Annotated in this window: 55 protein-coding genes and 1 tRNA gene (1 of these 56 cut by a window edge); 24 read left to right on the forward strand and 32 right to left on the reverse strand. The window is 33.7% G+C overall.

What is annotated here, in order from left to right; all coding sequences use genetic code 11:
- Positions 1-1478 carry the 3' end of a VPS10 domain-containing protein gene (locus tag AC1EU5_RS07615; RefSeq protein ID WP_480191774.1) on the forward strand. It extends 1648 nt beyond the left edge of the window, so only the last 1478 of its 3126 coding nucleotides appear in the window; its start codon lies off the left edge, out of view; its stop codon occupies positions 1476-1478.
- 69 nt (positions 1479-1547) lie between these two features.
- On the opposite strand, the gene AC1EU5_RS07620 is transcribed toward AC1EU5_RS07615, so the two are convergent.
- The 8 genes from AC1EU5_RS07620 to AC1EU5_RS07655 all read right to left on the reverse strand — a co-directional run bounded on the left by AC1EU5_RS07620 (position 1548) and on the right by AC1EU5_RS07655 (position 7433).
- Positions 1548-1796 (reverse strand): hypothetical protein, encoded by a 249-nt coding sequence (locus AC1EU5_RS07620; protein WP_480191775.1) that lies wholly within the window; start codon positions 1794-1796, stop codon positions 1548-1550.
- A complete protein-coding gene (locus AC1EU5_RS07625) occupies positions 1797-2123 on the reverse strand; it encodes a nucleotide pyrophosphohydrolase (protein ID WP_480191776.1) in 327 nt (108 codons plus the stop codon).
- 2 nt (positions 2124-2125) lie between these two features.
- On the reverse strand, positions 2126-2635 hold the full coding sequence (gene lspA, locus AC1EU5_RS07630) for a signal peptidase II (protein WP_480191777.1): 510 nt from the start codon (positions 2633-2635) through the stop codon (positions 2126-2128).
- Between the two features lie 37 nt (positions 2636-2672).
- On the reverse strand, positions 2673-3347 hold the full coding sequence (gene aat / locus AC1EU5_RS07635) for a leucyl/phenylalanyl-tRNA--protein transferase (RefSeq protein WP_480191778.1): 675 nt from the start codon (positions 3345-3347) through the stop codon (positions 2673-2675).
- A gap of 3 nt (positions 3348-3350) precedes the next feature.
- Complete coding sequence (locus tag AC1EU5_RS07640; RefSeq protein ID WP_480191779.1) at positions 3351-4727, reverse strand: short-chain fatty acid transporter; 1377 nt, start codon at positions 4725-4727, stop codon at positions 3351-3353.
- Positions 4728-4802: 75 nt separating this feature from the next.
- Positions 4803-6119 (reverse strand): FG-GAP repeat protein, encoded by a 1317-nt coding sequence (locus AC1EU5_RS07645; RefSeq protein ID WP_480191780.1) that lies wholly within the window; start codon positions 6117-6119, stop codon positions 4803-4805.
- A 71-nt stretch (positions 6120-6190) separates the two neighbouring features.
- Positions 6191-6565: a DUF3127 domain-containing protein gene (locus tag AC1EU5_RS07650; RefSeq protein ID WP_480191781.1), complete on the reverse strand. Its 375-nt coding sequence runs from the start codon at positions 6563-6565 to the stop codon at positions 6191-6193.
- A 7-nt stretch (positions 6566-6572) separates the two neighbouring features.
- On the reverse strand, positions 6573-7433 hold the full coding sequence (locus AC1EU5_RS07655; RefSeq protein ID WP_480191782.1) for a flavin reductase family protein: 861 nt from the start codon (positions 7431-7433) through the stop codon (positions 6573-6575).
- 91 nt (positions 7434-7524) lie between these two features.
- Between AC1EU5_RS07655 and AC1EU5_RS07660 the strand changes: the two genes are divergently transcribed.
- Positions 7525-8712 carry a sensor histidine kinase gene (locus AC1EU5_RS07660; RefSeq protein ID WP_480191783.1) on the forward strand — a complete coding sequence of 396 codons (1188 nt, stop codon included), beginning with the start codon at positions 7525-7527 and terminating at the stop codon, positions 8710-8712.
- On the opposite strand, the gene AC1EU5_RS07665 is transcribed toward AC1EU5_RS07660, so the two are convergent.
- Complete coding sequence (locus tag AC1EU5_RS07665; RefSeq protein ID WP_480191784.1) at positions 8704-9096, reverse strand: HIT family protein; 393 nt, start codon at positions 9094-9096, stop codon at positions 8704-8706. The genes AC1EU5_RS07660 and AC1EU5_RS07665 overlap by 9 nt on opposite strands.
- 1 nt (position 9097) lies before the next feature.
- Positions 9098-9574 (reverse strand): transcription elongation factor GreA, encoded by a 477-nt coding sequence (greA, locus tag AC1EU5_RS07670; RefSeq protein ID WP_480191785.1) that lies wholly within the window; start codon positions 9572-9574, stop codon positions 9098-9100.
- A gap of 129 nt (positions 9575-9703) precedes the next feature.
- Here greA and AC1EU5_RS07675 point away from each other — a divergent pair, with 129 nt between their 5' ends.
- The 7 genes from AC1EU5_RS07675 (at position 9704) to AC1EU5_RS07705 (ending at position 15441) form a co-directional block, all read left to right on the forward strand.
- Complete coding sequence (locus tag AC1EU5_RS07675; protein WP_480191786.1) at positions 9704-10117, forward strand: Rieske (2Fe-2S) protein; 414 nt, start codon at positions 9704-9706, stop codon at positions 10115-10117.
- A 47-nt stretch (positions 10118-10164) separates the two neighbouring features.
- Positions 10165-11325, forward strand: coding sequence for a 5-(carboxyamino)imidazole ribonucleotide synthase (locus AC1EU5_RS07680; RefSeq protein ID WP_480191787.1), 1161 nt, complete (start codon positions 10165-10167; stop codon positions 11323-11325).
- A 65-nt stretch (positions 11326-11390) separates the two neighbouring features.
- A complete protein-coding gene (locus AC1EU5_RS07685; protein WP_480191788.1) occupies positions 11391-12188 on the forward strand; it encodes a DUF2797 domain-containing protein in 798 nt (265 codons plus the stop codon).
- Positions 12189-12522: 334 nt separating this feature from the next.
- The gene (locus tag AC1EU5_RS07690) at positions 12523-13176 is read left to right on the forward strand and encodes a hypothetical protein (RefSeq protein WP_480191789.1); all 654 of its coding nucleotides are present in this window, start codon (positions 12523-12525) and stop codon (positions 13174-13176) included.
- Positions 13177-13192: 16 nt separating this feature from the next.
- Positions 13193-13861 carry a hypothetical protein gene (locus tag AC1EU5_RS07695; RefSeq protein ID WP_480191790.1) on the forward strand — a complete coding sequence of 223 codons (669 nt, stop codon included), beginning with the start codon at positions 13193-13195 and terminating at the stop codon, positions 13859-13861.
- A 261-nt stretch (positions 13862-14122) separates the two neighbouring features.
- Positions 14123-14800 (forward strand): sensor histidine kinase, encoded by a 678-nt coding sequence (locus AC1EU5_RS07700; protein ID WP_480191791.1) that lies wholly within the window; start codon positions 14123-14125, stop codon positions 14798-14800.
- Positions 14797-15441, forward strand: a complete 645-nt coding sequence (locus AC1EU5_RS07705) for a response regulator transcription factor (RefSeq protein ID WP_480191792.1) — start codon at positions 14797-14799, stop codon at positions 15439-15441. The genes AC1EU5_RS07700 and AC1EU5_RS07705 overlap by 4 nt, the downstream gene beginning before the upstream one ends.
- Here AC1EU5_RS07705 and AC1EU5_RS07710 read toward each other — a convergent pair.
- Positions 15426-16130, reverse strand: a complete 705-nt coding sequence (locus AC1EU5_RS07710) for a queuosine precursor transporter (RefSeq protein WP_480191793.1) — start codon at positions 16128-16130, stop codon at positions 15426-15428. The genes AC1EU5_RS07705 and AC1EU5_RS07710 overlap by 16 nt on opposite strands.
- Positions 16131-16211: 81 nt before the next feature.
- Here AC1EU5_RS07710 and fabD point away from each other — a divergent pair, with 81 nt between their 5' ends.
- On the forward strand, positions 16212-17105 hold the full coding sequence (fabD, locus tag AC1EU5_RS07715; RefSeq protein WP_480191794.1) for an ACP S-malonyltransferase: 894 nt from the start codon (positions 16212-16214) through the stop codon (positions 17103-17105).
- A 52-nt stretch (positions 17106-17157) separates the two neighbouring features.
- Positions 17158-17511: a hypothetical protein gene (locus AC1EU5_RS07720; protein WP_480191795.1), complete on the forward strand. Its 354-nt coding sequence runs from the start codon at positions 17158-17160 to the stop codon at positions 17509-17511.
- Here AC1EU5_RS07720 and AC1EU5_RS07725 read toward each other — a convergent pair.
- The gene (locus AC1EU5_RS07725; protein ID WP_480191796.1) at positions 17504-18163 is read right to left on the reverse strand and encodes a hypothetical protein; all 660 of its coding nucleotides are present in this window, start codon (positions 18161-18163) and stop codon (positions 17504-17506) included. The genes AC1EU5_RS07720 and AC1EU5_RS07725 overlap by 8 nt on opposite strands.
- Before the next feature lie 93 nt (positions 18164-18256).
- Here AC1EU5_RS07725 and AC1EU5_RS07730 point away from each other — a divergent pair, with 93 nt between their 5' ends.
- Both AC1EU5_RS07730 and AC1EU5_RS07735 read left to right on the forward strand, forming a co-directional pair.
- Complete coding sequence (locus AC1EU5_RS07730; protein ID WP_480191797.1) at positions 18257-19576, forward strand: aspartate kinase; 1320 nt, start codon at positions 18257-18259, stop codon at positions 19574-19576.
- Positions 19577-19662: 86 nt separating this feature from the next.
- A complete protein-coding gene (locus AC1EU5_RS07735) occupies positions 19663-20430 on the forward strand; it encodes a hypothetical protein (RefSeq protein ID WP_480191798.1) in 768 nt (255 codons plus the stop codon).
- 71 nt (positions 20431-20501) lie between these two features.
- On the opposite strand, the gene AC1EU5_RS07740 is transcribed toward AC1EU5_RS07735, so the two are convergent.
- From AC1EU5_RS07740 to AC1EU5_RS07750, 3 genes are read right to left on the reverse strand one after another with little or no spacing between them, the layout of a single operon-like run.
- A complete protein-coding gene (locus AC1EU5_RS07740) occupies positions 20502-22298 on the reverse strand; it encodes a GNAT family N-acyltransferase (protein WP_480191799.1) in 1797 nt (598 codons plus the stop codon).
- A gap of 34 nt (positions 22299-22332) precedes the next feature.
- Positions 22333-23586, reverse strand: coding sequence for an aspartate kinase (locus AC1EU5_RS07745; RefSeq protein WP_480191800.1), 1254 nt, complete (start codon positions 23584-23586; stop codon positions 22333-22335).
- A complete protein-coding gene (locus AC1EU5_RS07750) occupies positions 23573-24061 on the reverse strand; it encodes an N-acetyltransferase family protein (RefSeq protein ID WP_480191801.1) in 489 nt (162 codons plus the stop codon). The genes AC1EU5_RS07745 and AC1EU5_RS07750 overlap by 14 nt, the downstream gene beginning before the upstream one ends.
- A gap of 115 nt (positions 24062-24176) precedes the next feature.
- On the opposite strand from AC1EU5_RS07750, the gene fbp reads away from it, so the two are divergent.
- Complete coding sequence (fbp, locus tag AC1EU5_RS07755) at positions 24177-25196, forward strand: class 1 fructose-bisphosphatase (RefSeq protein WP_480191802.1); 1020 nt, start codon at positions 24177-24179, stop codon at positions 25194-25196.
- Here the strand turns inward: fbp and AC1EU5_RS07760 are convergent.
- The gene (locus tag AC1EU5_RS07760) at positions 25193-26788 is read right to left on the reverse strand and encodes an FMN-binding glutamate synthase family protein (protein WP_480191803.1); all 1596 of its coding nucleotides are present in this window, start codon (positions 26786-26788) and stop codon (positions 25193-25195) included. The two genes, fbp and AC1EU5_RS07760, sit on opposite strands and share 4 nt — an antisense overlap.
- 89 nt (positions 26789-26877) lie before the next feature.
- Between AC1EU5_RS07760 and folB the strand changes: the two genes are divergently transcribed.
- The 5 genes from folB to AC1EU5_RS07785 all read left to right on the forward strand — a co-directional run bounded on the left by folB (position 26878) and on the right by AC1EU5_RS07785 (position 31982).
- Positions 26878-27234, forward strand: coding sequence for a dihydroneopterin aldolase (gene folB, locus AC1EU5_RS07765; protein WP_480191804.1), 357 nt, complete (start codon positions 26878-26880; stop codon positions 27232-27234).
- A gap of 60 nt (positions 27235-27294) precedes the next feature.
- A tRNA-Cys gene (locus tag AC1EU5_RS07770) sits at positions 27295-27365 on the forward strand.
- Between the two features lie 93 nt (positions 27366-27458).
- Positions 27459-28319 (forward strand): MBL fold metallo-hydrolase, encoded by an 861-nt coding sequence (locus AC1EU5_RS07775; protein WP_480191805.1) that lies wholly within the window; start codon positions 27459-27461, stop codon positions 28317-28319.
- Positions 28320-28325: 6 nt separating this feature from the next.
- Positions 28326-30026 carry a S8 family peptidase gene (locus tag AC1EU5_RS07780; protein WP_480191806.1) on the forward strand — a complete coding sequence of 567 codons (1701 nt, stop codon included), beginning with the start codon at positions 28326-28328 and terminating at the stop codon, positions 30024-30026.
- A 102-nt stretch (positions 30027-30128) separates the two neighbouring features.
- Positions 30129-31982, forward strand: a complete 1854-nt coding sequence (locus tag AC1EU5_RS07785) for a M1 family metallopeptidase (RefSeq protein ID WP_480191807.1) — start codon at positions 30129-30131, stop codon at positions 31980-31982.
- 62 nt (positions 31983-32044) lie between these two features.
- Here the strand turns inward: AC1EU5_RS07785 and AC1EU5_RS07790 are convergent, their stop codons facing one another.
- The 5 genes from AC1EU5_RS07790 to rimP all read right to left on the reverse strand — a co-directional run bounded on the left by AC1EU5_RS07790 (position 32045) and on the right by rimP (position 38123).
- A complete protein-coding gene (locus AC1EU5_RS07790) occupies positions 32045-32722 on the reverse strand; it encodes a peroxiredoxin-like family protein (protein ID WP_480191808.1) in 678 nt (225 codons plus the stop codon).
- A 105-nt stretch (positions 32723-32827) separates the two neighbouring features.
- Complete coding sequence (locus AC1EU5_RS07795) at positions 32828-33586, reverse strand: DUF481 domain-containing protein (RefSeq protein WP_480191809.1); 759 nt, start codon at positions 33584-33586, stop codon at positions 32828-32830.
- 144 nt (positions 33587-33730) lie between these two features.
- Positions 33731-36340, reverse strand: a complete 2610-nt coding sequence (infB, locus tag AC1EU5_RS07800) for a translation initiation factor IF-2 (RefSeq protein WP_480191810.1) — start codon at positions 36338-36340, stop codon at positions 33731-33733.
- A gap of 61 nt (positions 36341-36401) precedes the next feature.
- Positions 36402-37649, reverse strand: coding sequence for a transcription termination factor NusA (gene nusA, locus AC1EU5_RS07805; RefSeq protein WP_480191811.1), 1248 nt, complete (start codon positions 37647-37649; stop codon positions 36402-36404).
- A 12-nt stretch (positions 37650-37661) separates the two neighbouring features.
- A complete protein-coding gene (rimP, locus tag AC1EU5_RS07810; RefSeq protein ID WP_480191812.1) occupies positions 37662-38123 on the reverse strand; it encodes a ribosome assembly cofactor RimP in 462 nt (153 codons plus the stop codon).
- Positions 38124-38275: 152 nt separating this feature from the next.
- Here rimP and AC1EU5_RS07815 point away from each other — a divergent pair, with 152 nt between their 5' ends.
- A complete protein-coding gene (locus AC1EU5_RS07815; RefSeq protein WP_480191813.1) occupies positions 38276-39109 on the forward strand; it encodes a universal stress protein in 834 nt (277 codons plus the stop codon).
- 5 nt (positions 39110-39114) lie between these two features.
- Entirely contained in the window at positions 39115-40137 is a 1023-nt protein-coding gene (locus tag AC1EU5_RS07820; protein ID WP_480191814.1) for a LacI family DNA-binding transcriptional regulator, read from the forward strand.
- 9 nt (positions 40138-40146) lie between these two features.
- Here AC1EU5_RS07820 and AC1EU5_RS07825 read toward each other — a convergent pair whose 3' ends face one another.
- The 3 genes from AC1EU5_RS07825 to AC1EU5_RS07835 form a co-directional block, all read right to left on the reverse strand.
- Positions 40147-40446, reverse strand: a complete 300-nt coding sequence (locus AC1EU5_RS07825; protein WP_480191815.1) for a rhodanese-like domain-containing protein — start codon at positions 40444-40446, stop codon at positions 40147-40149.
- Between the two features lie 2 nt (positions 40447-40448).
- Entirely contained in the window at positions 40449-41735 is a 1287-nt protein-coding gene (locus tag AC1EU5_RS07830; RefSeq protein ID WP_480191816.1) for an amidohydrolase, read from the reverse strand.
- 91 nt (positions 41736-41826) lie between these two features.
- Positions 41827-44010: a glutamine synthetase III family protein gene (locus AC1EU5_RS07835; protein WP_480191817.1), complete on the reverse strand. Its 2184-nt coding sequence runs from the start codon at positions 44008-44010 to the stop codon at positions 41827-41829.
- Between the two features lie 187 nt (positions 44011-44197).
- Here AC1EU5_RS07835 and AC1EU5_RS07840 point away from each other — a divergent pair, with 187 nt between their 5' ends.
- Positions 44198-45220, forward strand: a complete 1023-nt coding sequence (locus AC1EU5_RS07840; RefSeq protein ID WP_480191818.1) for a glutamine synthetase beta-grasp domain-containing protein — start codon at positions 44198-44200, stop codon at positions 45218-45220.
- Between the two features lie 472 nt (positions 45221-45692).
- Complete coding sequence (locus AC1EU5_RS07845) at positions 45693-46955, forward strand: tyrosine-type recombinase/integrase (RefSeq protein WP_480191819.1); 1263 nt, start codon at positions 45693-45695, stop codon at positions 46953-46955.
- Positions 46956-46966: 11 nt separating this feature from the next.
- Here the strand turns inward: AC1EU5_RS07845 and AC1EU5_RS07850 are convergent, their stop codons facing one another.
- From AC1EU5_RS07850 to AC1EU5_RS07880, 7 genes are all read right to left on the reverse strand, one after another.
- Positions 46967-47896, reverse strand: coding sequence for a relaxase/mobilization nuclease domain-containing protein (locus tag AC1EU5_RS07850; RefSeq protein WP_480191820.1), 930 nt, complete (start codon positions 47894-47896; stop codon positions 46967-46969).
- Positions 47897-47948: 52 nt separating this feature from the next.
- Positions 47949-48296 (reverse strand): plasmid mobilization protein, encoded by a 348-nt coding sequence (locus AC1EU5_RS07855; RefSeq protein WP_480191821.1) that lies wholly within the window; start codon positions 48294-48296, stop codon positions 47949-47951.
- A gap of 131 nt (positions 48297-48427) precedes the next feature.
- On the reverse strand, positions 48428-48778 hold the full coding sequence (locus AC1EU5_RS07860) for a helix-turn-helix domain-containing protein (protein WP_480191822.1): 351 nt from the start codon (positions 48776-48778) through the stop codon (positions 48428-48430).
- Between the two features lie 93 nt (positions 48779-48871).
- On the reverse strand, positions 48872-49348 hold the full coding sequence (locus AC1EU5_RS07865; RefSeq protein ID WP_480191823.1) for a hypothetical protein: 477 nt from the start codon (positions 49346-49348) through the stop codon (positions 48872-48874).
- Positions 49336-50118 (reverse strand): hypothetical protein, encoded by a 783-nt coding sequence (locus tag AC1EU5_RS07870; protein ID WP_480191824.1) that lies wholly within the window; start codon positions 50116-50118, stop codon positions 49336-49338. Before AC1EU5_RS07870 ends, AC1EU5_RS07865 begins: the two co-directional genes overlap by 13 nt.
- A 325-nt stretch (positions 50119-50443) precedes the next feature.
- A complete protein-coding gene (gene parS, locus AC1EU5_RS07875; RefSeq protein WP_480191825.1) occupies positions 50444-50818 on the reverse strand; it encodes a type II RES/Xre toxin-antitoxin system antitoxin in 375 nt (124 codons plus the stop codon).
- Positions 50819-50857: 39 nt separating this feature from the next.
- Positions 50858-51337: a hypothetical protein gene (locus AC1EU5_RS07880; protein WP_480191826.1), complete on the reverse strand. Its 480-nt coding sequence runs from the start codon at positions 51335-51337 to the stop codon at positions 50858-50860.
- 68 nt (positions 51338-51405) lie between these two features.
- Here AC1EU5_RS07880 and AC1EU5_RS07885 point away from each other — a divergent pair, with 68 nt between their 5' ends.
- Complete coding sequence (locus AC1EU5_RS07885; RefSeq protein WP_480191827.1) at positions 51406-51630, forward strand: helix-turn-helix domain-containing protein; 225 nt, start codon at positions 51406-51408, stop codon at positions 51628-51630.
- 125 nt (positions 51631-51755) lie between these two features.
- Here the strand turns inward: AC1EU5_RS07885 and AC1EU5_RS07890 are convergent, their stop codons facing one another.
- Entirely contained in the window at positions 51756-52328 is a 573-nt protein-coding gene (locus AC1EU5_RS07890; protein ID WP_480191828.1) for a hypothetical protein, read from the reverse strand.
- Positions 52329-52464 lie beyond the last annotated feature (136 nt).

The raw sequence follows: 52464 nt of genomic DNA on the forward strand, positions 1-52464 counted from the left end.
CTTCTGGCGGCCCTATCACTAAAGATAATACAGGTGTAGAGTATTATGGTACCATTTTCGCCGCAGCTGAATCTCCCTATGAAAAGGATTTAATCTGGACAGGCTCTGACGATGGATTGGTTCACATTTCAAAAAACGCAGGTAAAGATTGGATAAATGTTACTCCTAAAAACATGCCTGAGTGGATGATGATTAATTGTATAGAAATCGACCCATTTAATAAAGGAGGGGCATATATAGTTGGCACCAAGTATAAAACAGGAGATTACAAGCCATATATCTATAAAACCATTGATTACGGACAAACCTGGAAGAAAATTACCAATGGCATTGCTAGCGAAGATTTTACCAGAGCGTTACGAGCTGACCCCAAACGAGAGGGACTACTTTATGCTGGAACCGAACACGGTATGTATATAAGTTTTGATGACGGAAATAGCTGGTCAAAATTTCAACTAAATCTACCAGTAGTTCCTATTACGGATTTAGCAATTAAAAATGATAATTTGATTGCTGCTACACAAGGGCGTTCATTTTGGTTAATTGATGATCTCACTCCTTTACATCAAATGAGTGATGAATTAACCAATCAGGACTTCTTTTTGTTCAAACCTATGGATAGCTATAGAATGAGCGGAGGAAAGGAGGGCACCTCAAAAACTAATGGTCAGAACCATTATGGAGGGGTTGGAGTAAATTTTTATTTAAAAGATACGGCTAAAGCAGATACCATTTCACTAGCTTTTCTTGATAAAAACAGAAACCTTATTAAAAAATACATAACCCATCCTGACAAGGATAAAAAAGAGGAAACATTAAAAGTTAAAAAAGGTAGCAATCAGTTTTACTGGAATATGTTGTACCCAGATGCAGAAAAAGTAAAAGGTATGATCTTATGGTGGGCCTCCTTAAGTGGTCCAAAAGCTTTACCAGGAAATTATTATGTTGAACTCTCAAAAAATGGCAATTCTATAATTCAAGAGTTTACCATTTTAAAAGATCCCAGAACTGAAGCTTCTGATGCAGATATGCAAGCACAATTTGAATTTATAACAGAAGTTCGTGATAAACTTTCTGAAATTCATAAGGCTTTAAAAAATGTAAAAAAGGTTAAAACTAAGATTGACGAATTAAAAAAATCACTAGATAAAGAAAAGGACAAAGAACTATTGGAATTTGCTTCTAAAATAGCAAAAGATGTCACAAAAATTGAAAACAATCTGTATCAAACAAAAAGTAAAAGTAGACAAGACCCTTTAAATTTTCCTATAAAATTAAATAACAAATTAGGGCACTTAAATTCGTTAACATCTATCGGTAATTATAAACCTACTAATCAGGCCATCGCTTTTAAAAATGAAATAACAAAAGAGATAGATATCGAGCTAACAGCTCTATATAACATTTTTAACAATGATGTGAAAGAGCTAAATAAAAGGGTGAAAGAAAGTGCTGTTGATTTGATTCAGTTAGATTAAAAAAACTATTGCTAGAAAAGTAAGTTTGTGCTATAATTTTGGAAAAGGAATGAGGAAGCGAGAAACTCTTCATTTCATATTCCTATTGGTAACCCACATTGAATAAAGAAGGCTAATAATTACCTTTGAAAACAAGAATTTCTTCCATTTTCCATCTGTAAAATTTTTTGTTTTTATAGCTTCAAGGTCAAACTTTAAAATATCAGAAAAACTATTAAACAGCAACGAAATAATGATCAGTAATACCAGAAACATAATACCTAATCTCAAAACAAGCATCCAATACGTTGGTGTTTTTATTTTCTCAAAAAAGGTCATTTATTTTAGTTTATCATTATTGTGATGACGCTCATGATCACGCTTTGCTTTCAAATCCAGTTTTTTATCAAAAGCTTCCTGTAAATTAACACCTGTTTGATTTGCTAGGCACAATACTACAAACAACACATCTGCCAATTCTTCGCCTAAATCTTTGTTTTTATCTGATTCTTTTTCACTCTGTTCACCATAACGACGTGCAATAATTCGCGCCACTTCACCCACTTCTTCGGTCAACTGAGCCATATTGGTCAATTCATTAAAATATCGAACCCCATGATTCTTGATCCATTCATCTACAGCTAACTGCGCGTCTTTAATATTCATTTTTAAGCTATGTTTTTATCCAGATCAGAAGTCATATCTTTATTTTTACCAAATAAGGTATGGAACAGAACAATTAAAGCACCAATTACAATAGAAACATCTGCCATATTAAAGATTTCTGTAGAGAAAAAACCTAAATCTACGTATAGGAAATCAGTGACCGAACCATATGCTATTCTGTCAAATACATTACCTATACCGCCTCCAATAACAAAACAAAAACCTATCATTACAATTAAAGGATAATCCTTTCTTAGTATAGTCATAGCAAGTAAAACCAATAAAACAACAGCAGGTATTATTTGAAGTATTATTTTCTTTAATACCGGACTCAAATCTGAGCCCAAACTATACGCCGCACCTCTATTTTCAACCTTTGTAAGTATTAAATTATCTTTAATAACATGAATCCTCTCATTGGTTTCTATTTTATTTCGGACCATTTTCTTTGACAATTGATCACAGCTTACATTCAAAAAGACCAATAACAAGATTAAAGCGACTCTACTCATTTTGTTAAGATATACTCCCATTTACCCCATGAAAACTTCAAAGATACTTTAAAAATTCAGACCTAGGAATTTCTTCTGCTCCTAAACTTACTAAGTGTTCATTATACACCTGGCAATCTATTAACTTGTAATCGTTTTTCTGCAATTGTTTTACCAGAGCTATAAATGCTAGTTTTGAAGCATTTGTTTCCTTGCTAAACATACTTTCTCCACAAAAAATGTCACCCAAGTCTACACCATAAAGACCACCAACCAGTTCTTTGTCATTTCTAGTCTTTCGACTCTGGCTCAAGACAGGTTCATCAATAAATTTCCATACTTCAACTGACTTAGTCCACCCTTTTTTATGTAATGCTATATAGGCTTCTTTCATTTCTTGAGTAATCCACGTACCCGACTGTCCTTTTCTATTGATCGTCTTACATTGTTCAATAACTGCTTCAAAGTTTTGATTGAAAGTGACCTCAAATATTCCCTTTCGAATAACCTGTCGCATGCTTTTAGAAATTTTTAAATTTTCAGGGAATAAAACCATCCTTGGATCCGGACAATACCAAATAATGGGGTCGCCTTCTGCAAACCATGGAAAAATACCATTTTTATAGGCTAACAGCAATCGCTCTATAGATAAATCACCTCCAAAAGCCAAAATGCCTTCAGGTGAAGCCTCTTCAGGTTTTGGAAACCATAATTCTTCAGATAATAGGTGCATACGCTATAAAAATAATAACCCTAAAATATATATAGCAGAACCTAAAAACATTAATAACAGCGTATATGGTAAAATCTCTTTTGCTTTTAACTTCGTGATACCTAGTAAAGGTAACGCCCAAAAGGGTTGTAACATATTGGTTATTTGATCACCATAAGCCAAAGCCATAATAGCTTTGGGTAAAGGTACACCTAGTTTTAAAGCTGACTCAATAATGATAGGGCCTTGTACTGCCCACTGTCCACCACCACTTGGTACAAAAATATTAACCAAGCCCGCACTAAAAAAGGTAAAGATGGGCATCGTAGTTTCATTAGCAATAGATGTAAAAAAATCAGAAATTTGGGTGACCATACCTGTACTTTTCATAACACCCATAATACCAAAATATAACGGAAACTGAATTAAAATACCCGAAGTTCCTTTGATAGCCTCTTCTACTGCATTTAAAAAACTTTTGAAATTGCCATGTAATAAAATAGCAAGACCAATCATAAAAAAATTGAGCATATTAGGTGTAATAATAAAATCTAACAATTTTGCCCAATATTGAAAGGTAAAACTGATCAAAATGACCACTCCGAAAAGTATAGCAAGCCACTTTGAATAATCCAATTTTTCTGCTCCTTCAATATCTTCGTTGCGATCTGATTCAAATTGATACTCTGGTAAATCAACTGTTGTAGATTCGGCTCTTTTAGCCAGCATTCTTAAAAAAACAGGAACGACAACCAGCAATATTCCAAACAGTAACAGGTTCCACCAACTAAATATGGTACTATACGTTGAAACCAGTTCAGGTAATTGATTTAAAACAGAAACATCAGAAATACCTTGCATCAATTCAGTTAAATGACCAGACTCAGCCACCTTTAATGGTGCCGATCCACTCATACCTCCATGCCAGATCATAAGGCCTACATACCCAGATGCACCCACTAGCGGATAATTAATATGAATATGTTTTTTTTGTGCATGTTCTCCTACTTTTCGGGCTAAAATTGCTCCAAAAATGAGCCCTAATCCCCAATTAAAGAATGAAACCAACATAGTAGAAAAACTTACCAATACAACCGCATTTTGCGTATTGGTAACTAAATTGGTAATCTTTGAAATCAACCAACTCATGGGTTTACTCAAAACTAGAACATGACCCAAAACTAATATTAGCATCATTTGATATGCAAATACTAATAAGCTATTATTCCAGATACCATTTTCCCAATACGAAAGAATATTTAAAAAATGATTACCTCCAGTATCATTATTGGTAAAAACCAATGCCATCAACATAGTAAAGAATGTCAACAAAATAGCAATGGTAAATGGAGAGGGTAGATAACGCTTAAAAAGAGTTTCTATAGATTTAGTAATATTCATTTGCAATGATTAACCGCTACAAATTACTTCTTTTCAAACAATAAAAAAAAGTACTATAACTAAACATCAAAGCTCTTAATTTACAAAATACAGAGCCCCGGCATGACAACCAGTTTCGTTGCATCTTCTGTGCGCTCCTACAAAAATAAGATCACTTGTTGCAACAATGCTACTACCAAACAAATCTTCATTGAGTGGATCAGGTGCAGTAATTTGATGCGATTCCACCCAACCAGACTCTCGATTAAAAAAATACGCTGCACCATTAAACTTGGTAGCTACTTCCGTTAATGGAGCGCCTACTACCACATAATCTTTATGTAATATAATACCTCCTGCACCAAAGTCATCTTCAGGGGTTGCATTTTCTGCTAATAGCTTTGCTTGTTCCAAAAAATTAGTTCCAGATAGTGAAAATATATAAGCAGCTCCATATACATTGCTTAAACCAGGAAGTAGAGAATTAAAACTTCCTGGGGCAGTAATTGCCAAATCATTACCATCAAGATCGAGTTTAGCTCCAAAAAAATCATCTGATTGACCATCAGAAGCTCGTATTTTTTGAATTTGCGACCATGCATTACCTTGTTTTTCAAACACGTAAACACTTCCTGGGTCTTTATAATTAGTATTATCAGTTCCTTTAGCACCAACCGCTAAATAGCTTCCGCTAACAGTCAAAGCAGACCCAAAAGCATCCCATCTATGACCTTCATCTTGATTGGGTACCAACTTCTCAGAAAAACCCCAATTGTCTGCTTCGTTATATACGAAAACAGAACCTTGCGATATACCTGCTCCGTTATTAATTGGGCCTTCATCAAAATAATTATCAGTATCGAAGTAAGATGCTACAAAAACAGTAGCGTCTTGACTTATTGCAACTTGCCTACCAAACTGTTGGTTTTCTTGTGGGTTTGGTGCTGCCAATTCTTTTAACAAAGTCCATTTATTATTACCTATGTGTCTGTAAATATATACAGCACCTGCATCTTTAAAAAGCCTATCATTTCCGGGAGCCCCTATAACCAAAGTCTGATTATCTAAGGCAATGCTCCAACCGAATTGGTCTTCAATTGTAGAATTTTCAGGATATAATATTTCTGCCCTACTCTCAAAATTTAACCCATTGCGTCTGAAAATGTACACTGCTCCTGTTCTTTGACCTTTTTCATTATCATTTGGCGCGCTAACTGCCGTAAATTCATCGGTAGCCGCCATTGAGAAACCAAAATTATCACCTGCATTGATTCCTCCAGGAGTTATTCTAGTAACCGTAGTAAATTTCGAATCAGGTATAGAATCTTGACCTTCAGATATATTGTCTGAGCTATCGCAATTGAAGTTTGAAATAACAAAAAAGCAAGCAAAAAGGAGTGTCCATTTTTTCATAATAAAAAATTAGGGCAACGCTAAAGCGTTGCCCTAATTAGACTCTTTTTTGATAAAAAGGTTTAATTCATTTAAAATGGAAGATCATCAGGTTCCATATCGCTAACATTATCAGCAGGCTCAAAAGCGTCTACAGCCTCAATTGGCGGCATTTCAGTAGAAGTACTTGCTTGCAGTTTTTCTATGCGCCATCCTTGAATAGAATTGAAATATTTAGCTTCACCTTCAGGATTAATCCATTCTCTACCTCTTAGATTCACACTAATTTTTACCTCTTCACCAACCTTATAATTATCCAGCACATCCGTTTTATCCTGAACAAACTCAATCAATAACATCTGAGGGTATTGCTCATCAGTAGTCAATACTAGTTCACGTTTTCTAAAACCACTAGCGCCATAGGTTTTCGTTTCGTCTATTTTTTTTATTCTTCCTGTAACTTCCATTCTTTATTTATTTTATTAAAAGTACTTTCCAGGCACTTTTCACATCATTATTTTCTAAAAAATCCTTAGCAAAAATATGCTTTTCCTGCCGCTTTAAGCCTATAAACTTAGGGTTATCCTCCGCAAAGTTATCAACATCCTGTTGATTAGGCAATGCTTCAACATTTCCAAGCATTCCTAAATTATTTCCAGTAAGAATGGTACTATTTTTAATCTCATCAGGAATTTGATCAATGCCAATTCCTAATGTAGATAAGGGTTTAGGAATTTCAAAAAAACCTTCTTTTGTCCTTGAATAATAGCTGCCTCCCGCTCTGGCTACCAAATCTAATTTTTTTTGATCTATTGCTTTATTTTCATCCAAAACCTCCTTATGAATGTGTAATTTAACAACCTCACAAATAATCAAATTCCCTGCACCTCCTTCACTGCCTAAATGGACAATATCATTTACTTTACATTCAAATTGAACAGGCGACTCCGCAACACGAAAAGGTCTCACCTCTTCTGATTTCAACATTGACAAACCAGCCTTTTCAAATTCATTCACTCCTCTCGAATATTCTGTACTAGATAAAGACATTTGCTGTACTATAGCATGATTTACCACATTAATAACCACTTCTTTAACTTCTCTTACATTTTCCAAGGTGTGCTTCGTCTTATTATTTCTAACCCGCCTAGCCGGTGAAAATATCATTATAGGTGGATTCGCACTAAATACATTAAAAAAACTAAAGGGTGATAGGTTTGGATTTCCGTTTTTATCTATAGTACTTGCAAAAGCAATAGGTCTTGGTGCAACTGCACTCAATAAATAACTATGCAATTTTGCTGTAGCAATATCAGCTGGATTAATAGAAAGCATTGTGAAATTTTAAGTAAAAATACAAATATCAATCCAGTATAAAGCCAGCTATTTCTTAGTTTTTTAAAGAGATAATTTTATATTTGTCACAATGAATCTCCCCCAAAATAAGACCCTACTTCGCTGGATACTCATCATGACTGCTTTTTTGGTTGTTGCATTGATTTTATGGAATACCAATGTCTTCTTTCAGCAGTTTAAACAAGAAGAGCGAATTAAAATGGAAGTTATTGCTGAGGCCATTAAAAATATGAACTCTCCTGATTTAGATAGAGACATTACTCTTGAAGGAAAAATTATTGCCAGCAATACCAATATTCCAATGATATTGACTGATGAAGATGGTAAAATTGACAGTTGGGGAAATTTAAATGTAGAGCGTAAAAATTCATTTGAAGACCTTGCTACAGATGAACGTATGTACCTCTCAAGGCAATTGGCAGTCATGAAAAGTGAAAATCAACCACTTTACATCAGAGATTTTGAAACCAATGAAGTTGCCGGATTGATGTACTACAGAGATTCTGATCTACTGAACAGGCTTCAATACTACCCTTTAGCTCTAGTATTGATTCTTGTGTTGTTTGGCATTGTTATTTATTTAGTTTTTAAATCAAATAAAGCAGCAGAACAAAATAAACTATGGGCTGGTATGGCCAAAGAAACAGCACATCAAATTGGCACCCCTTTATCATCTTTGTTGGGTTGGGTAGAAATCTTGAGAATGGAAAATGCTGATGAAGCAACAGTCTCTGAAATAGAAAAAGATGTTGAACGCTTGAATACTATAGCTGATCGTTTTTCTAAAATAGGATCTATTCCTAAACTTGAACGCCATGATATAGTGCTAGAAACCAAAATTGCTTTTGACTACTATAAATCAAGAAGTTCTAAATTAGTTGACTACAGTTTTGAAGTAGTCAATAAAGAAAAGATTTATGCCATGGTTAACACGCAGCTTTTTAGTTGGGTGATTGAGAATTTAGTGAAGAATGCTATAGATGCTATGCAGGGAAAAGGCAGTATTTCCATTCAAATAGCTTCTAAAGATGATAAATATATAGTTATAGATGTGACCGATTCAGGAAAAGGTATTGCCAAAAATCTATTTAAAAAGATTTTCGACCCAGGTTATACAACGAAAAAGCGTGGTTGGGGTCTGGGCCTCTCACTTACCAAACGTATCATTGAAGATTACCACGGTGGAAGGATATATGTAAAAAAATCTGAATTAGGAAAAGGTACCACCTTTACCGTTATGCTCAATGAGTTAGTCTAAATTTGAAGTTATTGTTTTTGCGATAGCCTCAAATTCTTCTGTATTCAATTGTACTTTGTGTTTAAAATCAATGTCAGCCATTGAATTTAACGGAATCAAGTGCACATGCACATGCGGTACTTCAAGACCAATGACAGACATACCTACGCGCAAACAGGGAATAGATTTTTCAATAGCCATGGCTATTTTTCTTGAAAAATCCATTAGGCCTGCATATGTCTCCTGATCGAGGTCAAAAATCTTATTTACCTCTTTTTTTGGCACCACTAATGTATGTCCCTTGGCATTTGGGTTGATATCTAAAAACGCAAAAAAATCATTGTTCTCCGCTACCTTATAACAAGGGATTTCTCCATTAATTATTTTTGTAAAAATAGATGCCATATTAGTCTCGGGTAATTTCTAAAATTTCAAATTTCATAACTCCATTAGGGGCTTGAATTTCGGCAATATCACCAACTGACTTACCTAGAAGCCCTTTTCCAATTGGTGAATTCACTGATATTTTACCTGTTTTAAAATCAGATTCTGAATCAGCAACCAATGTATATTTAAATTCCATTTTATTGGTTGTATTCTTAATCTTAACTGTTGATAAAGCTAACACTTTAGAGGTGTCTAATTGGCTCTCATCTATCACTCGGGCGCTTGCTACTACATTCTTTAATTGGGCTATTTTAAACTCCAATAAAGATTGCTCCTCTTTGGCAGCATGATACTCGGCATTTTCACTCAAATCACCTTTATCTCTAGCCTCTGCTATGGCATTTGAAACCCTAGGCCGTTCAACATGCTCTAAGTGTTCTAATTCTTCTTTTAATTTTTGATATCCTTCTGCTGTATAGTATGCTACTTTACTCATAACTCATTATTTAGTTGAAATAAAAAATCCCAACCCTTACGATGAATCTTAAGTTGAGATTAGGGTACAAAGTTACAAAATATTTTTATTTGCGTGCTTTATTAGTAACTTGCGATCTGATTTTAACATATGATAAAAAATATCTTTTTAGGGCTAATTATCTGTTGTCTTTTTGCATGTGGAAGCTCAGATGATCTTAATGACTCACCTCTGCCTAATGTAACTGTAAATGAAACTATTTTTTTAAATACAAACCAGCAATTAAATGCTGTAGGTGGCTCAGCAATTATATCTGGTGGAATTTCAGGTATTCTAGTATATCGTTTGAGTAATTCTCAATTTTTAGCATGGGATAGAGCCTGTCCACATTTACCTCCACAGCAATGCGCACCTATGACTTTTAGCGCTCCATTTCTGACTTGTACTTGTGACAATACTAATTTTTCTGTTTTTGATGGGTCTCCACAAAGCGGAACCGAATTTCCTGCCAAACAATATAGGGTCATACAAAATGGTGAATCACTTATCATCACTAATTTTTAGTTTTCTAAGAAGCATAACTTAGTTACTTTTGTAGAAAGCTTTATTCTGTGAGTACTTTTTTTTCTTCTGATTTTAGACTGGGTATCCTTGGTGGAGGACAGCTCGGCAGAATGCTTCTCAGTGAAACCCAAAAGTTTGATATTTATGCTTGTGTTTTAGATGCTTCTAAAGAAGCCCCTTGTGCATCAATTTGCAATGAATTTCATCAAGGTAACTTATTGGATTTTGACACTGTGTACAACTTTGGCAAGAAAATAGATTTACTCACCATTGAAATTGAGAACGTAAATGTAGACGCCTTAGAAAAATTAGAAAATGAAGGATTGCAGGTATATCCATCTTCAAAAACAATTCGCACTATTCAAAATAAAGCAAAACAGAAATTATTTTATGTAGATCATACTATACCCTCTGCCGATTTCTCTCGTTTTGCGTACACTGATGAAATTCAAACAGCATTGAAACATGAAACCATTCAATTTCCTTTTGTTTGGAAAAGTGCCCAATTTGGTTATGATGGACAAGGTGTAAAGATTGTAAGAACCTATGCAGATCTAGAAACTTTACCAAATTTAGAATGTATTATAGAAGAATTAGTACCCTTTAAAAATGAGCTCGCCGTTATTGTGGCAAGAAGTAGATCAGGGCAATTAAAAACGTATCCTACTGTTGAAATGGAATTTCATCCTGAGGCAAATCAGGTTGAATATGTAATTTGCCCAGCTAGAATTTCGGAAGAAATCAGTAAAAAGGCTGAGCTAATTGCTTTAAAAGTAGCACAGGCTTTTGAGCATGTGGGTTTGTTAGCCGTAGAAATGTTTTTGACCCAAGACAATGAAATTTTAGTCAATGAAGTGGCACCAAGGCCTCATAACAGTGGTCATTATAGTATAGAAGCTTCTTATACCAACCAATTTGAACAACACCTACGATCTATTCTAGGATTGCCTTTAGGAAATACCTCTAGCAAAGCAGGTGGTGTCATGGTAAATCTAGTGGGTGCTGAAGGTCAAACAGGAGAGGTGACTTATCAAAATATGGAAAAAGTGTTAGAGCTAGATGGAGTTACACCTCATATTTATGGTAAAAAATTGACCAAACCCTTCAGAAAAATGGGGCATATTACCATTGTTAATAAAGACATTAATAAAGCGCGTATGATTGCCCAGAAAGTAAAGCAATTGGTAAGAGTAATAGCTAAAAACTAATCCTTTGCAATAATAAAATTACAATAAGATTCTTTGTAATTTTAATGCTAGCAAATCAAAATCTTATGAAGTATCAAGGTGTACTCAAAAAAATGCGAACAGAGCATCTCAATCCCATTCAATATTACTTGGATATGGGTTCCGATTTCATCAATATGAATCAACTATTGGATAAGGAAATTGAATTGACATTTGAGCGTTATGAGTGTTTAAACTGCCATTTAGATAGACCTATTTACAGACAAGGGTTTTGTAAAAGCTGTTTTTATGAAACACCAAGAGCGGGTGAATGGATCATGCGCCCAGAGTTAAGTACCGCTCATCTCGATAAAGAAGATAGAGATTTGGCTTTTGAAAAAGAAATGCAGTTACAACCGCATATAGTGTATCTGGCAAATTCAAGTAATGTAAAAGTAGGTGTAACACGTAAACAACAGGTACCCACACGCTGGATAGATCAAGGTGCACATGAAGCTATTGAACTGGTAGAAGTACCAAACCGCTACCTTGCAGGAATTACAGAAGTAGCCATAAAAGAACACATTTCTGATAAGACCAACTGGCGAAAAATGCTTACTAACACCATAGAAGATGTAAATTTAGAAGCAGAAAAAGAGCGTTTAAATGAGTACATCCCTGATGAAGTAAGGCAATATTACAATGATGGTGTATCAAAAGAGATTCATTTAGAGTTTCCTGTGTTGAGTTACCCTGAAAAAGTAAAAAGTTTAAATTTGGTAAAATCTGGAAGCTATAACGGAGTCTTAAAAGGAATTAAAGGACAATATCTAATTTTTGAAGATGCTACGGTTTTTAATATTAGAGCCAATGAAGGTTTAGTAATACAATTGCAGTTAAAATGAAACAAGAAACTTATCAGCAAATTTTATATCTTTTTCATAGCATTTTTCCCAATTAACTAAACAATTACTCCTAATCAAATTATTTAATTAGAATTCTTTTTCATAGTAAGGAGAGAAAGTTTCTGCTTAATAAGTTTCTTGTTTACTAACCCAAATAACTAACTGACTCGAAATATTTACGAGGCAAAGATGCATCAAAACCTAAATGCAATTCAAGAGGTAAAACACTAAAAATTAAGGGGAATTTTCCTGAACAAAAAGGGGAGTTTTCCCCTTTTTTTGTGTGGGTTTTTATTGGTAATTTGCAGATACATAATCCAAAAAACTCTAAATCATGGAAAATCTTAAAAAACCTTCTGTACTTTTAAACCTCTTGTTACTACTTATAATATTGTTTCTCTTACCTAAAGCCTGTAATGGAACAGATGATGACATCACTACTATGCAACCTACAGAAGATGACGATCGAGACAGTATTCTGCAAGTGGCTAAAGAAAAATTATTTAAAGAAAATATAATTCCTTTAGATACTGCTGTAAAAATTCGCAACAAATACATAACAGACAGGATAAAGCCCTTTAAAGCTGAGCTTGAAAAGATGTATAGAGACCCAAGCTTTAAAGATACTAGAAATGTTTGGTTTGATATTAATGTGATGGAGGCTTATATTCAACATGTAAGAGAAAGAGCTAAAGATGTAGAAGGTTTGCAATTTTACTTTAGTGTAGGCGATGCACCAGACTCTTCTAGAAACCACCAAACATTTTTTATCGCACCTACCAAAAAGAATGGTGGAATTCAATCTGGTTTTACAATAATTAATAATGAGACCGTCTTTCTTAATGAAAAATTTAAAGGTTTTGAATTAAATATAAAACAAGAAAAAGTTGAAAAGGCAGGTTTCTTTTCTAACGCAGCCACTTTACAAGAAGAAGAAAAACTATTAGCGAATAGAGGTAATGGATCACCTCCAGGTGGCAACAATTAAATAATTTATTTTTCAGGTGAATTCTGATTTATTTCAAAGTATTGTGAAGTATAGTGAGTTATTAGCTGCTATAGTTGGGACTATTTACTTTTATAAATATAATAAAACACCACTTAAGTATTTTTTATTTTTGTTATGGTTCATTACCATTTCTGAATTCTCAGCAAAGTATTTTTCAGATAAAAATTTATTTCTATATGTTGATGAAAATGGCATAAAGTATAATTTATGGATATTTAATTTATTAGAAATTGTGACATACTCAACATTTTTTTATATCTATAAAAAATCCATCACTAATTTGGCACATAAAAAATGGATTAACGTACTTTTCGGAGGTTATGTGCTGTTATCAATTATTAACTGGATTTTTATACAAAATTTTATCCGTGAATGGTCTGAACTACCTTATTTGTTTGGATCTATAGCTTTGATAATATGCATTATTTTTTATTTTATTGAGATACTAAAATCCGAAAAAATACTAGTTTACCACAGAACATTATTGTTCTGGATTAGTATTGGAGCGTTGTTATACTATACAGGTGGAATTCCATTCTCTATAAATATAAATGGGTATGCCATTATACCTGGATTTCGTGATCTCTTTCTAATCGTATATGTTTTAGCAATTACCATGTATCTTTTATTCACTTTTGGTTTTATATGGAGCAGGAAAGAGTAATTCTTACAGTTATTATATCCACAGTGGTGGTTCTAATTTTTGTGATAGCAATGATTGTTATGACCAGTATCTATTTACTAGGTAAACACAAATTACAAACCGATAATAAAAATTTACAACAACGACTCAATGAGTTAAACTCATAGCCAAATTTATATGGAAAGTTCTAATACCACATTAATTCTTGTGATTACCACCTTAGTAGTCATACTTTTTATAGTAGTTATTGTAGTATTTTTTAGCGTTTTTCAAAATCGAAAAATGAAAATTTTGCTTGACAAAAAAGCTGATGAAATTCGTTATGAAGAAGAGATCATTAAGTCACAATTAGAAACACAGGAGCAAACACTTCAAAACATCAGTTGGGAACTACATGATAATGTTGGGCAACTATTATCGGTTGCCAAAATGCAACTCAATATATTACAACCACATGTTGAAAATGGCCAAAAAGGCATTTTAGATGAAACCAGTGAAATCATTTCAAAAAGCCTTCAGGAAATTAGAACCTTATCTAAGCTTTTAAATCCTGATGTAGTTAAAAATATAGGTTTAGAGAAATCTATTGAATTAGAACTACAACGCTTCAATAGATTGAATTTCCTAAATGCGAACTTAGAGGTAAAAGGAAATTCTATTGGCATCAATAAGAAAAATGAGATCATTTTATTTAGAATTTTACAAGAGTTTTTATCAAATACAGTAAAGCACTCTAAAGCAGCCAAATTAGATGTTATTCTTGATTATCAACCTGAACAACTTGTCATTGAAGCAAAAGATTATGGTGTTGGTTTTGATATCAAAGAAATTGAAAAAGGTTCTGGTCTCATCAATATGAAAAGTAGAGCTAATTTAATCAATACTCGTTTTTCTTTAACTTCAGAAAAAGATAAAGGCGTATCTTTAACCTTAACCTATCCTTTAAAACAAATATCATGAGTAAGCATACTGTAGCCATAGTTGATGATCATTTACTTTTTGCACAGTCGCTAAAAGGGTTGATTGATTCTTTTGAAGATTTTACTGTGTTATATCATGCCAATAATGGTAAAGAACTTCAAGAAAAATTTGAGTCTATTAATAATAAGCCTGAAGTTGTTCTAATGGATGTAAATATGCCTATTATGAATGGTATTGAAACCACTTTTTGGCTAAAAAAAAATCATCCTGATGTAAAGGTATTGGCACTCTCTATGGACGATGATGAAGCATTGATCATAAAAATGATAAAAAAAGGAGCCCGAGGTTACCTGCTTAAAGATATACATCCTAATGAATTGCATACAGCACTGACTGAGCTCATTAGTGATGGATTCTATCATACAAAAAAAGTATCTCAAACACTTCAGAAATCTATTTCAAGTGACGTAAAAAACACTGGCGAAATTGGCGGAAATGAATTGACTGTATTAAAATTGGTCTGCTCCGAAAAAACTTATAAAGAAATTGCACAGGAAATGCTATTAAGCCCAAAAACAATAGATGGTTATAGAGATTCTCTATTTAAAAAAACGGGAGTAAAAACAAGAACAGGGCTCGTATTATATGCCATTAGAAATGGTATTTATGAGGTGAATTGACCATCTAGGTCTATTTCTTCTCCTACTTCAAGATGAAATCGTTTTCTAAAAAGCCATACACAGAAATACAGTAGTGGTGTATCAAGAGCTGCAACTACCACTTTAAATAAAAACCCACTTAGTAAAAGACTGTAAAAAATACTCCACGGTAATACTTTAAAAGAACATAGTAATAATAATACTGTAAGTGTATCTACAAATTGAGAAGTGAAGGTAGAAAAATTGTTTCGCAACCAAAGATACTTACCCTTTGTAAGGTCTTTCCAAAAATGGAAAATGCGTATATCAATAAATTGTGCAAACAAATAGGCTAGCATAGAGGCCAATACGGCAATAGGTGATAATCCAAAAACTTTTGTGAAAATTTCATTATTGATCGGTGAGGATTCAATAGCCGGCACTTCATTAGCCACATAAATAATCCCCATTGAAAAGAAGGAGGCGAAAATACCAACCATCACTACTTGATTGGCTTTTTTCTTTCCATAAATCTCAGAGATAACATCTGTAATCAGAAATGTGATAGGGTATGGCAAGATTCCAACAGAAATCTCAAATCTAAATAAGCCAAATGGATTCCAGTAAAAAAACTTTTGAAAGATTAAATTAGAAACAACAAGAGAGGTAATAAATAAAGCGGCTAATACTAAATAGATCTTATAAGCAAAAATTCTATCGGAAGTTTTCATACAATAATGCTAAAATAACAAATAATTGTTACTAACAATTTTTCTATTTTTGCAGTAAATCTAACCAATACAATAAAAGCTATGCATGCATATATTTTCCCTGGTCAGGGCGCACAATTTTCAGGAATGGGTCTTGATATCTATGAAAAATCTTCAATTGCACAAGATTATTTTGAACAGGCAAATGACATTCTAGGATTTTCAATTACGGATGTTATGTTTGAAGGTTCTAATGAAGACCTTAAAGAAACGAAGGTCACGCAACCAGCCATATTTTTACATTCGGTTGCTCTTGCAAAAACTTTAGGAGACGATTTTAATCCTGACATGGTTGCTGGGCATTCACTAGGAGAGTTTTCTGCATTGGTAGCTAATGGTGTACTAGATTTTGAATCTGCTTTGCAGTTGGTCTCACAAAGGGCTTTAGCTATGCAAAAAGCATGTGAATTGCAGCCTTCTACAATGGCTGCAGTTATAGGGTTAGATGATGATGTTGTAGAAAAAATTTGTGCTATCACTGAAGGGATAGTTGTTGCTGCTAACTATAATTGTCCTGGTCAGCTAGTAATTTCTGGTGAAATTGATGCTATTAATAAAGCTTGTGAAACCCTAACCGAAGAAGGTGCTCGTAGAGCAATAGTATTACCTGTAGGTGGTGCTTTTCACTCCCCGTTAATGGAACCTGCTCGCGAAGAATTAGCCAATGCTATTGAAAATACTAGTTTTAATGAGCCCATTTGTCCAATTTATCAAAATGTTACTGCCAATGCTGTAACAAGCGCCGCTGAAATCAAAAATAACTTGATTGCTCAATTAACAGCTCCTGTAAGGTGGACGCAATCAATACAACAAATGATTGCTGATGGTGCAAATCACTTTACGGAAGTAGGTCCTGGAAAAGTTTTGCAGGGTTTATTACGTAAAATTGACAGAAGCGTTACCTCTGAAAATGCCATATTACCAGAAAATTCGTAACAAGTAGCAACTGAAAAAAGATATTGAAATACCTAAAGTTGAAGGTGTATTTATGGCTATAACACATGAGTACAATAAAACCTTCAAAACAAATGATTGGTACGCATATCTTATTAATGAAAAGGATGAACCATTAGAAATGATCTTAATTGTTTCTAAAGGTTTTGATGGCAACACTCAAACTTCAACAATGCGCCATAAACTTGAGAAGCTCCCCACTAAATCAGTAGCTAAAATAGAGTTGATGCAAGATGAGGTTTTAACACTGAACAACGAATTTAAGCTTACTTTCTTTTTAAATAATACCCTTTACGAAAAGACCTTTTTATTCAAAAAAGGTAGCATCAAAGAGAGTTCATTGCGCGAAATCAAACTATTGAATAAAAGAGGTATCCTTCTTAAGTAAGTTTCATATCCATTAAGATAGAAAAAGTCTGATTAATATCTATGTCTTTTACTACAATGGTCATTTCGTGTGTTGTAGAGATTACCTCCTGAACCGGAATATCAGCCCAAGCCAATTGTTTTAGAATAAAATAGTAAATACCGGATTGTTCCATATTAGATTTTGGAAGCTTGATGGTAACGGAAGCCAGGTCATCTAAAAAATACAGGCGCATTTCATTTTTAAATATGGTATTTATCTGATCTTTTAAACTAGAACTGGCGACAATATTTGTTTCAAAAACACCTTGAGAAATGGTAAAGAATGTATCATCTTTATTGCCTATTTCTTTTAATAATTCAGTAATTCTTTGCAATAAAGTACTGGTGTTTTTAAAGGTGTAATCACAAAGATCAGAACGTACAATAAAATCGCCCGATGAAAGTGCTATTTTGCGTACATTCTTTCTCACTTTTAAAACACTAGATGGTGAAATTCTATTGATAGCCATCATAATGGCACCTTGCTTCACTTCTTTTTTAAGCACTTTCTCAACTTCCGAATGGATCATTCTTGCAAGTGAAGAAACATTAATTAATTTGTCATACAAAGCTTCTTCAATAAAAGGTGTTTTATTGATGATAGTTGTTACTGCCTCTTGAATAGTCTTCATGTTAAATTTTAAACTATTTGTTATAATTCGTAAAAATAAAAGAAAAAATTGGCTGACAATACTATGCTTAAGACTTTTGAAAAAAATTTGATCATGAACGTATTAAAATTTGGAGGCACCTCAGTTGGTAGTGCAGAGAATATGAAGAAGGTAGCGAATATTATTATGCAACAGAGTGAGTCTTTAGTTGTAGTACTTTCTGCAGTAGCAGGTACAACCAATTGCTTGGTTGAAATTCATAAAACATTGCAGAAAGATGCGCTCAAGGCCTTGCAGCTAGTTGAAGTTTTAGAACAAAAATATATCCCATTAATTGACGAGCTATACACATCAGAGTATTATCAAAGAAAAGCTTTGACTTTTATAAGAAATTCATTTACACATTTAAAGACCCTTAAAGCTAAGGATGAAAGGGAAATCCTTGCTCAAGGTGAATTGATAAGTACACAACTCTTTCAATTCTATTTAGAGGAATTACAAACCGACTCTCAATTGATTTCAGCATTAAACTTTATGGTATTGGGCACTGATGGTGAACCTGATACTGCAACTATCAGGAATAGACTTACTTCGGTTTTAAATGAAACAAATGCTGATATTATTATCACACAAGGTTTTATCTGTAGAGATTATACAAGTGCCATTGATAATCTCAAAAGAGGTGGTAGTGACTATTCAGCATCTCTCATTGGAGCAGCAATCAACGCTGAAGAAATTCAAATATGGACGGACATTGACGGTATGCATAATAACGATCCTAGATATGTAGAAAATACATTTTCTATTCATGAAATATCTTTTGATGAAGCTGCTGAGCTGGCTTATTTCGGTGCGAAAATATTGCATCCGCAAAGCGTCATTCCCGCCAAAGAAAATAACATTCCTGTACTTCTGAAGAATACCTTCAGTCCAGATAGCAAGGGAACAATCATCAAAAATTGTCAGCCTAGTGCTGGTGTTAGAGCTATTGCGGCTAAAGATGGCATCATCGCTATGAAAATCAAATCATATAGAATGTTAATGGCTTATGGCTTTTTGAAAAAAGTATTTGAAGTTTTTGAAAAACATCAAACACCAATTGATATGATCACTACTTCTGAGATAGCAGTATCACTTACCATTGATAACAGTATATTTCTCGATGAAATAGTAGAGGAAATTAACTCCTTTGCAAAAGTTGAAGTAGATACTGATATGGCTATAATCTGCCTTGCCGGGGATTTTTCTCAAAAAACAAAAGGTGTAAGTGCCGGTGTTTTAAATTGTCTTCAAGAAATTCCTCTTAGGATGATTTCCTATGGCGGCAGTAATTATAATATGTCTCTTTTAATTGAATCAAAACACAAAAAACAAGCACTCAATCTGTTAAATGAAGGGTTATTTGAAAAACAAAAAATACTTCAAGAGGCTTAATGATTTAAAAATCAGCTGAAAGTGGTTTTCGTTATGTTAATTTTTTAACTTTGGAGTTACAAATTGAAACTAATAAAAACTAAAACATGTCAGAAGAAAATAATAATTTAAAAGAAGAATTGAACGAAGGTATAGAAAATACAAAAGAGGCTGCAAAAGAAGCCGCTGATGTAGTAAGTGAAAAAGTAGAAAATCTTGCTGAAGATGCCAAAGAAATGGCAACTAATGCAGGTGAAACAGTTAGCGAAAAGGCTGGTGATCTTGCTGAAGGTGCCAAAGCGGTTGCTGGAAATGTAGCCGAAACCGTAAGTGAGAAGGCAGCGGACTTACGCGAAGGTGCTGCTGACACACTAGAAAATGCCAAAGAAGTGGCTTCTAATGTAGGTGAAACAATTAGTGAAAAGGCGGGTGATCTGGCTGAAGGCGCCAAGGCGATAGCTGGTAATGTGGCTGAAACGGTAAGTGAAAAGACAGCTGACTTGCGCGAAGGTGCTGCTGAAACTTTTGAAAATGCTAAGGAAGTAGCTGGAAACGTCGCCGACCAGGTAGGTGAAAAAGCTGCGGAATTGACTCAAGACGCTAAGGAATTTGCAAGTAAAGCAGGAGAAGTGATCAGTGAAAAAACTGCTGATCTAAAAGAAAATACTCAAGAAATTCTTGCAGATGTAAAAGAAGAAACGAAAGAATTTGTTGAAGATGCTAAAGAGGTATTGGGCAAGGCTAGTGAAAAGGCTAGTGAATTAGCAGGCGAAGCTGGAGAAAAATTGGCTGATCTAGCCGAAGATGCTAAAGAAGAAATTCAGGAAGTTAAAGTAAAAAGTAAAAATTTCTTCCAACGTTTATTTGGAAAATAAACCAAAATCTAAATAATTAAAGGTCATTTCAGTGGTAAAGAAGAAGACTCTATTATCAGTTGAAATGACCTTTATTTTTCTGATAATTTCCGCTCTAATTCAGCTTGAAACTCTTCCATAACTGGTTTAACTGTACTTTCAGGTAAGTCAGCAATTCTAATGTACATCAAGCCATCAACAGCATTATTGAATTTAGGGTCTACATTAAAAGCTACCAATCTGGCATTTTGTTTAACGTATTTCTTTAATAATACTGGCATACGCAAACTACCCGGTTCAATTTCATCTATGATTTTATCAAACTTCACCATATCAGCCTTACTTTCATCAAACACAAAATCCTTATCAGCATCATTCAATTTGACCTTATATTCCTTTTTAGGATGAATATACTGCGCTAAATAAGGGTCATAGTAATGTGATTTCATAAACTCAATCATCAACGATTTTGAAAAATTCGAAAACTGATTACTAATACTTACTCCGCCCATTAAATATTTATGTTCAGGGTAGCGAAGCGTTACATGCACAATACCTTTCCAAAGTAAGAATAAAGGCATTGGTTTTTGCTGATATTCTTTTACGATAAATGCGCGCCCCATTTCAATGGTTTTTTCCATCATAGGATATAATTCTGGCTCTACTCGAAATAATGTATTAATATAAAAGCCATCAATACCATATTTTTTGAAAATATCTTTACCCAAGCCCATTCTATAAGCGCCAGCAACAATTTTTTGATCATTATCCCATAAGAACATATGGTGGTAAAAATTGTCATAATCGTCTAAGTCTATACTGTTATTTGTGCCTTCTCCTACTTCCCTAAAGGTTATCTCTCGAAGCCTTCCAATTTCACGAAGAATACTTGGCATATCCTTACTATCGGCCAAGAAAACTTCATAGTTTTTACTTTCTAACAATCGTGTATCTTTCTTTCTTAAAGTTTCTATTTCAGCTACCATCATTTCAGTAGAAACTGGAGTTATAATTTGCTTGGGGTATTTTGGCAATTTCAAATTTGGTGTTTTGATCAAACGGCCTTCAGGCTGATATGGGTTGGCCAGCATATAGGTCTTTTTGCGTATAAATGCATGAAAATCATCTATATTTTCATACTCTTCCTGATCCTTTACAGGGATAACTTTACCTATTCTAACTTTAATTATCCTACTTTTTTGAGTGAGTAGTTCAGAAGGTAACTTTGCAGTTCTTAGCGTTCCGTTGATTTTTGAGAGCAGGTAAAACAGTCTACTGTTTTTCGCATGAAAATAAATAGGAACAATAGGTGCTTTGGCCCTGTGAATTAACTTGATAGCGCTCTCTTCCCAAGGTTTATCAACAATTAATTTACCATCTTTATATGTAGATACTTCACCAGCCGGAAAAATACCTAGAGGTGCACCTTCTCTTAAATGCAATAAAGCATTTTTAATACCTGTAACACTTGATTGTGCGTCCTTTCTGTCCTCAAAAGGATTAACGGGCATTACATAAGGCTTCAGAGGTTCAATTCTGTGCAGCAAAAAATTAGCAATGATTTTAAAATCTGGTCTCTTTTCAGCTAGGAGTTTTAATAACAAAATACCATCAATACCACCAAGTGGGTGATTAGAAATAGTTATAAAGGCGCCTTCTTTTGGAATGCGTTTCAAATCTTCTTCAGGTATTTCAAATTGAATTTGAACCTCATTCAAGATAGCATTCAAAAATTGGATATCTTTTTTATCCTTATGCTTATTGTAGATGCGATTTAATCTGGATATTCTGAGAATTTTCAGCATAAGCCAGCCAAAAAAAGTTCCAAAAACACCATACTTTTCAAAATGGATAACTTTGGCTATTTCTTTGGCAGATACTAAACTCATCAGGTTTTTTTGGGGCTATCAAATATAGATATTTCTAGGCAATTACTACCTGAACAGTGTCTTGGGTTAACTGTTTCAATAACAAATCATTACCCTCTTCAATTTGTTTAATAGCATCTTGTGTAAAATGCCTTATAGTATACAATGAAACATTCTTATGAAAGTCAATTTTGAATTTATTCTTTAATTCATTTACCAACGTATCAAATAAATGATATTTATCTTCTAAGCACACTGAAAAGCTAATCGCCGAATTTTGTAATAGGTTTACTTTCATTTTATGCTCGTGCAGCAATGCAAAAATATCACTGATATTGCGTTCAACAATAAATGAAAAATCAAGCGATGAAATTGACAGTAGCACCTGATTTTTCTTTACAATAAAACAAGGCTGTTCAGGGTGAATAGGCTCTCCTCTACTTACTGTTGTCCCATCATTTTCAGGGTATACAAATGATTTTACATATAAAGGAATTTCCTTTTTTTGTAACGGCTGTAAGGTTTTTGGGTGTATAACTGAAGCCCCATAAAATGCCAATTCAATAGCTTCAGTATATGATATTTTTTGTAGTAATGAAGCTTCTTTAAAATATCTTGGGTCTGCATTCAATACTCCATCCACATCTTTCCAAATGGTAACACTATCGGCATTCAAGCAGTAGGCAAAAATGCCCGCAGTGTAATCAGATCCTTCTCTACCAAGAGTGGTAGTATGCATATTATCGGCTCGTCCTAAAAATCCTTGAGTGATATATAAAGTACCATTTTTTAAAATTGAACTCTTAATATTCTCCTCAGTTTGTTGCCAATTTACCTTGGCATCGCGATAATCGTCATTGGTATTGATATAACTTCTGACGTCAATCCACGTATTAGGAATATTAACGCTATCTAAATATTTACTTACTATGGTAGTTGAGATCAATTCTGCCTGACTCACCACCTGATCATAGATATAATCATAATCATCAGAGGTGTTTTCAGCAAAAAAAGAAGAAAGCTGAGCAAAATAAATTTTTATTTTGTCTTTGATGCGTGTGCTTTTATCTTCAAATAAGTCATTAATAATGACTTCATGGTATGTTCTAATCTCTTCTAATATAGCATCAACCTCATTCGTTTTTTCGAAATAAGCTTGGGTCAATTTTTCAAAAGCATTGGTCATTTTACCCATGGCGGAGACCACCAAAAAAACATCCTCATACCCTACTTGTTGCAATACTTTCGCAACATTCTTAATACCATCAGCATCTTTTATGGATGCGCCGCCAAACTTAAATACTCTCATTTTTTTCTAAAAAAACTTTCAGATTCATTCTATTCATTTGGCAAAGATTCCAGTTTTCAATCATTGATGCTCCTGTACTTAAATAAAAACTAATCGCTGGTTTATTCCAGTCAATAACCTCCCACTCTACTCTATTAACCTCCTGTTCATAAGCCGTTTTCATAACTTTTGTATATAGAGCTTTGCCAATACCTTTTCCTCTAAATGCTTCATTAACAATTAAATCTTCAAGATGTAATGATTTACCTTCCCAAGTAGAATAGCGCTTATAATATAGGGACATCCCCACTATTTTATCTTCTACTTCAGCAACAAAGAATTCGAATTCAGGCTGTTCCTTAAAACCATCATTTAATAAATCCTTAACTGTAATCTTTACCGCATCAGGTTCATTTTCATAGTTAGCCAATTCATTGATAAGACTATAAATAGCAGGCACATCTTCTTCTACACCCTTTCTTATTTTGAAGTTCATACTGATTGAATTTTAAAGGCTAGCTAATGTAAAAAACTTTTTAAAAGTATCACGAAAACGTTATAGTTTTAGAGGGAGAAAAACGATATTTGTACTACCAAAATCAATACATACTATGCAAAAACACAGTACCCTTGGTGAATTTATTATTAGTAATCAAAAACAGTTTAAGTACACTTCAGGAGAACTTTCTAGACTTATAAACTCTATTAGACTTGCTGCGAAAGTTGTGAATCATGAAGTAAATAAGGCTGGTTTAGTTGATATATTAGGTGATGCCGGTGATACGAATGTACAAGGAGAAGATCAACAAAAACTAGACTTGTACGCAAACGATGTTTTCATGAAGCGCCTTATTAATAGGCAAATTGTTTGTGGTATAGCCAGTGAGGAAGAAGATGATTTTGTAAGAATTTCAGGAAGTGATAAAGCCAATAGTAGTAAGTACGTAGTATTGATCGATCCACTTGACGGGTCATCAAATATTGATGTAAACGTCTCTGTAGGTACTATTTTCTCAATTTATCGCAGAGTAACTGAGCCCGGTACTCCAGTTCAAATTGAGGACTTTTTACAAGAAGGCAATAAACAAGTAGCTGCTGGTTATATAGTATATGGTACTTCAACCATGTTAGTATATACTACAGGACATGGCGTGAATGGTTTTACTTTGAACCCAGCAATAGGCACCTTCTATTTATCGCACCCTAACATGCAATTCCCAGAAGACGGTACTATCTATTCAATTAATGAAGGGTATTACGTACATTTTCCTCAAGGTGTAAAAGATTATTTAAAATACTGTCAGATGGAAGAAGATGACCGACCTTATAAAGCACGTTATATAGGTTCTCTGGTCTCTGATTTTCATCGGAATATGATCAAAGGAGGTATCTATATTTATCCAAGTAGTTCAGTAGGACCACAAGGGAAATTACGATTACTTTATGAATGTAACCCTATGGCATTTTTAGCTGAACAAGCTAACGGTAAATGTACTGATGGTTATCGTCGTATCATGGATATCAAGCCCACTGAGCTACATCAGCGTGTTCCTTTTTTCTGTGGAAGTAAAAATATGGTAGAAAAAGTTGAAGAATTTATGACGAAATATCCTGAAGATGCAAATTACTAGGTTAAAACAGCCAATTCTTTTTCTGTAAAATACTGCTTATAGTCTTCAGGCCTAGTTGCCTCAGATAATAAACATCCTACTTCCATTTCTGGATACATTTCATCATACTTTACAATCTTGCTAATTCCCATTCGTTTGTTAATATGCTTTCGTTGTATTTCATCAACGCCATTTAGACCTGATGCCGCTACCATTTCTAAAAAACTACGAATTGTCTCTTCATGAAAATTAGCAGCCCTAGGTGCCTTGTCTTCAACTACTAAGCCTTTCATTAATGATTTATCTTGCGTTGCAATCCCAACAGGACAGGTATTTTTATTACATAATAATGCTTGTATACAACCAATAGAAAGCATCATTGCTCTGGCACTATAACAAACGTCTGCACCTAAAGCTATGGCTCTTGCCATATGAAAACCGGTAATAATTTTACCAGCAGCAATGATTTTGATCTCTTTTTTTAGGTCAAATCCAACCAATGTATCATGCACAAATACCAATCCTTCACGTAGTGGCATTCCAATAGAATTTGAGAACTCTACCGGAGCTGCACCTGTTCCTCCTTCACCACCATCTACCGCAATAAAATCGGGAGTAATTCCTGAAGAAAGCATTGCTTTGCAGATATCTATAAACTCTTGTTTTTTACCAACACAAAGTTTGAAACCTACTGGCTTGCCACCAGAAAGATCTCGTAGTCTTTTTATAAACTGCATCAACTCTACAGGATTAGAAAAAGCAGTATGAGAAGGAGGAGAGTGCACTGCCACTCCCGGTTCTACATGCCTTATTTTTGCGATTTCTTCAGTATTTTTCTTAGCTGGTAAAATTCCTCCATGTCCTGGTTTTGCTCCTTGTGAAATTTTCAACTCTATCATTTTCACTTCAGACTTGATAGCGTTTTCTCTATATCCTTCCTCACTAAAATTTCCATATTCATCTCTGCAGCCAAAATATCCAGTTCCTACTTGCCAAATAAGATCTCCACCATGTTTTAAATGATAGGGGCTCACACCGCCTTCACCTGTGTTATGTGCAAATTTTCCAATTTTAGCACCCTTATTAAGAGCCATCACAGCGTTCTTACTTAAGGAACCAAAACTCATAGCTGAGATATTCAATAAACTTGAAGAATAGGGTTGCTTGCAATCCTTTCCGCCAATCAAAACACGCGGAAATTCTCCTATTTCTTTAGGGCTATTTTTGGCATACATTGAATGATCCATCCATTCATAACCTGAACGATATACATTCATCTGAGTACCAAAAGGTGCTGTGTCATTAACTTTTTTTGAGCGTTGATAAATTAAAGACCTAAATATTCTATTTAAAGGTCGTCCTTCAGTATCTGTCTCAACAAAGTATTGCATGATCTCAGGGCGGATAGATTCTAATGCATAACGAAACCTTCCTAGTAATGGAAAATTGCGTCGTATCGTATGCTTTGTTTGCAGTACATCATACCAACCCATAAAAAAAAGTGGTACAACTAAAATTAAGCTCCATAACATTGGTTTCCAGAAAAAAGAGACAACTGCAATTGAAATAATTGTTACGAGTGATATTAGTATGAATTGTTCGCGAGCTTTCATAAATAGAAGATTTGAGGTTAAATTTAAGAAAATGATTTGATTGAATTTGGTTTTATTTAGAATCCTATCTTTGCCAAAATTCTTACCACATGGGACTCATAGAAGTTAAAAATATCCGATTATACGCTTATCACGGTTGTTTGGATGAAGAAGGTAAAATAGGTTCAGAATATCGTGTTGATTTAGCTGTTAAAGCCAATTTATCAGAATCTGCTAAAACAGATAAATTAAGTGACACCGTGGATTATGTTCACCTAAACAAAATTGTGAAAGAAGAAATGTCAATACGGACAAAATTACTTGAAACCGTAGCCGACAAAATTCTTGAGAGAATATTGAATGAGATTCTTATGGTAAAAAAAGCAACTGTAGCAGTTTCTAAATTAAACCCGCCTATTGGTGGTAATGTGGCCATGGTAACAATTAAGATGACTAAGAAGCGATAATATTTAGCATTTTTATTGCCTAAATTGTTAATTTAGTTAAATTTGTAGCCCTTTAGAAATGGCGTCGTGGCCGAGTGGCTAGGCAGAGCTCTGCAAAAGCTTGTACAGCGGTTCGAATCCGCTCGACGCCTCAAAAAACCTTACCAAATTGGTGAGGTTTTTTTGTATTATTTAATGATTATTCAGCTTATTTTCAGCATATTTGTGAACTTTTTTGCCCAATTATGAATATTTACCCAATTGAGACCGGTAATTTTAAATTAGATGGCGGTGCCATGTTTGGTGTGGTACCAAAGTCTTTATGGCAAAAAACCAATCCTGCAGATGTCAATAATATGATTGAAATGAGCATGCGTAGCTTGCTTATTGAAGATGGAAATCGTTTGATTCTTATTGATACAGGAATGGGTAATAAACAATCAGATAAATTCTTTGGTTATTATTATCTGTGGGGAGATTTTTCACTTGAAAAGTCTTTGGCTGATCATGGATTTCACCGAGATGATATTACGGATGTTTTTCTCACACATTTACATTTTGATCACTGCGGTGGAAGTGTACAATGGAACAAAGATAAAACAGGCTATGAACCTGCCTTTAAAAATGCTAAATACTGGAGTAATCAAGAGCATTGGCAATGGGCTATCCAACCTAATGCACGAGAAAAAGCATCTTTTTTGACTGAAAACATCATCCCAATAGAAAAGAGTGGGCAATTAAACTTTGTTGAACTACCTAATGAAGATTATCTAACTACATCTGAATTAGGGTTTGGCATTTTGTTTGTTGATGGTCATACGGAAAAACAAATGTTACCACAAATTAATTACAAAGGAAAAACCATTGTTTTTATGGCTGATCTATTACCAACTGTAGGTCACATTCCTTTACCATATGTTATGGGATATGACACACGCCCTTTATTGACTTTGAACGAGAAAAAACGATTTTTAGATAACGCTGCTAGCAACGAGTACTACCTTTTTTTAGAACACGATGCTTACAATGAATTATGCACTGTTCAACATACTGAAAAGGGTGTCAGATTAAAAGAAACTTTTACATTTAATGAACTATTTAACTAAATATTTATGAAGATTTTAAAATCAATTTCTATAGCAATGACTGCTATAGTATTCTTTGTAAGTTGTGCTACTTCAAAAACCACAACTTCTAATACTACAACGGAACAAAATGTAGTAGAGAAAATAACTTTTACTACAAAGACTGATAGTCTTGTTGCCAAAAAAACGGAGTTAAGTGAAGCAGAAATAAACGCATGGCCACATGCTGATATTTTTAAGGATTCTATTCCTGGCATGAGCTTAAAAGAGGCTTATCACTTCTTAGAAGGCAAACAAGGTAAAACTGTGATTGTTGGAGTTATTGACTCTGGCGTTGATATAGAACATGAAGATCTAGATGATGTAACTTGGGTAAATGAAGATGAGATAGCAGGCAATGGAAATGATGATGATAATAATGGATATGTTGATGATATTCATGGTTGGAACTTTTTAGGTGGTGAAAAAGGACAAGCTAATCCTGAGCAATTAGAATTGACACGAATTGTACAAAAATGGATGCCTCGTTTTGATGGAAAGGATTCTACCGCGATTGCTGAAACCGATATAGAAGACTTCAAGTTGTATTCAAAACTTAAAGGGATTGTTGACAAAAAAAGCGCAAATGCTTCAGATCAAATGCAGCAATACATGGCCATTAAAGATTTTGTTGTTAAAGCTAATGATACTCTTCAAAAGGTTTTAGGAAAAGAGACCTATGATATGAATGAAGTTAATGGTGTCTCTTTGGCTGAGCCTGCTTTAATGCAAGGTAAGATGATCATCATGAATATTATGAATGCCGGTGAAACTGTTAAGAGCGCATTACCTCAATTAGATGAAGCCGTAAATCACTATAAGAATCAGTTGGAAGCACAGTACAAGGTTGATTTCAATGGTCGTTTGGCAGGTGATGATCCATATGATATTAATGATAAAGTATATGGAAACGGATACGTTATAGGTTCAAAAGACAAAGAAAGTCATGGAACGCACGTTGCAGGAATTATAGCAGCAGAAAGAGGAAATGGTATTGGAATGGATGGTGTAGCAAAAAATGTAAAGATCATGGCACTTAGGGCGGTACCAGATGGCGATGAATATGATAAAGACATAGCCTTAGCCATTCGTTACGCCGTTGACAATGGTGCTAAAGTTGTAAATATGAGCTTTGGCAAAAGCTACTCACCTAATGCAGAATGGGTGTTTGATGCCATTAAATATGCGGCTGAAAAAGATGTATTATTAGTACATGCAGCAGGAAATAGCAATGAAAATATGGATACTGATGATAATTTTCCGAACGATGCAAAAGATAAAGTAAATGAGATTGCTGATAATGTGATTACTGTAGGTGCCATGTCTCGTTTCTTTAACGAAAAATTGCCGGCAGGATTCTCAAATTACGGTAAGAAGAATGTAGATATTTTTGCTCCGGGTATGGAGATTTATTCTACATTGCCTAAAGACACTTATGGTCAAAATCAAGGAACCTCAATGGCAGCTCCAGAAGTAGCTGGTGTAGCTGCGTTAGTCCGTTCATATTATCCTAACTTAACGGCTAGTCAGGTAAAACATATTATCATGGATTCTGGTATTGAATTTAATAGAGAAGTTATTAAACCAGGCACAAAAGATGAGAAAATAAATTTTGTTGATCTTTCTGTTTCTGGACGTATTCTAAATGCTTACAATGCATTAGTACTGGCTCACAAAATGTCAAAATAAGATAATTTACTATATAATTGGAAAGCACTTTCAAAAATTTGAAAGTGCTTTTTTTTGGTATCAATATTGATATTGGTATCTTGCTTAACAAACATTACTAACATGAAGAACATCTACTTTTTAGTGCTTTTGGCGCTTCCTTTTATAGCACCATCTCAAAGTGCAGACTATTGGCAACAGCATGTTGATTATACCATGGAAATTGATATGAATGTTGACAATTTCCAATATGATGGAAAACAAAAACTAGTCTATACCAATAATTCTCCAGATACACTTGATAAAGTCTTTTATCATCTATTTTTTAATGCTTTCCAACCTGGTAGTGAAATGGATATAAGGTTGCAGAACATTCAGGATCCTGATGGTAGAATGACTACCAATGTAGGTACTAAAGAAAATCCTATTAAAGAAAGTAGAATATCAAAATTACAACCTCATGAGATTGGTTTTATAAAAGTAAATTCTTTAAAGCAAAATGGTCAAGATATAGAATTCGAAACCATTGGCACCATTTTAAAGGTAAACTTGAATACGCCTATTAAACCAGGAGAAAAAGTCACTTTTGATATGGACTTCTTAGGACAGGTACCAGTACAAATCCGTCGTTCAGGAAGAAATAGCAAAGAAGGTGTGGCCTTATCTATGGCTCAATGGTATCCTAAAATGGTAGAATACGATTTTGAAGGTTGGCATGCTAACTCTTATATAGGGAGAGAATTTCATGGTGTATGGGGGGATTTTGATGTAAAAATTACCATTGATAAAAATTATACAATAGGTGGAAGTGGGTATCTACAGAACCCTAATGAAATTGGTCATGGCTATTCTGATAAAGAAGTAAAGCATAAAAAGAAAACTAAAAAACTTACTTGGCACTTTAAAGCTCCTAAGGTTCATGACTTTACTTGGGCTGCAGATCCGGAGTATATTCATGATAAAATAAAAGGTGAAAATGGTGTTGACCTTCATTTTTTCTATAAAAAGACACTCGATGAGAAATATTTAGAGAATTGGAAAAACTTACAACCAAAAACTGCTGAGATTTTGACTTTCTTTAATGAAAACATCGGTCAATATCCTTATAAACAATATTCAGTCATTCAAGGTGGTGACGGTGGTATGGAATATGCTATGTGCACTTTAATTACTGGTGAGCGTAAATTTGGTAGCCTGGTAGGTGTTACGGCACATGAATTGGCACATACGTGGTTTCAGTTTTTATTGGCTACCAATGAACAAAAACATGAGTGGATGGACGAAGGATTTACTTCTTATGTTTCTAGTTTGGCAATGAATACCGTAATGGATCAGAAAAAGGAAAATCCCCATGAAGGTGCTTATAGAAACTATACCTATTTGGCCCGTTCAGGAGTTGAAGAGCCTCAAACATTGCACGCTGACAGATTTGGATTGAACATGGCTTATGGCATATCGGCATATAGTAAAGGGCAACTATTTCTAACACAACTAGGGTATATTATTGGAGAGGAAAATCTGCAGAAAACTATTAAAAAATATTTTGAAGATTTTAAATTCAAACATCCAACACCTAATGACGTTAAACGAGTTGCAGAAAAAGTTTCAGGAATTCAATTAGACTGGTTTTTAAACTATTGGACTCAGACAACAAATACTATAGATTATGCGGTAGAAAGTATTTCAAATAATGAAGTAACTTTAAAAAATAACAGCAAATTGCCCATGCCTTTAGATGTAAAAGTTGAATATACTGATGGCACTTCTGAAGATTTTTACATTCCGTTACGTATGATGTATGGTAGTAAACCAACAGATGCAAAGAGATTAGATGACTGGTCTTGGGTGCAACCCTCTTATTCTTTTAAAACACCAAAACCTATAAAATCTGTTGAAATAGACCCATCCCAACGCTTAGCGGATATAGACAGATCAAACAATACCAAAGCTGTAGAAGCTAAAGAGATTAAACAATAAAATAAGCCACTCAAATGAGTGGCTTTAGTTTTTTTGCTGTTGGCAGCCAATAGACAAGCTAATTAAATAGCTTCTAAAATATCGTCTATACTAGCTCTTTTATGATAATCAGGGTCAAAATGTGCATATATAATTTCACCTTCTGTATTGATTACATACGTAGCTGGTACTGGTAATTGTGCGTTAGCTGCTCCATTATTTTCTGAAATAGAAACCTTTAGCTTTTCGTTTACCTTGTTTACATAATCATCTGTAACGCCATAGTCTACATCAAAAGCTTTTTGAATAGTACCATCAACATCTGAAACAATTGTGAAATCAGCTTTAGTATTCTCTTTTGTCTTTGCTACACCTTCTTGTGTTTCAGGAGTTATTGCAATTAATTTTACACCTTTGTCTTCTAACTCTTTTGCTCTGGTTGCAAATTCAGAAAGGTGTTTGTTGCACGCGGGGCACCAATAACCTCTATAAAAAATAACTGCAACATTTTGATCTTTATAAAGATCGGTTAACGCTATTTCTTTACCATCAATGGTTAAGTTTACTTCCGGTGCTTTGGTTCCTTTTTCTAGACCTTTAGGGGCATCTTCGCTTTTCATACCATAACTAGCATAATCAATTTCAGGAGTAGCTTCTGCCACTTGTTCTACTTCTTCTTTTTTAGGTTCTTCAGGCTTCTCTTCCTTTTTTTTACATGCAATAACACTTATAAGTGCCACTAGCATTAGAAATTTTCTCATTTTTTGTGAATTAAATTAAGTTAACAGTTAGTTGGGTAAGTCGTTGAGTAGTTAAGAAACTTTCATACCCTTGACCAATTTATTTCAAAAAACTGCTAACAGCACCTAGTAGCTTTTCAGGGTAAAACCAAAAGTTAAAAATTGATCTTCTTGTTGTTGATCTTCTACTACAACGCTTTCAAATGTATGTAAGTAGTTTACTTTAAAGTTCAAAAACTTCCAAATGGGTAGCTCTAAGCCTAGGTCTGCCTGCCAACGGTAGTTATTGCTTCTGCTTAATGAAGGTTGAAAATAACTCTCATGGTTTAGAATCAGTCTATTTTTAAACAGGTGATATTTACCATTTACCCAAATAGTGCCTCTTAGTGTATTGATAGAATCATCACCATTATACTCAGAACGATTGAAAGTTGTATTGTCAAAATCAGTCTCTTCATATTCGCATGTAAGCGAAAATTTAAGCCAATCTTTTTTCTTTTTAAAGACCTGATACGTAGCTCCTGCTCCAATTAAATAACGCAAATCAATCTCTCTCCTAAAATTGGTACTTACAAACCCTAATACCAATGGATATAGCTTTCGTTCAGGATTGAAATATAAAAAGTTGAGACTCAAAATATCTTCATCCGCCTTTTCTTTTCCAAATTCTTGATATACGTAAGAATTTTGGGTTTTAAAAACCCATTTTTTCCATGGTTTAACGCTCAAATCTGACTTTGCTCTAAAAATCAGTGTTTCCACATTTCCGCCCTGCCAGAAACCCGTTAAGGAAAGTTGAGCTTTTATATTAAGTGTGTCGCTTTCGTTGATTTGAGCTTGAAGAAAGATCGGAAAAAATAAGAAATAATACAGCGCCTTTTTCATTGCTAATTCGTTGTAAAGTTGCTTTTTTTATGCGGCAAATATACTTATTTATGCATTTCTGACTGAGGATTGATAAATAGCCATACTATAAATGAAATAAGCCCAAACAATTGTTTGGGCTTAGTTGCTTCTTTGAAAAATCTATTATTTTAATGTCTTCTTAACGGCTACTTCCTGGTAAGCTTCAATAATATCTAATTCTTTAATATCATTATAATTCTTGATTTGTATACCACAATCATAACCCTTAGCCACTTCTTTTACATCGTCTTTAAAACGTTTTAACGAAGCCAGTTCTCCTGTAAATACAACAACACCCTCTCTAATAATGCGTACTCTAGAGTTTCTAAAAATCTTACCATCAGTAACCATACATCCTGCAATTGTACCTATTTTAGAAATCTTATACGTTTCTCTAATTTCTGCATTACCAGTAATCTCCTCCTTCATTTCAGGGGATAACATACCTTCCATTGCATCTTTCACATCATTGATAGCATCATAAATGATAGAGTAATTTCTGATATCAATTTCTTCCTTTTCAGCTAATTCGCGCGCATTACCCATTGGGCGTACGTTAAACCCTACAATAATGGCATCTGAAGCCGAAGCCAACAATACATCAGATTCAGTAATAGCACCAACACCCTTATGGATAATATTTACTTGAATTTCTTCAGTAGATAATTTTTGTAGTGAATCTGTTAATGCCTCAACTGAACCATCAACATCACCTTTTAAGATAATATTCAATTCTTTAAAGTCGCCCAATGCTATACGACGTCCAATTTCATCTAAGGTAATATGACGTTGTGTTCTTACCGATTGCTCACGCGACAACTGAGAACGCTTAGCAGCAATTTGTTTTGCTTCACGCTCATCATCCATAACATTGAACTTATCGCCTGCTTGTGGAGCTCCATCTAGACCCAATATTGAAACCGGAGTAGATGGACCAGCTTCATCTAAGGAATTACCACGCTCGTTATGCATAGCTTTTACCTTACCACTATTTTTACCTGCTAATAAATAGTCACCTATTTTTAAAGTACCTGCTTCAACCAGTATAGTAGTTACGTACCCTTTCCCTTTATCTAATAACGCTTCAACAACGGTACCAGTAGCATTCTTATTAGGGTTTGCTTTCAACTCTAACAATTCAGCTTCAAGTAATACTTTCTCTAACAATTCATCAACACCTTGTCCTGTTTTTGCAGAAACATCATGTGATTGCACTTTACCTCCCCAATCTTCAACTAACAAGTTCATACCTGCCAATTCTTCTTTTACTTTCTCAGGATTGGCATCTGGCTTATCAACCTTGTTAATTGCAAACACAATAGGCACATTAGCGGCTTGAGCATGGCTAATTGCTTCTTTAGTTTGCGGCATTATAGAGTCATCTGCTGCGATTACAATAATCACTAAATCAGTTACCTGAGCACCACGAGCACGCATAGCTGTAAAGGCCTCGTGACCTGGCGTATCTAGAAATGTTATTTTTTGTCCGTCTTTTAGTTCAACTGCATAAGCACCAATATGCTGGGTAATACCACCTGATTCACCTGCTATAACATTAGCATTACGTATGTAGTCTAATAAAGATGTTTTACCATGATCTACGTGACCCATAACCGTAACAATTGGTGCACGGGGTTTTAAGTCTTCTTCAGTATCCTCTACTTCTTCAATGGCTTCTTCAACTTCAGCATCAACAAATTCAACCTGATAACCAAATTCTTCTGCAACAATGGATAAGGTTTCAGCATCTAAACGCTGGTTCATTGTTACCATCATTCCTAATGACATACATGCTGAAATAATCTGAGTAACAGACACATCCATCATTGTAGCTACTTCATTTGCGGTAACAAATTCAGTAACTTTTAATATCTTACTCTCTTCAGCAGCTTGTTGCTGTTCCGCTTCTGTTTGTTGACGGTGTAAATCTCTTTTCTCTCTCCTATATTTAGCACCTTTACCTTTAGACTTTTTACCTTGTAATTTCTCAAGAGTTTCACGTACTTGTTTTTGCACATCTTCTTCAGACGGCTCCTCCCTCACAACTGATTTTCTTCCTTTACCTCTGTTATCAAATTTATCTCTACCTCTTGAATTATCTTTATTAAACCTATTTCCAGAACTAACGGGTTTGCTTATACGTTTCCTTTTTCTTCTGGCTGATGTATCTTTTGATTCTTCCTTAGGCTTATCATCAGTTTTCTTCTTAGGCTTTTCAAACTTTTTCAAGTCTATCTTTTCGCCTACTTGCTTTGGCCCGCTAAGTTTCTGATACTTTGTCTGAATTTTTTCAGGTTCATCTGATTTTTCTTCAACCTTAGGAGTTTCTTTTTTAACTTCAACAGGTTTTTCTTCAACCTCTTCTGCTTTTGCTTCCTTTTTTGGTTCAATATCTATCTTACCTACAGTTTTTATCCCAGCTAACTTCTCAGTTTCCGGCTTAAAAACTTCCTCTTTTGCTTCTTCTCTTAACCTCTTTTCTTCAAGTTCTTTTTCTTGAGCTATACGAAGCGCTTCCTTTTCTTTACGCTTTTCTTCGCCAACCTCTCTAGAAGCAACTTTTTTACTTTTATCGGTTTGAAATTCATCTAAAAGAACATTATATACCTCATCAGAAATTTTAGTAGTTGGACGTGCTTCAATCTCATAACCCTTCTTGGTCAAATGCTCAACCGCTCTATCTAAAGATATATTTAACTCTCTTAAAATTTTATTTAGCCTTAATGTAGCCATACAATTATTTAATCTTTTCTATTCTTATTTTTTGTCGAATAACAAACCTTTTATTGCTCAATTAATCCTCAAATTCTTCTTTAAGAATTCTCTGAACATCAAGAATCGTTTCTTCTTCAAGATCTGTTCTTTTCAATAAATCATTTACGTCTAGTTCTAAAACACTTCTTGCTGTATCTAGACCAACATTACGCAATTCATCAATTACCCAAGATTCTATTTCATCGGTAAACTCAGTTAATTCAACATCTTCATCTTCTATACCTTCACGCTGTACATCTAACTCATAGCCTGTTAACTGACTTGCTAAACGGATATTCACACCATTTTTACCAATTGCTTTAGACACTTCCTCTGGCTTTAGATATACATCTACTCTTGACTTCTCGCCTTCAGCTGCTTCTTTAATTTCCATTGAAACTACTTTTGCAGGGCTTAAAGCTCTAGCGATAAATATCTTATCGTTTTTAGTGAAATTAATCACATCAATATTTTCATTCCCCAATTCTCGAACAATACCATGAATACGAGATCCTTTCATACCTACACAAGCTCCTACAGGGTCAATTCTGTCATCATATGAATCTACAGCCACTTTTGCTTTTTCACCTGGTATACGTGCTACTCTTTCTATGGTAATCAATCCATCAAATACCTCAGGAATCTCTTGTTCAAATAATTTAGTCAAGAAATCTGGTGATGTACGAGATAGAATAATAGCTGGCTTATTACCTCTTAACTCAACCGACTTTATAATACCTCTTACAGACTCTCCTTTACGAAAATAATCAGAACGTATTTGTTCACTCTTAGGCAAAATAATCTCATTACCTTCGTCGTCAAGTAAAATCACAGCATTATGACGGATATGGTGCACTTCTGCACTATAGATTTCTCCTTCTAGGTCTTTAAATTGCTTGAAAATATTTGTATTATCATGCTCATGAATCTTAGAAATTAAATTCTGACGTAAGGCCAAAATAGCTCTTCTTCCTAAGTCTGTTAACTTTACTTCTTCTGACACATCTTCCCCTACTTCAAAATCAGGTTCTATTTTACGCGCGTCTGATAACGAAATTTCTTCATTAGGTTCTTCTACTTCACCATCTTCTACGACTATCCTGTTTCTCCATATTTCTAAATCTCCTTTATCAGGGTTAATAATAATGTCAAAATTATCATCAGACCCATATTTTCTTTTCAGCGCGGCTCTAAACACGTCTTCAAGTATCGCCATTAGCGTTACTCTATCAATACTTTTATCGTCTTTGAATTCAGAAAAAGATTCAATTAACGCGATGTTTTCCATTTCACTATCAAATTAAAAAATTATCTTCACTTTTGCTTCTTTTATACTATCATATTTCAACGTTGCTTGCTTCGCAACGGTAATTTTGCCTTTCCCAATTGGTTTTGGCTCTCGAGATTTCCATTCTAAAGTAATTGCTTCTTCATTTACTGAAACTAATTTACCTTCAAAATTTTCCTCTTCTGCCCTAACCTTGATCACCCTTCCTATATTTTTTTTATACTGCCTTTTATTTACAAAAGGAGAGGTGGCTCCGGGTGTGGTTACTTCTAATGAAAAATCTTCATTCTCTCTATCAAGATTATGCTCTACATGACGACTTATTCGTACACATTCTTTTAAAGGCACTCCGTCATCACCATCAACAATTACCGTTATCTTATTATCAGTAGAAATAATAAGGTCTATCAAAAACAATCGACTGTTTTCTGATATAGCTTCATCCACTAATTTTTGTACGGTTTCTCTGTTCATTTTTTGTATAAAAAGAGGGGACTTTAGTCCCCTCCATTTTGTATAACCTCGTTATTTTCGGTGCAAATATACAAACTTCTCTTATAATGGCAAAAATGATTGAATTATATGGTTAATATTTATATATTTATGGGAATCAAAAAAGCAAAACCATGAATAAAATTCTTGTTCCGATTGATTTTTCTAAAGAAGCTCAATATGCCAGTAAAGTGGCTGCCAGTATTGCCAGAAAAACCAATAGCGAAATTGTATTATTACATATGTTTGACATACCACCAGACACTATTGACCCTGCCAGTAGTGGCAGTATGCAAGGTGGAGCTCAGAATATTTATTATATGAAAGGGATACACAGGGAGTTTGAAAAATTTATGGCATTACCTTTTTTTGAAGGCCTTACCGTAATTGAAGCTGTACGATTTCACAAAGCCTTTGAAGGCGTTATTGAGGAGAGTAAAGAACGAAATGCTGATTTGATTGTGATGGGTTCTCAAGGTGCTACCGGGCTTAAAGAAATGCTTGTTGGCTCAAACACTGAAAAAGTAGTTAGACACTCCCACATTCCTGTATTAGTTGTAAAGCAGGATCTTGATGATTTTGAGGCAAAGAATATTGTATTTGCTTCTGATTTTAGTGATGAAAGTAAGAGCACTTTTCCAAGTGTTATAGAGTATGCTAATTTATTTGGTGCCAAATTACATTTACTCTTTATAAATACCATTTATAACTTTCAGCCTACGCGAAAAATTAATGAGCGTATAAAATCTTTTGTGAATGGTTTTGATATTGACAATTATTCTTTGAATATTTACAGTGACAAAACCATTGAAGAGGGCATTTTAAATTTTGCCAGTGAAATAGATGCTGATATCATTGCCATTAACACACACAGACGCAGTGGTTTATATCAACTATTTAGTGATAATATAGGAAAAGACCTGGCAAATCATGCACTTCGCCCGGTAATGACTTTTAAAATTGAATAAACTACGTGAATCATAAAGTAACATTAAAACAGCTTGCCAATGAATTAAATGTATCAATTTCTACAGTTTCTAAAGCTTTAAAGAATAGCTATGAAATCAATGAAAAAACGATACAAAAAGTACAAGCGCTAGCAAAAAAATACAACTACAAACCCAATAAGGTTGCTTTAAATTTAAAGAACCAACAGACAAGAACCATAGGAGTGATTATTCCTAATATTCTTAACTATTTCTTTGCCAAGGTGCTTTTAGGCATCGAAGAAGAGGCAAATACTAAAGGTTATCAAATCATTATTTGTTTATCAAATAATCACTATCAAAAAGAGGTAGATTCTATTAATTTGCTGTGTGATGGAAGTGTAGATGGTTTAATTCTTTCAGTAGCAAAAGAAACCCAAAAGCTAAAAAATAGTTCGCATTTTAAAGATGCAATAGATGATGGCTACCCGATTGTTATGTTTGACAGGGTTTCAAAAGATATATCAAACTGTGATAAGGTAATCATTGATGATCAAAATGCGGCTTATAAGGCTGCGCAACATTTATTACGTATTGGTTGCCATAAGATTGCTCTAGTAAGTGCTATAGATGATATAGAAATTGGAAGACTACGATCTAAAGGTTATGAAAAAGCATTGTCTGAACAATCAGGTTATAAAAATAAACCGCTGCTAGCAAGTGTTCATCACAAAAAAGAATATGAAGAAGTTATTTCTAAGCTCTTTGAAGAAAATAAAGATCTTGACGGCATATTAGCTACAGATAATACCGCAGCTGCTTCAGCAATTCGTGTAGCCCATAAAAAAGGATTAACCATTCCAAAAGATGTTGCTATTGTAGGATTTACAGACAATAAAATAGCAAGGCTGTCTTCACCTTCATTAACTACGGTTAGTCAACACCCGTTAGACCTTGGCAAAAATGCTGTTAATTCACTTATTGAGCGAATAGAAAGTCAAGAAGAAATAAGCTATGAAACTACAGTTATTGACACAGAACTCATAATAAGAGAATCTACCAGAAAATAGGTAGTTAGTTTATTCAATATACTCATCTACATTTTGCCATGGGCCTCCGTTAATAACATCAATACCATGGTCTGCTAGAAATTCTTCTGCTCTTCCACTTCTAGCACCACTTCTACAACAGGTAATTACTGGTTTATTCCATGACTTTACTTCATCTAAATGATCAGGCAAATAGTCTAGTATTATATGTTTAGATCCTTCCACATGTCCTTCTTCGTACTCAGCATCTGTTCTTACATCAAGAACCACTGCACCCTTTTGCAAATATGCTTCTACATCTCCAAATTCAGGTTTACTAAAAAATCCCATTTTTATTTCTTATTATTTAAATAATCTAATGTTAAATTTATAAATGTTTTAACGCCTAGTTTCATACCACTTTCGTCAATAAAAAAATCAGGGGTATGATGTGAGGCTGCATCTTCAGGTTTTACATCAACGGGCTTTCCGCCAAGAAAAAAATACAAACCCGGCACTTCTTTCTGAAAATATGAAAAATCCTCAGCGCCCGTAATAGCATTTATTAAATGTACATTTTCTTTACCGGCAGACTTTTGAAGTGATGGAAGCATAGCATTAGTCAATGCTATATCATTATAGGTAATTGGGTAGCCCTTATCTATTTCTATAGTAGCATCACCACCAAAGGCTTTGGCAATTGCAGGCACCCGCTTTTTCATTTCGTCATTTAGCTTTTTCTGCATATCATAGTCAAGTGTTCTAATAGTTCCTATCATCTCAACTTCCTCTGGAATAATATTGTTACGAACACCTCCACGAATCAATCCCACAGAAATTACTGCCGCTTCTTTTGTTAATTCAGTATCACGGCTTACAATTGTTTGTAAACCATTGATAATTTGAGCTGATATTACCACGGGATCAATACCACCCCATGGACGTGAACCATGCGTTTGTTTACCTTTTACTTTAATAACAAATCTTTGTGATGCCGCCATAATACCAGCGGGCCTATAAGAAATGTTACCAACTGTCATACCAGCACTGATGTGCAAGCCAAAAATTGCATCAACATCTGGGCTTTTTAAAACTCCTTCCTCTACCATCATTTTAGCCCCTCCATTTTCACCTGGAGGCACTCCTTCTTCTGCAGGCTGAAAAATAAACTTAACCGTGCCTCTTATATCCTTTTTCATTTTACTAAGTACTTCCGCTGTTCCCATTAAAATGGCAATATGTGTATCATGGCCGCAAGCATGCATAACCCCAGTTTCAATACCATTATAAACACTTTTAACTTTTGAAGCAAAAGGAATAGGCGTGCGCTCAGTTACAGGAAGCGCATCTATATCGGCTCTTAATGCTACCACAGGGCCGGGCTTAGCACCTTTTAATATACCAACAACACCTGTATGAGCAATGCCTGTTTGTACTTCTAAGCCCAAACTGTTTAAATGCTTGGCAATCTTTTCGGCAGTTTTAAATTCTCTGTTTGACAGTTCAGGATTCTGGTGAAAATCCCTGCGCCACTCTATAACTTTGCTTTCTATGTCATCAATCATTTTATTAGTCTTGGCATTTTGTGCCACTATTATTGATGAGCAAAAGTATAATGTAATTAAAAAAAGTTTTTTCATCATAAATATTTTAAGGATGCTAAAGATAGAAAAATCCCATCTCAATAAAACAAATGAAATGGGATTTATAAATCTTTTGACTAATGAAAAATTATCTTGTAAATAACATTTCTCTGTACTTTGTTAGTGGCCATAACTCATCATCTACCATCATTTCTAATTTATCACAATGGTAGCGTATCTCATTAAAATAAGGTTTTACTTTATTGCAATAGGCTTCAGCTGCTTTTTGACTATTGAATGTATTGGCTTTCTTACGCTCACTGATCATTAGATTAATTTTTGAATTAATCTCCGCAATATGATTTGAGATATTCTCTATCAAATCTATTTGCTCAGCCGCTAATTTTTTAAAGTCTTTGTCAAATACTTCTTTAAGTCCTTTTACATTTTCAATTAGGGTATTCTGATAACGAACAGCTGTAGGTATAATATGATTTCTAGCCACATCTCCTAGGGTTCTGCTTTCAATTTGAATACGCAGTGTATATGCTTCCAGTTCTATTTCATATCGTGCTTTTAATTCAACTTCATTCATAACGCCCATTTCTTTAAATAAAGAAATCGCTTGATCAGAAATTTGAGCTTTAAGAGCTTCAGGTGTTGTTCTATGATTACTTAACCCCCTTTTCTTAGCTTCTTTTTCCCACTCTTTTCCATAACCATCTCCTTCAAATCTGATTCTTTTAGAAGCTTTGATATATTCGCGTAAGACGTTGAAAACGGCTTCATCCTTTTTAAGATTCTTTTTATCAATCAATACATCAACTTCCTTTTTAAATTCTTTTAACTGCTTTGCAACTAAAGTATTTATTACTGTCATAGGTCCTGCACAATTAGACGATGCTCCTACCGCACGCAGCTCAAATTTATTCCCAGTAAAGGCAAAAGGAGATGTTCTGTTTCTATCGGTATTATCCAATAAAATTTCTGGTATCTTTCCAATAATGTTTAATTTAAGCTCTGTTTTTTCTTGTGGCGATAATTTTCCTTTGGTTACATGTTCTAACTCATCTAATACTGAAGATAATTGCGAACCTATAAACACAGAAATAATGGCAGGTGGTGCCTCATTAGCTCCCAAGCGATGGTCATTACTTGCACTAGCAATAGAAGCCCTTACTAACTCTTCATAATCATGTACAGCTTTAATGGTATTCACAAAAAATGTTAAAAACTGTAAATTCTTCATAGGTGTACTCCCAGGGCTTAACAAATTTATCCCTGTATCTGTAGACAGTGACCAATTGTTATGTTTTCCTGATCCGTTAATACCTGCAAAAGGTTTTTCATGAAAGAGTACTTTAAAAGAGTGACGTCTAGACACTTTACCCATAATATCCATTAACAATGAATTATGATCAACCGCTAGATTCGCCTCTTCAAAAATAGGAGCCACTTCAAACTGATTTGGAGCTACTTCATTATGTCTTGTCTTTACGGGGATACCTAATAGCATACATTCATTTTCAAGATCACGCATAAAACTCATCACTCTATTAGGTATAGAACCAAAGTAATGATCATCTAATTGCTGCCCTTTGGCAGGTGAGTGACCAATTAAGGTTCTACCCGTTAATGTAATATCTGGTCTAGAAGCTGCTAAGGCATCATCAATTAAAAAATACTCTTGTTCCCAACCTAAAGTAGCATTTACTTTGGTGACATTTTTATCAAAATACTTTGCAATAGCTGTGGCAGCGTGATCAACAGCCTGCAATGCTCTTAACAATGGTGCTTTATTGTCTAATGCTTCGCCTGTATACGAAACAAAAATTGTAGGAATACATAAAGTAGTGCCGTAGATAAATGCCGGAGAAGTAGGATCCCATGCTGTATAACCTCTTGCTTCAAAAGTATTACGAATACCACCATGTGGAAAACTGGATGCATCTGGTTCTTGCTGAACCAGTTGGTTTCCACCAAATTTTTCTAGAGCACGGCCATTTGTTGTTGTTTCAAAAAAAGCATCATGTTTTTCCGCTGTCGCACCAGTTAGAGGTTGAAACCAGTGTGTATAATGTGTTGCTCCTTTACTCAATGCCCAAGCTTTCATGGATGAGGCTACTTGATCAGCAATCTTTCTATCAATTTTACTTCCTTTAAAAATAGCATTCTGCACATTATTGTATGCATCGCTTGTCATATATTGACGCATGGCATGCTCGTTAAAAACATTCGCTCCAAAAAATTCCGATCGTTTTCCTAATTCATTAATTTCTAATGGCTTTCTGTTTAAAGCCTCCTGAAGTGCATTAAATCTTATCTTCGACATACCTAAGCTTATTAACCTTTTAACAAATGACAAAAATAGCTAATGATTTTGCGAAAAATTATTTTTTACCCCTCTTTTTTTAGGGTGTTGATAAAATTTTATTATTAACCAATATTTTAACCCCTGAAATAAGGATGGTTTATTCAAAAAAATTATTTTTGTGCTTGATTTCTAAAATAAGTTAACAATGAGCAAAGCAAAACTTGAGTACATTTGGTTAGATGGACACGAGCCAACTCAAAACATGAGAAGTAAAACGAAAATTGAAGATGACTTTAGCGGTAAATTAGAAGATTGCCCTATTTGGTCTTTTGATGGTTCTTCAACAGAACAGGCTGAAGGTGGTTCTTCTGACTGTTTATTAAAACCTGTAGCAATTTTTCCAGATCCTTATAGAAAAGATGGATATTTGGTAATGTCTGAGGTTTTAAATGCTGATGGCACGCCACATACTTCAAATGCAAGAGCAAAAATTGACGATGATGACAATGATTTCTGGTTTGGATTTGAACAAGAGTATTTCTTAATGGATACTAAAACAGACTTACCTTTAGGTTTCCCAAGAGGTGGTTTCCCAGGCCCTCAGGGTAAATACTACTGCTCTGTTGGTGGACGCTATACTTGGGGTAGAGATTTTGTTGAAGAACATTCAGATCTATGTATAGCAGCTGGTCTTAACTTTGAAGGAATTAATCAAGAAGTTGCGCCAGGACAATGGGAATTTCAAATTTTTGCAAAAGGTGCGAAAAAAGCTGGAGATGAAATTTGGGTAGCACGCTATTTATTAGATAGGTTAACTGAGAAATATGGATATTATATTGAATACCATCCTAAACCAGTTAAAGGAGACTGGAATGGTTCTGGTATGCACGCCAATTTTTCTAATACTTTACTTAGAACTTGTGGTAGTAAAGAAATTTATGAAAAAGTTTGCGAAGCCTTTAGACCAGTAACTGATGAACACATAGAGGTATATGGTGAATTTAATGATGAACGATTAACAGGACTTCATGAAACTGCTCACGTTTCTGATTTTAGTTATGGTGTTTCAGATCGAGGTGCATCAATCAGAATTCCTATTATTACAGTAGAAAAAGGATGGAAAGGCTGGTTAGAAGACAGAAGACCTGCTTCTAATGCAGATCCTTATAAAGTAGCTGGGAGAATTGTTGAAACTGTAAAAAGTGCTAAGGTAGAAGTACCTGCATAAGTATTAAAATACTATAAAATCAAAAACCGCTAAAGAATTTCTTTAGCGGTTTTTTTCATCTTTTAAATAAAAAATAAAACTTTTCGGGAATTTTAATCTTAGGGTTGTTTTATTAATAGTAGAGTAAATTTTTATTATTTGAATTAGTTAAACAAACCAAGATTAACCAAATCTAAATGAATAAACCAAGCTAGGGGTAAGCTTGGTTTTTTCTTTTTATATACCTTGCATTTTGCTTACTACAATAAAACAAAAAAGCTGCCTTAAAAAGACAGCTTAAGTTGGCCCACTAGGACTAGAATTCATTATTTTACTTAACTTCATTTAATTTTTTATATATCATAAACACTTTATTTACAGATAATTATTTATTCAAATAAAAAATATTGTAAATTTGAATAAAGTATATTAAAGCAAATTTTCGGGAATATGTCGGGGATTTTTAGGTTCTAGTCCTAAATTATTTGATGATATGGCAAATATAAAGTTTAACATAATTAGTAAATCAAACCCTTCAAATATTAATGTAAGATTTTACCATGGCAAACAGATAGATTGTAATGCTCGATCCAATATATTAATTAATCCGAATTACTGGAGCAATAAGATGCAGAATCTAAAACCATCGGTCAATATGCAAATAAAAAATCATTACAGAGATAAGATAGATAATCTAAAAAATGAAATTATCTTTAGATTTAACGATGATTTTTCAAAGGGTCAAAAGATCGATTCAAAATGGTTAACAAAGGTAATTAGTGAATTTTACAAAAGACCTAATAGTGATGATGATAGCAGTATATATTTTTTAGCCTTTATAAAAGAATATATAGAAGAATCCAGATCAAGGGTTAATCATAAAACCGGAAAACCTATCTCTAATGGAACCCTAAAGAAATATCAAAATACTCTAAATCATATTTCAAATTTTGAAAATGTAAATGGTGTTAGTCTAAAGTTAAATGAAATCGACTTAAATTTCCATAAAGAATTTACTAACTACTTGAAAATAACTTGCAATTACTCAAACACTTTTATTCATAGAAATATTAGCCAAATAAAGACATTCCTCAGAGAGGCAAGACTTAAAGGTTATGATATCAGCAATGAGTTTGAAAATAGTAGGTTCACCTTTTCAAGAGATGAAGCTATCGACACATACTTAAATGAAAAAGAGATTGAAAAGTTATTTAATCTAGATTTGGCTAAGAATAAAAAACTCCAAAATGTCAGAGATCTTTTTATCATAGGTTTATGGACGGGACTAAGAATTAGTGATCTAAAAAGAATATCAGAGTTTCAATTTTCGAAGAAAACTATTGTAATAGACAGCATCGAAAAAACAGGATCAAATGTTGAAATACCCATCCATCCTCAGATACAACAAATACTAAGAGCTAGGAACAACCAAGTACCTAAAAGTATAAGCGATCAGAAGTTTAATAAATATGTAAAGGAGCTTTGCTTTAAAGCAGGGTTTACAGAAAAAATTCTAGGAAACCTTAAAAATTCAGAAACAAACAGAAAAGAAAAGGGTTATTACCCGAAATACAAATTAATTAGCTCTCACACTTGCAGAAGAAGCTTTGCCACCAATCATTATGGAAAAATAGATGATAAAACTATTATGGCGATAACTTCTCATAAAAGTCACAGCCAATTCCTTTCATATGTTAAAACTACTCAAAAAGAGCATATTTCCAAGATGGCTGAATATTGGAAGAGTAATCTTTAACTAATCATTTACTATCTAGAATATCTCATACTTTGACCATTATTTTTTTCAGTTGTATTTTTCATTTTATTTTCTTGCTGATTTTTGCCTGGTTGCTCACGATCAAACCTTGACGTTCTTTGATTTCTTCTAGCTGCTTCATAAGATCTTCTTGCTTCCATTGCATCCTTATGAATTGATTCTTGTTCTGCTTTTGAAAATTCTGTAATTCCTGCATTAACTTTATGAATAATTGTACTGTCTCTATTTTGCTCATAACTGATATAATTTTTTATAGAATTCCAGGAAAACTTCTTTCCTAGTTTACTTCCTTTAAAAATGATGTTGTCCATCATAAAACTTACTCCTGAAATTCTATTTGTTGTTTTACTAATATTAAATTGTGGATGTATTCTTTCTTGAAGCAATTTGAAAACAAATTCACTAAAAGTGTTTGAATACAGCATATGTTTGTAAACTATTTGCTGCATTTTAGTTCGAATAGGTACTTCACCTGTTCTCAACGTTTTTTCTATTTCAGCTTTTGTTAAAACTGATTTTTCCTTTTTTCTACTCTTTTGAAGCCTACTAAGATTAAATTCAATTTCTAATATTCTTACTATTTTCTCACTGCGTTTATAATCTTGACTGTCATCAACTACTCCGCCATCGTATTTTACTCTGTTTGCAACTATATGCAGATGTGGATGTTCACTTTCAAAATGCCTGTAAATAATGTATTGGTTATTGTCAAAGCCCATTTCTTTTAAATACTTTTTAGCTATGCGCTTAAATTTAGCATCGTCCACTGTTTCATACTTAGGTAGATTTAGAGATACATGATATACCGCCCTTTTTAAATTAGGCCTTAACTGATTGATTATTTTAAACTCTCTACTAATATCCTTGACTGTTTTTCCAGAAAGATTGGACCCAAGAACAATGGCTTCTTTTCTTTCCACCTATTGTTCATTATATGCAATTACCCCTCTAAAATTTGTTCCTTTAATTTGTTTAGCTATCATTTTTAATTAAGTTCAATTTAACCTCTGTAAGCAACCTTATCACCGCTTGAATTTCAAACATAAGATTGTCGTTCTTGTATTCCATATAACCAGGGCATTCTATTATCTCCTCCAGATTGTTATAATACTTACTTAAGAGCACTAACAATTCCCTATTAATTGGATGAATTAAGGGTCTCTTAATTCTTTTGTCTAATGAACTTTTTCTAATGAAATCCGTAATCGTTAAACCGGTAATAGCCGCTAATTCACATACCTTTTCATAGTCAAGAAGATTAAACCTTATGTTGACTTGAATGATTTTTTTATCCTCTATATTCTTTCTTGGTCTTGCCATAATCTTTAGGGGTTTGGGGAGTATCCCCAACAAGCCATCGAACAAAGTGAGATAGTTTTTGCTAGCAAAAACATGGCTTGCTCTTCGTCTTAAATTGTAAATGCTCCTTGAACAGTTATTAGTCAATGGACTTAAAAGAGTTTTTTAATATCCGATATTTTAACATCTTGAGATGAAGCTTGGCGCTTTCTCTCAAGTAACTCATTTATATCTTTAGCGTCAAAATAAACTCGTCCTCCCATACGAATAGGAAACAAAAGATCTTGGTCAATCCACGAATAGATTGTTGGCCTAGTAGTTTTAAAAAGTTTCGTTACATCTGTAATAGTAAGTAGATCAATTTTAGTGGTTGAAACTTTCTTATTGGTCAGTTGATCAAACTCTTTTTTGAAAAGTGAAATAAAACTATTTGAATTCTCTTCTGAAGTGTTTGAAGGAACAAATTCCTTTATTCCTTCTTTGTCTAAAATAACTATTTTCATGTCATATATTTTTGAATTACATGACAAACTTAGAAGCTATCTTACACTATTTTGCTTGTTTTGGTACCTCAAGATTTAGTGCCAAAATTTCATTTAACATTGTTTTACTTCATTATATATTACTTCTAATGATAATACTGCTTCTTCAACTTCAATAAGCATACTCGCATTTGCAAGTATTCTTTCTAAGGCTCTTCTGTACTGGCCTTTTCGTCTTGGATAATCTTCATAAGTGAGGCAAGGGTTCGCCGGATGTGCTTGATTTAAGGTAGGAAACCTCTTTTTGTCTTTTTGAGTTACTTTGAATCTATGATTAACCCTAGTACATATAAAATCGTATTTGTAATCGCCTCGTTTTCCTTTTTGCAAATACTCCTCATAAACGACGATAATTCCAACTCTTAAAGAAACTTTAGGCTTTTGTACTGCTAACCCCGCCTGTTTATAAACATTTATCAATTTTGTAACATCTTCAAATGTAAAATACTTCTTATTATTTATATATACTGAAGGGAGTCCTAATAATGAATTTTCAAACTCAATAATTTTATGCATTTCTATCTTGTCCATCCCGAATTGATATCTAAATCAGTGCCCCTATCTCTTCCCATTATAATATCTATGACCTGATCTACTTTTTGAAAAAGCTCTTGTTTAATTTTTAAAAAAAGAATGGGGTTATTAATAACATCCATCGCTAAATCATATGAACGAAATTCATTTAATTTCCCATTTAAAAGGCGTTGGACCGCATATATAGTTGTTCTGATTTCAGAGGTATTAAGTTGGAACCTGAGCGACTCTAAACCTTTTATAACCTTTATAGAAGTTTCAAATTCATTTTTTGAAAATTTATTCAGTTTTAGCCCCAATAACTTTGAAGAATCCATTTTTTCTTTAATATCATTTACAAATTTTCGAATCATGAAGTTTCCAAAATCTGTAGTTCTTATAAAACGAATTGGTTCTATAATAACTTCCATGGTAAAATCATTAAGGCTTGCCTCTTGAATCAGATTACCCTTCTTATAATATTTTGAAAGCAATTCATTAAACCAGTCTTTTTCAAACTCATTCATATTATTCAGAATCCTTAGAGTATAGTTCCTAATATCATTAAACAAACTGCTTTTATCAGATAACATTATTTCTATGGGTAAATTGAAATTTCCAGTCTTTTCAACATAATCTTCACAAAGTATATAAACACTTACCAGTGAAATAAAATTCTTTAGCTCTTCTTCATTAAAACTTAAAACTTCTTTCTCTTTAAGTAAGTCATCAAATTCTTGACCGTAGTAGATTTTAGGGTCATAAAGACCTCCTAATTTTCTGAACATTATTTGTAGTTATTTTATAATATATGACATACTTAAAAATAAGCACAAATAATTGTTTTACAAAAACTTGCAATATTGATTCAGACTATATATTGAATAAAAAAAGTGCGTCCTAAAGACTCAAACGATATCAGAGTTTTTTGGGCGATTTAAAAAAATCTTGAAACGTCAATTTTTCAGAAAGAAGGCATCAAGAATTGATCAAAAAAATTGAGACATATTCTAATAATTGAACTAAATATTAACACCTATTTTAATCTTTCAATCTAGCCGTTTTTAATTTTCTATTTGCTCTTGGAGTAGAAATTAAAATGTCAATTAAATACTAGGCAAAAATTCCATGGTCAATCCTATGCAGTGCCTCCTCCAATATATTAATACCCGTATATGTACTTAAAAGAGTTTTTGGAGATTTGTGGTTAAATGAAACGTTCTCAGTTTCAAGCCATTTTTTAAACTTATCTAAATTCCCAAAGGTTTCTGCTCCCTTTTTATAAAGATTATATATTAGTAAGATTTTCTCTGACTTTATCGGATTGAAAGTTCTATTATTTCTGATATACTTTGAAAGTGTACTGGTAGATATTCCCAACATAAAAGACCAATCTTTATTAGATATCTTAAACTCCTCATTGAATTCAACCAGCTCTTTTACGGTTACACCCTTATTCACTTTATCAAGCAATTCTAATATATTCATAATAAGCTATTGTGAAATTCTGTTTTAAAATTAAATTATTTAGAAGACATTGGAACTAAAGAAAAAAGGAGTTTCTATATCATCTGATCTATTATATGCTAAACTAGAGATATCGTTAATTAATCTTTGCCTTTTAATTTTATTCATTAATCTAATTTCTTCTGGTGAAAACAATTTCTTTGGAAGCTCCTTAAAAATTATATCCCCATCCTCAAAAAATTTAGAATTTAAAATGCAGTCTTCACATTTTTTAACCTCACTATTAATTTCTTTCACAAATTCTTCCCTAGAAAAAACTTTTCGGGTGAATGGAAGACGACAAAAACTGCATTGATCAAACTTCAAATTCGCATAAGAATACTCACAGGTCAATGCCATCTTTAAATCCCTTTCAAATTCTTCTCCAAGAAATGTCTCTAAACCAATAAATTGTTCATGCTCAATTTTCCAATACTTCAACAATAATTCTGATATATAGGAGTCAATATTATTACTAATTACAATTTCAAAATCAAACATGTATATATTATTTTAATGACATATTTGTCATTACAAAAATGTAATTTTATTTGGACTTTTCCAATTGCATGGGAAAGCATCTGAAAAACAAAAAATTACTGAAAACTATTTCTTCAAAATTAAAGGAATTGAGAGAAGTAAAAAATTTAACTCAAGAAGATGTATATAATGACACAGGCATCCACATTTCAAGAATAGAAACTAGCAAAGGAAATATTACCGTTAGCACTTTAAAAGCTCTATGTGACTATTTTAAGATTACTTTATCTGAATTTTTAAAAGAGGTTGAATAAAGTTTATCATTAGTACAATTAAGAAATTTTAGTTTTACTTGAATAAGATATACCGTCGCATCTATTAAATGTATCCTAATTTTATCGTTTATTTAAACTTTAACTCAGTTCTTTGTTGTAGCACATTATTTTTTCTTTGTATATAATTCAATTGCTTTTAAATATTGCATACCGACAGATTGAGTTTGGCCATTTAGAAATCCATTTAATTCAGGATGATTTTCGTCAATCCAGTTTAGGAGCTTGGTTCTGTTTTCTACCCAAGTTTTATCATTGAATGTCACGTTTGTTCTTTCAATGCTTAATATTTTATCAGAATCGAATTTGATGATCGCACTCCAGACTGTTGGTTTTTCGTGAAGAAGATAGATTCTTTTATCCATTTTTGAAATCTTCGCTTTAACAATATCGTTTTCTTGTTTAATTTCTAGGATTTTGTATGTTGGATTAAATACAGAATCCCATTTCAACCATCCTTCAGTATATTCTTTCTTTGAAAATGTTTGTCTGTAGTCATAATCAGTTTCTTTAGTTATAAGGCTATCGGTCAATAAAATTTTCATTGCGGCGCTATCAGAATTATCAAGAGCCTTGTAATATTGCTTTGCAATTTCCAGTTTATCAAATTCCTTTTCAGCAGTTTTACAGGAACTAATTGCGATTACAAATAACAACAGAAAAGTAATAGTTTTATTCATTGATTTTTGGATTTTAATAATGTGCTACAACGGTTTGTGTATGGTTAGTTACGGAAAATCCTAACGGATTTTCCGACGTACTACGAAGTTAATTAATTCAAGTGAATTCCTGCGAAGGAATTCCGCAGTAATTAAT

This window comes from Maritimimonas sp. 2405UD52-3 (genome assembly GCF_056591715.1).

Excerpts from the sequence above, each read along its gene's own strand:
- AC1EU5_RS07620 (WP_480191775.1), bottom strand. The coding sequence starts at position 1,796 with ATGACCTTTTTTGAGAAAATAAAAACACCAACGTATTGGATGCTTGTT.
- AC1EU5_RS07625 (WP_480191776.1), bottom strand. The coding sequence starts at position 2,123 with ATGAATATTAAAGACGCGCAGTTAGCTGTAGATGAATGGATCAAGAAT.
- lspA (WP_480191777.1), bottom strand. The coding sequence starts at position 2,635 with ATGAGTAGAGTCGCTTTAATCTTGTTATTGGTCTTTTTGAATGTAAGC.
- aat (WP_480191778.1), bottom strand. The coding sequence starts at position 3,347 with ATGCACCTATTATCTGAAGAATTATGGTTTCCAAAACCTGAAGAGGCT.
- AC1EU5_RS07640 (WP_480191779.1), bottom strand. The coding sequence starts at position 4,727 with ATGAATATTACTAAATCTATAGAAACTCTTTTTAAGCGTTATCTACCC.
- AC1EU5_RS07645 (WP_480191780.1), bottom strand. The coding sequence starts at position 6,119 with ATGAAAAAATGGACACTCCTTTTTGCTTGCTTTTTTGTTATTTCAAAC.
- AC1EU5_RS07650 (WP_480191781.1), bottom strand. The coding sequence starts at position 6,565 with ATGGAAGTTACAGGAAGAATAAAAAAAATAGACGAAACGAAAACCTAT.
- AC1EU5_RS07655 (WP_480191782.1), bottom strand. The coding sequence starts at position 7,433 with ATGCTTTCTATTAATCCAGCTGATATTGCTACAGCAAAATTGCATAGT.
- AC1EU5_RS07660 (WP_480191783.1), top strand. The coding sequence starts at position 7,525 with ATGAATCTCCCCCAAAATAAGACCCTACTTCGCTGGATACTCATCATG.
- AC1EU5_RS07665 (WP_480191784.1), bottom strand. The coding sequence starts at position 9,096 with ATGGCATCTATTTTTACAAAAATAATTAATGGAGAAATCCCTTGTTAT.
- greA (WP_480191785.1), bottom strand. The coding sequence starts at position 9,574 with ATGAGTAAAGTAGCATACTATACAGCAGAAGGATATCAAAAATTAAAA.
- AC1EU5_RS07675 (WP_480191786.1), top strand. The coding sequence starts at position 9,704 with ATGATAAAAAATATCTTTTTAGGGCTAATTATCTGTTGTCTTTTTGCA.
- AC1EU5_RS07685 (WP_480191788.1), top strand. The coding sequence starts at position 11,391 with ATGAAGTATCAAGGTGTACTCAAAAAAATGCGAACAGAGCATCTCAAT.
- AC1EU5_RS07690 (WP_480191789.1), top strand. The coding sequence starts at position 12,523 with ATGGAAAATCTTAAAAAACCTTCTGTACTTTTAAACCTCTTGTTACTA.
- AC1EU5_RS07700 (WP_480191791.1), top strand. The coding sequence starts at position 14,123 with ATGAAAATTTTGCTTGACAAAAAAGCTGATGAAATTCGTTATGAAGAA.
- AC1EU5_RS07705 (WP_480191792.1), top strand. The coding sequence starts at position 14,797 with ATGAGTAAGCATACTGTAGCCATAGTTGATGATCATTTACTTTTTGCA.
- AC1EU5_RS07710 (WP_480191793.1), bottom strand. The coding sequence starts at position 16,130 with ATGAAAACTTCCGATAGAATTTTTGCTTATAAGATCTATTTAGTATTA.
- fabD (WP_480191794.1), top strand. The coding sequence starts at position 16,212 with ATGCATGCATATATTTTCCCTGGTCAGGGCGCACAATTTTCAGGAATG.
- AC1EU5_RS07720 (WP_480191795.1), top strand. The coding sequence starts at position 17,158 with ATGGCTATAACACATGAGTACAATAAAACCTTCAAAACAAATGATTGG.
- AC1EU5_RS07725 (WP_480191796.1), bottom strand. The coding sequence starts at position 18,163 with ATGAAGACTATTCAAGAGGCAGTAACAACTATCATCAATAAAACACCT.
- AC1EU5_RS07730 (WP_480191797.1), top strand. The coding sequence starts at position 18,257 with ATGAACGTATTAAAATTTGGAGGCACCTCAGTTGGTAGTGCAGAGAAT.
- AC1EU5_RS07735 (WP_480191798.1), top strand. The coding sequence starts at position 19,663 with ATGTCAGAAGAAAATAATAATTTAAAAGAAGAATTGAACGAAGGTATA.
- AC1EU5_RS07740 (WP_480191799.1), bottom strand. The coding sequence starts at position 22,298 with ATGAGTTTAGTATCTGCCAAAGAAATAGCCAAAGTTATCCATTTTGAA.
- AC1EU5_RS07745 (WP_480191800.1), bottom strand. The coding sequence starts at position 23,586 with ATGAGAGTATTTAAGTTTGGCGGCGCATCCATAAAAGATGCTGATGGT.
- AC1EU5_RS07750 (WP_480191801.1), bottom strand. The coding sequence starts at position 24,061 with ATGAACTTCAAAATAAGAAAGGGTGTAGAAGAAGATGTGCCTGCTATT.
- fbp (WP_480191802.1), top strand. The coding sequence starts at position 24,177 with ATGCAAAAACACAGTACCCTTGGTGAATTTATTATTAGTAATCAAAAA.
- AC1EU5_RS07760 (WP_480191803.1), bottom strand. The coding sequence starts at position 26,788 with ATGAAAGCTCGCGAACAATTCATACTAATATCACTCGTAACAATTATT.
- folB (WP_480191804.1), top strand. The coding sequence starts at position 26,878 with ATGGGACTCATAGAAGTTAAAAATATCCGATTATACGCTTATCACGGT.
- AC1EU5_RS07775 (WP_480191805.1), top strand. The coding sequence starts at position 27,459 with ATGAATATTTACCCAATTGAGACCGGTAATTTTAAATTAGATGGCGGT.
- AC1EU5_RS07780 (WP_480191806.1), top strand. The coding sequence starts at position 28,326 with ATGAAGATTTTAAAATCAATTTCTATAGCAATGACTGCTATAGTATTC.
- AC1EU5_RS07785 (WP_480191807.1), top strand. The coding sequence starts at position 30,129 with ATGAAGAACATCTACTTTTTAGTGCTTTTGGCGCTTCCTTTTATAGCA.
- AC1EU5_RS07790 (WP_480191808.1), bottom strand. The coding sequence starts at position 32,722 with ATGAGAAAATTTCTAATGCTAGTGGCACTTATAAGTGTTATTGCATGT.
- AC1EU5_RS07795 (WP_480191809.1), bottom strand. The coding sequence starts at position 33,586 with ATGAAAAAGGCGCTGTATTATTTCTTATTTTTTCCGATCTTTCTTCAA.
- infB (WP_480191810.1), bottom strand. The coding sequence starts at position 36,340 with ATGGCTACATTAAGGCTAAATAAAATTTTAAGAGAGTTAAATATATCT.
- nusA (WP_480191811.1), bottom strand. The coding sequence starts at position 37,649 with ATGGAAAACATCGCGTTAATTGAATCTTTTTCTGAATTCAAAGACGAT.
- rimP (WP_480191812.1), bottom strand. The coding sequence starts at position 38,123 with ATGAACAGAGAAACCGTACAAAAATTAGTGGATGAAGCTATATCAGAA.
- AC1EU5_RS07815 (WP_480191813.1), top strand. The coding sequence starts at position 38,276 with ATGAATAAAATTCTTGTTCCGATTGATTTTTCTAAAGAAGCTCAATAT.
- AC1EU5_RS07825 (WP_480191815.1), bottom strand. The coding sequence starts at position 40,446 with ATGGGATTTTTTAGTAAACCTGAATTTGGAGATGTAGAAGCATATTTG.
- AC1EU5_RS07830 (WP_480191816.1), bottom strand. The coding sequence starts at position 41,735 with ATGAAAAAACTTTTTTTAATTACATTATACTTTTGCTCATCAATAATA.
- AC1EU5_RS07835 (WP_480191817.1), bottom strand. The coding sequence starts at position 44,010 with ATGTCGAAGATAAGATTTAATGCACTTCAGGAGGCTTTAAACAGAAAG.
- AC1EU5_RS07840 (WP_480191818.1), top strand. The coding sequence starts at position 44,198 with ATGAGCAAAGCAAAACTTGAGTACATTTGGTTAGATGGACACGAGCCA.
- AC1EU5_RS07845 (WP_480191819.1), top strand. The coding sequence starts at position 45,693 with ATGGCAAATATAAAGTTTAACATAATTAGTAAATCAAACCCTTCAAAT.
- AC1EU5_RS07855 (WP_480191821.1), bottom strand. The coding sequence starts at position 48,296 with ATGGCAAGACCAAGAAAGAATATAGAGGATAAAAAAATCATTCAAGTC.
- AC1EU5_RS07860 (WP_480191822.1), bottom strand. The coding sequence starts at position 48,778 with ATGAAAATAGTTATTTTAGACAAAGAAGGAATAAAGGAATTTGTTCCT.
- AC1EU5_RS07865 (WP_480191823.1), bottom strand. The coding sequence starts at position 49,348 with ATGGACAAGATAGAAATGCATAAAATTATTGAGTTTGAAAATTCATTA.
- AC1EU5_RS07870 (WP_480191824.1), bottom strand. The coding sequence starts at position 50,118 with ATGTTCAGAAAATTAGGAGGTCTTTATGACCCTAAAATCTACTACGGT.
- parS (WP_480191825.1), bottom strand. The coding sequence starts at position 50,818 with ATGAATATATTAGAATTGCTTGATAAAGTGAATAAGGGTGTAACCGTA.
- AC1EU5_RS07880 (WP_480191826.1), bottom strand. The coding sequence starts at position 51,337 with ATGTTTGATTTTGAAATTGTAATTAGTAATAATATTGACTCCTATATA.
- AC1EU5_RS07885 (WP_480191827.1), top strand. The coding sequence starts at position 51,406 with ATGGGAAAGCATCTGAAAAACAAAAAATTACTGAAAACTATTTCTTCA.
- AC1EU5_RS07890 (WP_480191828.1), bottom strand. The coding sequence starts at position 52,328 with ATGAATAAAACTATTACTTTTCTGTTGTTATTTGTAATCGCAATTAGT.